Annotated in this window: 50 protein-coding genes and 1 tRNA gene (2 of these 51 only partly in view); 15 read left to right on the top strand and 36 right to left on the bottom strand. The window is 57.7% G+C overall.

Going from position 1 to position 57671, the window contains the following annotated elements:
• The 3 genes in view from fusA to rpsL are tightly spaced (at most 36 nt apart) and all read right to left on the bottom strand, a layout consistent with a single transcriptional unit that may run on beyond the window.
• Positions 1-1585, bottom strand: partial view of an elongation factor G gene (gene fusA / locus PFY00_RS00340; protein ID WP_271430528.1) — the 5' portion only. 533 nt of this gene lie to the left of the window's left edge; the window shows 1585 of its 2118 coding nt (coding positions 1-1585); the start codon lies at positions 1583-1585; its stop codon lies off the left edge, out of view.
• A gap of 36 nt (positions 1586-1621) precedes the next feature.
• The gene (gene rpsG / locus PFY00_RS00345) at positions 1622-2092 is read right to left on the bottom strand and encodes a 30S ribosomal protein S7 (RefSeq protein WP_271430529.1); all 471 of its coding nucleotides are present in this window, start codon (positions 2090-2092) and stop codon (positions 1622-1624) included.
• Between the two features lie 12 nt (positions 2093-2104).
• Entirely contained in the window at positions 2105-2476 is a 372-nt protein-coding gene (gene rpsL / locus PFY00_RS00350) for a 30S ribosomal protein S12 (RefSeq protein WP_005862801.1), read from the bottom strand.
• A gap of 280 nt (positions 2477-2756) precedes the next feature.
• Between rpsL and PFY00_RS00355 the strand changes: the two genes are divergently transcribed.
• Positions 2757-3644 carry a putative rhamnosyl transferase gene (locus PFY00_RS00355; RefSeq protein ID WP_333908181.1) on the top strand — a complete coding sequence of 296 codons (888 nt, stop codon included), beginning with the start codon at positions 2757-2759 and terminating at the stop codon, positions 3642-3644.
• Here the strand turns inward: PFY00_RS00355 and PFY00_RS00360 are convergent.
• The 8 genes from PFY00_RS00360 to rplK form a co-directional block, all read right to left on the bottom strand.
• Positions 3622-4506, bottom strand: a complete 885-nt coding sequence (locus PFY00_RS00360; RefSeq protein ID WP_271430530.1) for a DMT family transporter — start codon at positions 4504-4506, stop codon at positions 3622-3624. The genes PFY00_RS00355 and PFY00_RS00360 overlap by 23 nt on opposite strands.
• Before the next feature lie 178 nt (positions 4507-4684).
• A complete protein-coding gene (rpoC, locus tag PFY00_RS00365) occupies positions 4685-8935 on the bottom strand; it encodes a DNA-directed RNA polymerase subunit beta' (RefSeq protein ID WP_271430531.1) in 4251 nt (1416 codons plus the stop codon).
• A 92-nt stretch (positions 8936-9027) separates the two neighbouring features.
• Positions 9028-13164: a DNA-directed RNA polymerase subunit beta gene (gene rpoB, locus PFY00_RS00370; RefSeq protein WP_271430532.1), complete on the bottom strand. Its 4137-nt coding sequence runs from the start codon at positions 13162-13164 to the stop codon at positions 9028-9030.
• Between the two features lie 559 nt (positions 13165-13723).
• Positions 13724-14107 (bottom strand): 50S ribosomal protein L7/L12, encoded by a 384-nt coding sequence (gene rplL / locus PFY00_RS00375; protein WP_271430533.1) that lies wholly within the window; start codon positions 14105-14107, stop codon positions 13724-13726.
• A 73-nt stretch (positions 14108-14180) separates the two neighbouring features.
• A complete protein-coding gene (rplJ, locus tag PFY00_RS00380) occupies positions 14181-14693 on the bottom strand; it encodes a 50S ribosomal protein L10 (protein ID WP_271430534.1) in 513 nt (170 codons plus the stop codon).
• A 386-nt stretch (positions 14694-15079) separates the two neighbouring features.
• Positions 15080-16156: a serine hydrolase domain-containing protein gene (locus PFY00_RS00385; protein ID WP_271430535.1), complete on the bottom strand. Its 1077-nt coding sequence runs from the start codon at positions 16154-16156 to the stop codon at positions 15080-15082.
• Between the two features lie 175 nt (positions 16157-16331).
• Complete coding sequence (rplA, locus tag PFY00_RS00390) at positions 16332-17030, bottom strand: 50S ribosomal protein L1 (protein ID WP_271430536.1); 699 nt, start codon at positions 17028-17030, stop codon at positions 16332-16334.
• A 1-nt stretch (position 17031) separates the two neighbouring features.
• The gene (rplK, locus tag PFY00_RS00395) at positions 17032-17481 is read right to left on the bottom strand and encodes a 50S ribosomal protein L11 (protein WP_271430537.1); all 450 of its coding nucleotides are present in this window, start codon (positions 17479-17481) and stop codon (positions 17032-17034) included.
• A 222-nt stretch (positions 17482-17703) separates the two neighbouring features.
• On the opposite strand from rplK, the gene PFY00_RS00400 reads away from it, so the two are divergent.
• Positions 17704-18339, top strand: a complete 636-nt coding sequence (locus PFY00_RS00400; protein ID WP_271430538.1) for an MSMEG_1061 family FMN-dependent PPOX-type flavoprotein — start codon at positions 17704-17706, stop codon at positions 18337-18339.
• A gap of 12 nt (positions 18340-18351) precedes the next feature.
• On the opposite strand, the gene nusG is transcribed toward PFY00_RS00400, so the two are convergent.
• Positions 18352-18885: a transcription termination/antitermination protein NusG gene (nusG, locus tag PFY00_RS00405; protein WP_271430539.1), complete on the bottom strand. Its 534-nt coding sequence runs from the start codon at positions 18883-18885 to the stop codon at positions 18352-18354.
• Between the two features lie 180 nt (positions 18886-19065).
• Positions 19066-19263, bottom strand: a complete 198-nt coding sequence (gene secE, locus PFY00_RS00410; RefSeq protein WP_271430540.1) for a preprotein translocase subunit SecE — start codon at positions 19261-19263, stop codon at positions 19066-19068.
• A gap of 548 nt (positions 19264-19811) precedes the next feature.
• On the opposite strand from secE, the gene PFY00_RS00415 reads away from it, so the two are divergent.
• Positions 19812-20033 (top strand): hypothetical protein, encoded by a 222-nt coding sequence (locus PFY00_RS00415; protein WP_271430541.1) that lies wholly within the window; start codon positions 19812-19814, stop codon positions 20031-20033.
• A gap of 45 nt (positions 20034-20078) precedes the next feature.
• Positions 20079-20300: a hypothetical protein gene (locus tag PFY00_RS00420; protein ID WP_271430542.1), complete on the top strand. Its 222-nt coding sequence runs from the start codon at positions 20079-20081 to the stop codon at positions 20298-20300.
• Positions 20301-20418: 118 nt separating this feature from the next.
• Here the strand turns inward: PFY00_RS00420 and PFY00_RS00425 are convergent.
• From PFY00_RS00425 to PFY00_RS00450, 6 genes are all read right to left on the bottom strand, one after another.
• A tRNA-Trp gene (locus PFY00_RS00425) sits at positions 20419-20494 on the bottom strand.
• A gap of 88 nt (positions 20495-20582) precedes the next feature.
• Complete coding sequence (locus PFY00_RS00430; protein WP_271430543.1) at positions 20583-21821, bottom strand: CoA transferase; 1239 nt, start codon at positions 21819-21821, stop codon at positions 20583-20585.
• On the bottom strand, positions 21818-22660 hold the full coding sequence (locus PFY00_RS00435; protein ID WP_271430544.1) for an FAS1-like dehydratase domain-containing protein: 843 nt from the start codon (positions 22658-22660) through the stop codon (positions 21818-21820). The genes PFY00_RS00430 and PFY00_RS00435 overlap by 4 nt, the downstream gene beginning before the upstream one ends.
• A 353-nt stretch (positions 22661-23013) precedes the next feature.
• Positions 23014-24189, bottom strand: coding sequence for an elongation factor Tu (tuf, locus tag PFY00_RS00440; RefSeq protein ID WP_271430527.1), 1176 nt, complete (start codon positions 24187-24189; stop codon positions 23014-23016).
• A 108-nt stretch (positions 24190-24297) separates the two neighbouring features.
• Positions 24298-25272 (bottom strand): glycerophosphodiester phosphodiesterase family protein, encoded by a 975-nt coding sequence (locus PFY00_RS00445; protein WP_271430545.1) that lies wholly within the window; start codon positions 25270-25272, stop codon positions 24298-24300.
• Between the two features lie 6 nt (positions 25273-25278).
• Positions 25279-25881, bottom strand: a complete 603-nt coding sequence (locus PFY00_RS00450) for a hypothetical protein (protein WP_271430546.1) — start codon at positions 25879-25881, stop codon at positions 25279-25281.
• Between the two features lie 125 nt (positions 25882-26006).
• Between PFY00_RS00450 and PFY00_RS00455 the strand changes: the two genes are divergently transcribed.
• On the top strand, positions 26007-27377 hold the full coding sequence (locus PFY00_RS00455; RefSeq protein WP_271430547.1) for a cytochrome P450: 1371 nt from the start codon (positions 26007-26009) through the stop codon (positions 27375-27377).
• A 68-nt stretch (positions 27378-27445) separates the two neighbouring features.
• On the opposite strand, the gene PFY00_RS00460 is transcribed toward PFY00_RS00455, so the two are convergent.
• The 4 genes from PFY00_RS00460 to PFY00_RS00475 all read right to left on the bottom strand — a co-directional run bounded on the left by PFY00_RS00460 (position 27446) and on the right by PFY00_RS00475 (position 29814).
• A complete protein-coding gene (locus PFY00_RS00460; RefSeq protein WP_271430548.1) occupies positions 27446-28021 on the bottom strand; it encodes a cob(I)yrinic acid a,c-diamide adenosyltransferase in 576 nt (191 codons plus the stop codon).
• Between the two features lies 1 nt (position 28022).
• Entirely contained in the window at positions 28023-28226 is a 204-nt protein-coding gene (locus PFY00_RS00465; protein WP_271430549.1) for a twin transmembrane helix small protein, read from the bottom strand.
• Between the two features lie 106 nt (positions 28227-28332).
• Positions 28333-29163 (bottom strand): SDR family NAD(P)-dependent oxidoreductase, encoded by an 831-nt coding sequence (locus tag PFY00_RS00470; RefSeq protein WP_271430550.1) that lies wholly within the window; start codon positions 29161-29163, stop codon positions 28333-28335.
• A 108-nt stretch (positions 29164-29271) separates the two neighbouring features.
• A complete protein-coding gene (locus PFY00_RS00475; RefSeq protein WP_271430551.1) occupies positions 29272-29814 on the bottom strand; it encodes an SH3 domain-containing protein in 543 nt (180 codons plus the stop codon).
• Between the two features lie 160 nt (positions 29815-29974).
• Between PFY00_RS00475 and PFY00_RS00480 the strand changes: the two genes are divergently transcribed.
• A complete protein-coding gene (locus PFY00_RS00480) occupies positions 29975-32398 on the top strand; it encodes a DNA topoisomerase IV subunit A (RefSeq protein ID WP_271430552.1) in 2424 nt (807 codons plus the stop codon).
• Between the two features lie 90 nt (positions 32399-32488).
• Here PFY00_RS00480 and PFY00_RS00485 read toward each other — a convergent pair whose 3' ends face one another.
• The 3 genes from PFY00_RS00485 to PFY00_RS00495 form a co-directional block, all read right to left on the bottom strand.
• Positions 32489-34951 carry a peptidoglycan -binding protein gene (locus PFY00_RS00485; RefSeq protein WP_271430553.1) on the bottom strand — a complete coding sequence of 821 codons (2463 nt, stop codon included), beginning with the start codon at positions 34949-34951 and terminating at the stop codon, positions 32489-32491.
• A gap of 2 nt (positions 34952-34953) precedes the next feature.
• Positions 34954-36138 (bottom strand): biopolymer transporter ExbB, encoded by a 1185-nt coding sequence (locus tag PFY00_RS00490; protein ID WP_271430554.1) that lies wholly within the window; start codon positions 36136-36138, stop codon positions 34954-34956.
• A gap of 66 nt (positions 36139-36204) precedes the next feature.
• Positions 36205-36735: a gamma-glutamylcyclotransferase gene (locus tag PFY00_RS00495; protein WP_271430555.1), complete on the bottom strand. Its 531-nt coding sequence runs from the start codon at positions 36733-36735 to the stop codon at positions 36205-36207.
• Between the two features lie 66 nt (positions 36736-36801).
• Here PFY00_RS00495 and PFY00_RS00500 point away from each other — a divergent pair, with 66 nt between their 5' ends.
• Positions 36802-37773 (top strand): DUF2125 domain-containing protein, encoded by a 972-nt coding sequence (locus PFY00_RS00500; RefSeq protein ID WP_271430556.1) that lies wholly within the window; start codon positions 36802-36804, stop codon positions 37771-37773.
• Positions 37774-37791: 18 nt separating this feature from the next.
• On the opposite strand, the gene PFY00_RS00505 is transcribed toward PFY00_RS00500, so the two are convergent.
• Entirely contained in the window at positions 37792-40743 is a 2952-nt protein-coding gene (locus tag PFY00_RS00505; protein WP_271430557.1) for a DNA/RNA non-specific endonuclease, read from the bottom strand.
• Between the two features lie 162 nt (positions 40744-40905).
• Here PFY00_RS00505 and PFY00_RS00510 point away from each other — a divergent pair, with 162 nt between their 5' ends.
• Positions 40906-42180 carry an acetylornithine deacetylase/succinyl-diaminopimelate desuccinylase family protein gene (locus tag PFY00_RS00510; protein WP_271430558.1) on the top strand — a complete coding sequence of 425 codons (1275 nt, stop codon included), beginning with the start codon at positions 40906-40908 and terminating at the stop codon, positions 42178-42180.
• A gap of 2 nt (positions 42181-42182) precedes the next feature.
• Here the strand turns inward: PFY00_RS00510 and PFY00_RS00515 are convergent, their stop codons facing one another.
• Positions 42183-42662 carry an Lrp/AsnC family transcriptional regulator gene (locus PFY00_RS00515; protein WP_271430559.1) on the bottom strand — a complete coding sequence of 160 codons (480 nt, stop codon included), beginning with the start codon at positions 42660-42662 and terminating at the stop codon, positions 42183-42185.
• 101 nt (positions 42663-42763) lie between these two features.
• On the opposite strand from PFY00_RS00515, the gene PFY00_RS00520 reads away from it, so the two are divergent.
• The gene (locus PFY00_RS00520) at positions 42764-43975 is read left to right on the top strand and encodes a diaminopropionate ammonia-lyase (RefSeq protein ID WP_271430560.1); all 1212 of its coding nucleotides are present in this window, start codon (positions 42764-42766) and stop codon (positions 43973-43975) included.
• On the opposite strand, the gene PFY00_RS00525 is transcribed toward PFY00_RS00520, so the two are convergent.
• Positions 43972-44583, bottom strand: a complete 612-nt coding sequence (locus tag PFY00_RS00525; RefSeq protein WP_333908182.1) for a YqgE/AlgH family protein — start codon at positions 44581-44583, stop codon at positions 43972-43974. The genes PFY00_RS00520 and PFY00_RS00525 overlap by 4 nt on opposite strands.
• Positions 44584-44711: 128 nt before the next feature.
• Here PFY00_RS00525 and PFY00_RS00530 point away from each other — a divergent pair, with 128 nt between their 5' ends.
• The gene (locus PFY00_RS00530) at positions 44712-45506 is read left to right on the top strand and encodes a protein-disulfide reductase DsbD domain-containing protein (protein ID WP_271430562.1); all 795 of its coding nucleotides are present in this window, start codon (positions 44712-44714) and stop codon (positions 45504-45506) included.
• A gap of 5 nt (positions 45507-45511) precedes the next feature.
• Here PFY00_RS00530 and PFY00_RS00535 read toward each other — a convergent pair whose 3' ends face one another.
• The 5 genes from PFY00_RS00535 to PFY00_RS00555 all read right to left on the bottom strand — a co-directional run bounded on the left by PFY00_RS00535 (position 45512) and on the right by PFY00_RS00555 (position 52414).
• A complete protein-coding gene (locus PFY00_RS00535; protein WP_271430563.1) occupies positions 45512-48907 on the bottom strand; it encodes an efflux RND transporter permease subunit in 3396 nt (1131 codons plus the stop codon).
• A gap of 3 nt (positions 48908-48910) precedes the next feature.
• Positions 48911-50368, bottom strand: coding sequence for an efflux RND transporter periplasmic adaptor subunit (locus PFY00_RS00540; protein ID WP_271430564.1), 1458 nt, complete (start codon positions 50366-50368; stop codon positions 48911-48913).
• Positions 50369-50475: 107 nt separating this feature from the next.
• On the bottom strand, positions 50476-51018 hold the full coding sequence (gene moaB / locus PFY00_RS00545; RefSeq protein ID WP_271430565.1) for a molybdenum cofactor biosynthesis protein B: 543 nt from the start codon (positions 51016-51018) through the stop codon (positions 50476-50478).
• Complete coding sequence (locus tag PFY00_RS00550) at positions 51015-51620, bottom strand: metallophosphoesterase family protein (protein ID WP_271430566.1); 606 nt, start codon at positions 51618-51620, stop codon at positions 51015-51017. The genes moaB and PFY00_RS00550 overlap by 4 nt, the downstream gene beginning before the upstream one ends.
• Positions 51617-52414, bottom strand: coding sequence for a uracil-DNA glycosylase (locus PFY00_RS00555; RefSeq protein ID WP_271430567.1), 798 nt, complete (start codon positions 52412-52414; stop codon positions 51617-51619). Before PFY00_RS00555 ends, PFY00_RS00550 begins: the two co-directional genes overlap by 4 nt.
• A gap of 232 nt (positions 52415-52646) precedes the next feature.
• Here PFY00_RS00555 and PFY00_RS00560 point away from each other — a divergent pair, with 232 nt between their 5' ends.
• The 5 genes from PFY00_RS00560 to plsY are packed head-to-tail and all read left to right on the top strand — an operon-like array spanning position 52647 to position 56660.
• The gene (locus PFY00_RS00560) at positions 52647-53597 is read left to right on the top strand and encodes an aspartate carbamoyltransferase catalytic subunit (protein ID WP_271430568.1); all 951 of its coding nucleotides are present in this window, start codon (positions 52647-52649) and stop codon (positions 53595-53597) included.
• A complete protein-coding gene (locus tag PFY00_RS00565) occupies positions 53594-54136 on the top strand; it encodes an aspartate carbamoyltransferase catalytic subunit (protein ID WP_271430569.1) in 543 nt (180 codons plus the stop codon). The genes PFY00_RS00560 and PFY00_RS00565 overlap by 4 nt, the downstream gene beginning before the upstream one ends.
• Positions 54133-54708: an aspartate carbamoyltransferase catalytic subunit gene (locus PFY00_RS00570; RefSeq protein ID WP_271430570.1), complete on the top strand. Its 576-nt coding sequence runs from the start codon at positions 54133-54135 to the stop codon at positions 54706-54708. Before PFY00_RS00565 ends, PFY00_RS00570 begins: the two co-directional genes overlap by 4 nt.
• Positions 54709-54758: 50 nt before the next feature.
• Positions 54759-56042 carry a dihydroorotase gene (gene pyrC, locus PFY00_RS00575; protein ID WP_271430571.1) on the top strand — a complete coding sequence of 428 codons (1284 nt, stop codon included), beginning with the start codon at positions 54759-54761 and terminating at the stop codon, positions 56040-56042.
• A 9-nt stretch (positions 56043-56051) separates the two neighbouring features.
• Positions 56052-56660, top strand: a complete 609-nt coding sequence (gene plsY / locus PFY00_RS00580; protein ID WP_271430572.1) for a glycerol-3-phosphate 1-O-acyltransferase PlsY — start codon at positions 56052-56054, stop codon at positions 56658-56660.
• On the opposite strand, the gene PFY00_RS00585 is transcribed toward plsY, so the two are convergent.
• Positions 56657-57436: an alpha/beta fold hydrolase gene (locus PFY00_RS00585; RefSeq protein ID WP_271430573.1), complete on the bottom strand. Its 780-nt coding sequence runs from the start codon at positions 57434-57436 to the stop codon at positions 56657-56659. The two genes, plsY and PFY00_RS00585, sit on opposite strands and share 4 nt — an antisense overlap.
• A gap of 6 nt (positions 57437-57442) precedes the next feature.
• Positions 57443-57671, bottom strand: the 3' portion of a protein-coding gene (locus PFY00_RS00590; protein WP_271430574.1) for a 2-hydroxychromene-2-carboxylate isomerase. The gene runs 371 nt beyond the window's last position; 229 of the gene's 600 nt are visible here — the last part of the coding sequence; its start codon lies off the right edge, out of view — the gene reads right to left on this strand; the stop codon is at positions 57443-57445.

Below are 57671 nucleotides of genomic sequence, written 5' to 3' on the forward strand. Positions count from 1 at the left end.
GTGTGATGATGAGCTTGACCTCAGCAAACTGACCCGAACCACCCGACTGCTTCTTGTGGGTGTAGGTGTGCTCGACTTCGTGACCGATGGTCTCGCGGTAAGCAACCTGAGGCGCACCAATGTTCGCTTCAACCTTGAATTCACGCTTGAGGCGGTCAACCAGGATGTCCAGGTGAAGTTCGCCCATGCCCTTCATGATCGTCTGACCAGACTCGAGGTCGGTTTCGACGCGGAAGGATGGGTCTTCGGCGGCCAGACGGGCCAGACCCTGAGACATCTTTTCCTGGTCGCCCTTGGTTTTGGGCTCAACAGCAATCTCGATAACCGGATCCGGGAATGTCATGGTTTCCAGAACCACTGGTTCCTTGGCATCACATAGGGTGTCGCCTGTTGTGGTGTCTTTCAGACCGGCCAGCGCGATGATGTCGCCAGCAAACGCTTCTTCGATCTCTTCACGGTTGTTGGAGTGCATCATCATCATACGACCGATGCGCTCTTTCTTACCTTTGGTCGAGTTCAGGATGCTGTCACCCTTGTTCATCGTACCAGAGTAGATGCGTGTGAAGGTCAGAGAGCCAACGAAGGGGTCGTTCATGATTTTGAACGCCAGGCCAGAGAAGGCCATGTCATCGTCAGCGCGACGAGCAATGTTACGCTCTTCCGTTTCATCGCCTGGGGCGAAACCCATGTAGTCGACAACGTCCAGCGGGCTGGGCAGGTAGTCGATCACAGCGTTGAGCAGCGGCTGAACACCTTTGTTCTTGAACGCGGAACCACCAAGAACAGGAACGAACGACATGTTCAGAGTACCCATGCGCAGCAGTTTGCGCAGGGTTGGAACATCGGGCTCGTTGCCTTCGAGGTAGGCTTCCATCGCGTCGTCGTCTTGCTCGACGGCGGCTTCGATCATCTTCTCGCGCCATTCGGCGGCCATGTCCTGCAGGCTTTCGCGGATCGGACCTTTGACCCAGGACGCGCCCAGATCTTCACCCTGCCACAGCCACTCTTCCATGGTCACGAGATCAACCAGGCCTTCCAGTTCGCTTTCCGCGCCGATTGGAACACCAACCGGGATTGCGCGTGCGCCTGTACGATCTTCGATCATCTCAACACAGTTGAAGAAGTCTGCGCCGATCTTGTCCATCTTGTTGACGAACACCATGCGCGGAACCTTGTAGCGGTCCGCCTGACGCCAGACTGTTTCAGTCTGAGGCTCAACACCTGCGTTTGCGTCCAGAACACAAACCGCACCATCGAGAACAGCCAACGAACGCTCAACTTCGATTGTGAAGTCAACGTGTCCGGGGGTGTCGATGATGTTCAGGCGGTGCTTTGGGCTGTCTGCCTGCTGACCGTCTTCGGTGCGTTCCCAGAATGTGGTTGTCGCAGCCGAAGTGATCGTGATGCCACGCTCCTGCTCCTGCTCCATCCAGTCCATGGTGGCCGCACCATCGTGCACCTCACCGATGTTGTGGGACTTGCCGGTGTAAAACAGGATACGCTCCGAGCAGGTGGTCTTACCTGCATCGATGTGCGCCATGATACCGAAGTTGCGGTATAGTTCGAGCGGATATTCGCGAGCCATTTGCTTTGCCTCTCTGCGTCAGACGAAACTGACGGGTTACCAGCGATAGTGGCTGAACGCTTTGTTGGCGTCGGCCATCTTGTGGGTGTCTTCGCGCTTTTTGACAGCGGAACCACGGGACTGAACGGCATCCAGCAATTCGCCGGCGAGACGCTCTTCCATGGTGTTTTCGTTGCGCGAACGCGATGCTGTGATCAGCCAGCGGATCGCCAGCGCCTCACGGCGCTCGGGGCGCACTTCGACGGGAACCTGATACGTGGCACCACCAACGCGGCGTGAGCGAACCTCAACCGACGGTTTGATGTTGTCCAGCGCTTCGTGGAACAGTTCCACGGGCGCGCGCTTTACCTTGGCTTCAACGCGATCCAGCGCGCTGTAGACGATGCGTTCTGCGACCGACTTTTTGCCGTCGATCATCAGGTTGTTCATGAACTTGGTCAGAACCCGATCGCCATATTTGGCGTCGGGCAGGACTTCGCGCTTCTCTGCGGCGTGACGACGAGACATCTGATCTTCCTCTTACTTCGGACGCTTCGCGCCATACTTCGAACGGCGCTGCTTCCGGTCTTTGACGCCCTGTGTATCGAGAACACCACGAAGGATGTGGTAACGAACACCAGGAAGGTCTTTGACACGGCCGCCACGGATCAGGACAACAGAGTGTTCCTGAAGGTTGTGGCTCTCACCGGGGATGTAGCTGATTACCTCGTAACCATTGGTCAGACGGACCTTTGCCACCTTCCGCATAGCCGAGTTCGGCTTCTTGGGGGTGGTGGTGTACACGCGGGTGCAAACACCGCGCTTCTGAGGGCACTGCTCAAGGTGCTGAGACTTCGAGCGCTTGACTTTTGGCTGCCGCGGCTTGCGGATCAGCTGTTGGATCGTGGGCATTCCGGTTTCTTCCCCGTACTTCTCACATATGTGGTGCACGAGGACCCCCCGTGCCTTGGTTTGTCTTAAGCGCCCTGCGCGTCCGCAGGTCGCCGGTTCTTTGCGCGCCGGATAAACGACGCAAAACACCGCTACCGCCACCAAGAATGGGGCGACGCGGTGGGTGTCCAGAGGATCGGAGCGCAGGGCCCGGATCTTGACCGCTTCAGTACTGATAATAGCCCCGGGCACAACGGCACCCCGGGCTGATTAGCGGCGCGTATAGGGGGAGTCGGAAGGCATGTCAACAGCCCTGCCCGCTTGCTCCATCGCGCTGGCAATGCAATGCATGGTGGAAAGCCATGCCACCGAAGGGCAACCCATGCAAGTGATCGGTTTATGTCGTTTTTCTTATCCAGCCGAAGGCGGTTTTCAGGTCGAACACCAAAGCATCGAGGACCGCAGGGCTTATCTATATGATCCGGTCCGTATGGACGAACGATTTGCGACGTTTCAGGCCATTACATTGCCGGCTTTGAAAGCCCAGACAGATCAGGAATTCACCTTCGCCATCCTCATTGACGAGGCGCTGCCCGATCCGTTGGCTGCACGCTTGTTCGACATGATCGCTGACATGCCACAGGCAAAGGTTATCGCCATGCCACCGGGGCCACATCGCAAGACCTGCCAGTCCGTGCTGAATGGATGTCGGAACGATGTGAAAGAGCCCTGCCTTCAGTTCCGTCTGGATGACGACGATGCGGTTGCCGTGGATTTCGTGGAACGGTTGAAACGCGACAGCGAAACCGTGGCTGGGCTTCACGATCAGCATCGCAGCTTTGCGATAGACTATAATCGTGGGTTCATCGTTCAGCCATCATCCCGGGGAATTCAGGCCAAGCCCTGCGTGTTGCCGTTCTACCCAATGGGTTTGGGCATGGCGGTTCGTGGCGGGAACCAGCAAAGCATCATGAACTTTGCCCACGGAAAACTGCCTCAGTTCATGCCAACCGTGACCTTTACCGATACGCCTATGTATTTACGTGGTCACAACGACTTTAACGACTCGCGCCAAAAGGCCCATGTGGCTGCGCAGGAATTGCCGGACGCGGACCCAGAAACGCTCGCTATTCTGAAGGATCGGTTCGCCGTGACTCCGGCCGGGATCAAGGCCGCTTTCGGCGTTTGACCTGTGCCTCGCGCCACAGCGTAAATAGCCCCATCCCGACGATCAGGGTCGCTCCAACCAGCGTCAGAGAACTGGGCCAGTCCCCAAAGACGAACCATCCCAGGATCAGCGCCCAGACCAGCCCTGTGTACCGGAATGGTGCCACAAAACTGACATCGCCAACCCGCATGACCATTACACTGAACGTATAACCTCCGACGATGAACAACGAAGTGGCGGCCAGCAACCACGTTGCTTGCGTATCAACGGCGATCCAGTCCTGACCGACTGACCAAATCGCGGCGAATATGAGCACGCAAACCGATGCCCACGCCGTGACGGTCAGCGACGGAACCTGCGCAGACATGCGCCGCGTGGCGAGATCGCGGACAGTGACGCCCGCGACGGCAATCAACGCGTAAACTGACCACGCATCAAAGCCATCTGTCCCTGGCCGCACGATCAACAGCATTCCGCAAAAGCCAACGGCGATAGCGATCCAACGTCGCCATCCCACGGCCTCTGCGAAAAAGAGCGCGCCGCCCAGCGTGACGGTCAAAGGCAACATTTGCAGCAAGGCCGCAACATTCGCGATCGGCATATGAATGAGCGCCGTTAGGAAAAAGTAGGCAGAGGCAACCTCGGCAGCGCTGCGCAGGACAACCAGCCCCAGATCCTTTCGAGGCAACCGCAATCGCAACTGCCCAATGGAGGCCGCCAGCACGACAATGAATAGTGTCGCGACACTGCCCCGGATCACAAGGATCTGTGACAAAGGCATACCAAGCGCACCGAGCGCTTTGACGGCAGTGTCGCCAAAGGTGAAGCTGGCCATAGAAGCCATCATCAGCATCGCGCCACGTGTGTTGTCCGAGAATTGCATGAGTCGGCTTTAGAGCATGGCAATGGCCCGCGGCAACAAGCGATTTCCATGATCCCGATGTGATCTTTCTGCCCGATCGCACAGCCCAGAGCCTTCGGCGTTGAACATCGGCAATGGCCAACGAAAAACGCCCCGACCTGAGGTCGGGGCGTTTTGAATTTAATCCGGGTCGCGCAGTTTATTCGCGGCTTTCCGGTGTGTCGACGATCAGCGTGTCGAATTCATCGCCACCGACGACGTCCTCGGCGGGCATTTCCGGTGCAGCCAAGGCTGCCGCGGCTTCTGCCTCTTCGCGGCGCGCGTCGATCACGACGTTGTCGCGATCCTGAGCGATCTTGCGAACCTTCTGGGTCGCGCCACCTGTACCGGCTGGGATCAGACGACCCACGATGACGTTTTCCTTCAGGCCGACCAGCTTGTCCTTCTTGCCCTGAACCGATGCTTCGGTCAGCACACGCGTCGTTTCCTGGAACGATGCGGCAGAGATGAACGAACGAGTCTGCAACGACGCCTTGGTGATACCCAACAGGATCGGTTCGCCCTGAGCCGGGCGTCCACCCTTCGAGATCGCCTTTTCGTTGGCAGCATCGAACTCGGCCTTGTCAACATGTTCGCCCTTGAGAAGGGTTGTATCGCCGCTGTCCTGGATTTCCCACTTTTGCAGCATCTGGCGTACGATCACTTCGACATGCTTGTCGTTGATCTTCACGCCCTGCAGTCGGTACACGTCCTGAACTTCGTCGATCATGTAGTTGGCCAGAGCCTCGATCCCCATGATGGCGAGGATGTCATGCGGCGCCGGGTTGCCGTCCATGATGTAGTCACCCTTCTGGACAAAATCGCCTTCCTGAACAGGAATGTGCTTGCCCTTGGGGATCATGTACTCCTTGGTGTCGGCGCCTTCTTCTACAGGCTCAATCGCGATACGGCGCTTGTTCTTGTAGTCTTTGCCAAAGCGAACATAGCCGTCGATTTCCGCGATGATGGCGTTGTCCTTGGGGCGACGAGCCTCAAAGAGTTCGGCCACACGCGGCAGACCACCGGTGATGTCCTTGGTCTTGGCACCCTCACGCGGAATACGCGCAACCACGTCACCAGCCTTAACATCCTGACCGTCTTCACAGGACAGGATGGCATCCACGGACATTGGGTAAGTAATCGGGTTGCCCGCCGCGTTGCGTACAGGCTCGCCGTCCTTGTCCATCAGGATGATTTCAGGCTTGAGCTCATTGCCCTTGGGTGCTGCACGCCAGTCGATCACGATCTTCTGGGTCATGCCTGTCGCGTCATCGGTTTCGTCACGCACGGCAACACCGGCGGTCAGATCGACGTGACGGGCCACACCATCTGCTTCCGCGATGATTGGAAGCGTATAGGGATCCCACTCGAACAGCTTGTCGCCACGGGCGATGGTATCACCGTCCTTGACCCAAAGCTTGGAACCGTAGCCCAGCTTGTGGCTGGCACGTTCACCACCCTGCTCATCCACGATCAGCAGCTTCATGTTACGGCCCATGACAAGCGTGTCACCCGCAGCATTTTCGAGCGTCGATGTGTTTTCGAAGACAATCTTGCCTTCCTGGCTGGCTTCGAGGAACGACTGCTGGCCACCCTGAGCAACGCCACCAATGTGGAACGTCCGCATTGTCAGCTGCGTGCCAGGTTCACCGATCGACTGAGCAGCGATGATGCCGACAGCTTCGCCGGTGTTCACCATGGTGCCGCGCGCGAGGTCACGGCCATAGCACATGGCGCAAACGCCTTCTTCGGCTTCACAGGTCAGTGGCGAACGAATGCGCGCTGTTTGAACGGCCGCTTCGTCGATGTTGTCCGACGTACGTTCGTCAATCAGTTCGCCTTCCTTGACGATGATCTCACCAGTGGCCGGGTTCAGGATGTCTTCGGCTGCGACACGGCCCAGCACACGTTCGGCCAGCGATGCCACCACTTCACCATCGTTGACCGCCGCTTCTGCGGTGATCGCGGTTTCGGTTCCACAATCGTGCATACGGATGATGCAGTCCTGCGCAACGTCAACCAGACGACGGGTCAGGTAACCCGAGTTCGCGGTTTTCAGAGCCGTATCCGAAAGACCCTTACGGGCGCCGTGGGTAGAGTTGAAGTACTCGAGAACGGTCAGGCCTTCTTTAAAGTTCGAGATGATCGGCGTTTCGATGATGTCGCCATTCGGCTTCGCCATCAGACCGCGCATCCCGCCCAGCTGTTTCATCTGAGTAACCGAGCCACGCGCACCGGAGTGTGCCATCATGTAAACCGAGTTTGGTTCGGCTTCTGCGCCGCTTTCTTCGGTTTTGGCAGCCGAGATGGTGCCCATCATGGCGTCGGTGACCTTGTCGTTACACTTTGACCAGGCATCCACAACTTTATTGTACTTTTCGCCCTGAGTGATCAGGCCGTCCATGTACTGCTGTTCAAAGTCTTTTACCTGCTCACGTGTTTCATCAACGATGCCCCACTTGTTGTCAGGAATGACCATGTCGTCCTTGCCGAACGAGATGCCGGCGCGGAACGCTTCTTTGAAGCCCATGGACATGATCTGGTCACAGAAGATGACCGACTCTTTCTGACCACAGTAGCGGTAGACGGTGTCGATGACTTTCTGAACGTCCTTCTTACGCAGGAGCGTGTTGACCAGATCGAAGGGTGCCTTGGCGTTCAGCGGCAGCAGAGACCCAAGCCGTACACGGCCAGGTGTCGTCTCGTAACGCTTCACGACCTCGTTGCCTTCGCCATCGATCTGCGGAACGCGACACTGGACCTTGGCGTGCAGATGCACTTCGCCAGCGTTGAGGGCGTGTTCAACCTCTTCGACCGACCCAAAGACAAGGCCTTCACCCTTCATGCCTTCACGCATGATGGTGGTATAGTAGAGGCCAAGGATCATATCCTGCGATGGAACGATGATCGGCGCGCCGTTGGCGGGCGACAGAACGTTGTTCGTGGACATCATCAGAACACGTGCTTCCAACTGGGCCTCAAGGCTCAGAGGAACGTGTACCGCCATTTGGTCGCCGTCGAAGTCAGCGTTAAAGGCCGAACAGACCAGCGGGTGAAGCTGGATGGCTTTGCCTTCAATCAGCGTGGGTTCGAAGGCCTGAATGCCCAGACGGTGCAGCGTTGGCGCGCGGTTCAGCAGGACCGGGTGCTCGCGGATAACCTCGTCCAGAATATCCCAAACCTCGGGACGTTCTTTTTCGACCAGCTTCTTGGCTTGCTTCACGGTGCTGGACAGGCCCTTGGCCTCCAACCGCGAGTAGATGAACGGCTTGAACAGTTCGAGCGCCATCTTCTTGGGCAGGCCACACTGGTGCAGCTTGAGTTCAGGGCCAGTCACGATGACCGAACGACCCGAGAAGTCGACGCGCTTACCCAAAAGGTTCTGACGGAAGCGACCCTGCTTGCCCTTCAGCATGTCAGACAGCGACTTCAGCGGACGCTTGTTCGCGCCGGTGATCACACGGCCACGGCGACCGTTGTCAAACAGTGCATCAACGGCTTCCTGCAGCATCCGCTTTTCGTTGCGGACGATAATGTCAGGCGCGCGCAGCTCGATTAGGCGCTTGAGACGGTTGTTCCGGTTGATAACGCGGCGGTACAGATCGTTCAGATCCGAGGTCGCGAAACGGCCGCCATCCAGTGGAACCAGCGGACGCAGTTCTGGTGGAATGACCGGCACAACAGTCAGGATCATCCACTCAGGGCGGTTGCCGGACTCCAAGAAGCTTTCAACCACCTTGAGGCGCTTGATGATCTTCTTGGGCTTCAATTCGCCGGTGGCTTCCTTAAGATCCGCGCGCAGGTTTTCTGCCTCGGATTCCAGATCGATCGCTGCGAGCATTTCACGGATCGCTTCGGCGCCGATATTGGCGGTGAAGGCGTCCATGCCGTATGCGTCCTGCGCGTCGAGGAATTCCTCTTCGCTCAGCATCTGGCCATAGGTCAGATCGGTCAGGCCCGGTTCGATAACCACGTAGTTTTCGAAATACAGAACGCGTTCCAAATCGCGCAATGTCATGTCCAGCATCAGACCGATGCGCGATGGCAGCGACTTGAGGAACCAGATGTGCGCGCAGGGTGCGGCCAGCTCGATGTGGCCCATGCGCTCGCGGCGGACCTTTTGCAGCGTGACTTCCACACCACATTTTTCGCAGACAACGCCGCGGTACTTCATGCGCTTGTATTTGCCACACAGGCATTCGTAGTCCTTGATCGGGCCAAAGATACGCGCGCAGAACAGACCGTCACGCTCAGGCTTGAACGTCCGGTAGTTGATGGTTTCTGGCTTTTTGATCTCACCGAACGACCACGACAGGATACGCTCTGGCGAGGCGAGGCTCACCTTGATCTCGTCAAAGACCTTCGGCGGCGTCAGCGGGTTGAACGGGTTGTTTGTCAGTTCCTGGTTCATCTTGTGTCCTCAAAGGTTAGAGGGTGCGGGGGAGAATACGGCCGAGTTCTGCGGACAACGTCTTGGACATTGTCCGCGTCTTCTTGAGGCGCTTATTCTTCCTCCTCCGCATCCAGGAGTTCCATGTTCAGGCCCAGGCCGCGGACCTCTTTGACGAGTACGTTGAACGATTCCGGCACGCCGGCTTCGAAGTTGTCCTCGCCCTTGACGATCGATTCATAGACCTTGGTCCGGCCTGCCACATCGTCCGACTTCACCGTCAGCATTTCCTGCAGGGTGTAGGCGGCGCCATAAGCTTCCAGAGCCCAGACTTCCATCTCACCGAAACGCTGACCACCGAACTGCGCCTTACCACCCAGCGGCTGCTGCGTAACAAGCGAGTAAGGCCCGGTCGAACGGGCGTGGATCTTGTCGTCCACAAGGTGGTGCAGCTTCAGCAGGTATTTAACGCCCACTGTGACCTTCCGGGCGAACTGTTCACCGGTACGGCCATCAAACAGGACAGACTGACCCGATGTATCGAACCCGGCACGCACCAGCGCGTCGTTCACGTCTGCTTCCTTGGCGCCGTCAAAGACCGGCGTCGCAATCGGAACACCGTGGGTCACGTTGCCCGCCGCTTCGATCACCTGGCCTTCGTCCATGTCTTTGATGCCTTCTTCGTAGACATCTTCGCCATAGGCGATGCGCAGCGCTTCACGAACAGGAGTCAGATCACCGGAGCGGCGATAGTCCTGAAGTGCCTCGTCAATCTGCACACCCATGCCGCGTGCGGCCCAACCCATGTGGGTTTCGAGGATCTGACCAACGTTCATACGCGAAGGCACGCCCAGTGGGTTCAGACAGAAGTCGACCGGGGTACCATCCTCGAGGAACGGCATGTCCTCCATCGGGACAACCTTGGAGATAACACCCTTGTTGCCGTGACGGCCGGCCATCTTGTCGCCGGGCTGCAGCTTGCGCTTCACAGCCACGAAAACCTTGACCATCTTCATCACACCCGGAGGCAGATCGTCACCGCGCCGTACTTTTTCGACCTTGTCTTCGAAACGGGCGTCAAGCGCACGCTTCTGAGCTTCGTACTGGTCGTGCAGGGCTTCAACGATCTTGGCGTCGTCTTCGTCTTCCAGCGCAAGCTGCCACCACTGACCGCGTGTCAGGCTGTCCAGCAGGTCTTGCGTGATTTCAGAGTTCGACTTGACGCCTTTGGGGCCTTTGACAGCCACTTTGCCAAGAACCATGGACTGAAGACGCGCATAGATGTTGCGGTCGAGAATCGCCAGTTCGTCATCGCGGTCACGCGCGAGCTGTTCGATCTCTTCACGCTCGATCTGCAGGGCGCGTTCGTCTTTTTCAACGCCGTGGCGGTTGAAAACGCGCACTTCTACGACGGTACCGTAGTCACCCGGCTTCACACGCAGCGATGTATCGCGCACGTCCGACGCCTTTTCACCAAAGATGGCACGCAGAAGCTTTTCTTCCGGCGTCATCGGGCTTTCGCCTTTTGGTGTGATCTTGCCCACGAGAATATCGCCCGGCTCCACATCGGCACCGATGTAAACGATGCCCGCTTCGTCGAGGTTGCGCAGTGCTTCCTCACCGACGTTTGGAATGTCGCGGGTGATCTCTTCTGGCCCAAGCTTGGTGTCACGGGCAGCGACTTCGAATTCCTCGATGTGGATCGACGTAAACACGTCATCACGCGCGATGCGCTCAGAGATCAGGATCGAGTCTTCGTAGTTGTAGCCGTTCCACGGCATGAACGCGACGATCACGTTCTTGCCCAGCGCCAGTTCGCCCAGATCCGTCGACGGACCATCCGCGATGACTTCGCCCTTCTTGACCCGGTCACCCACCTTCACCAGAGGGTTCTGGTTGATACAGGTGTTCTGGTTCGAACGCTGGAATTTGCGCATGCGGTAGATATCAACGCCCGCATCGCCCAGTTCCAGATCTTCGGTGGCCCGGATCACGATACGCTGCGCATCGACCTGGTCGATAATACCAGCACGCTTGGCCATGACGGCCGCGCCTGAGTCGCGTGCAACGATTTCCTCGATGCCGGTGCCGACCAGCGGCGCTTCGGAGCGCAGCGTTGGAACCGCCTGACGTTGCATGTTCGAGCCCATCAGAGCGCGGTTGGCGTCGTCATTTTCGAGGAACGGGATCAGCGAGGCCGCAACGGATACGAGCTGCTTTGGCGAGACGTCGATCAGGTCAACGGACTCCGATGGCGCCAGCGTGTATTCGCCCGCCTGACGGGTGTTCACGAATTCATTGGTGAACTTGCCGTTTTCATCGATAGACGCGTTTGCCTGCGCCACGGTGTGACGCTGTTCTTCGGTCGCGGACATGTAGCTGACATCGTCAGATACAACACCGTTCTCGACCCGGCGGTATGGCGTTTCGATAAAGCCATATTTGTTCACGCGGGCAAAGGTGGCCAGCGAGTTGATCAGGCCGATGTTCGGGCCTTCCGGCGTTTCAATCGGACACATACGGCCGTAGTGCGTGGCATGAACGTCGCGCACCTCAAAGCCTGCACGTTCGCGTGTCAGACCACCTGGCCCAAGCGCCGAGAGACGACGCTTGTGCGTCACTTCGGAGAGCGGGTTGGTTTGGTCCATGAACTGCGACAGCTGCGAAGAGCCGAAGAATTCACGCACAGCAGCCGCAGCTGGCTTGGCGTTAATCAGATCCTGCGGCATCACAGTGTCGATTTCGACAGAGGACATACGCTCTTTGATCGCGCGCTCCATACGGAGAAGGCCAACGCGGTACTGGTTTTCCATCAGTTCGCCAACGGAACGGACACGGCGGTTGCCGAGGTGGTCGATGTCGTCGATGTCACCCTTGCCGTCACGCAGCTCTACCAGTGCCTTAATGCACTTAACGATGTCTTCCCGGTCCAGCGTACGCTGAACGTCACCCTTGTCGAGTGCCAGACGCATGTTCATCTTCACACGGCCAACAGCCGACAGATCGTAACGCTCTGAATCGAAGAACAGCGTGTCGAACAGGGCCGAAGCCGCTTCGACGGTGGGTGGCTCGCCCGGACGCATGACGCGATAGATGTCCATGAGCGCGGTATCGCGGTTCATGTTCTTGTCCTGCGCCATGGTGTTGCGCATGTACGGGCCGACTGTGACGTTGTCGATGTCCAGCACCGGAATCTCGGTGATGCCCGCGTCGATCAGCTCTTTCAGAGTGCCGCCTGTGACTTCGCCATCCTTGTCGACTGTCCATGTGAGTTCATCACCGGCCTCGACGTAGATCGCGCCGGTTTCTTCGTTGATGATGTCCTTGGACACAAACTTGCCGACGATCTGCTCGAACGGAAGCAGCAGTTCAGTAACCTTGCCTTCGTCAATCAGCTTCTTGACTGCGCGCGGAGTAACCTTCTTGCCAGCTTCGGCGATCACTTCGCCGGTGCCCGCGTCAACCAGATCATAGGCCGGGCGTGTGCCACGCACGCGCTCAGGGAAGAACTTGGTTGCCCAACCCTCACCCTTACGGTTCGTGTAGGTCACGGTGTCGTAGTAAGCATCCATGATGCTTTCCTGATCCAGACCCAGCGCATAGAGCAGTGTTGTTACAGGCAGCTTGCGGCGACGGTCGATCCGGGCAAAGACGATATCCTTTGCGTCGAATTCAAAGTCGAGCCACGAACCGCGGTACGGGATAATCCGGCATGCAAAAAGCAGCTTGCCCGAAGAGTGGGTTTTGCCTTTGTCATGGTCAAAGAACACGCCCGGAGAACGGTGCATCTGGGAAACGATGACCCGCTCGGTGCCGTTGACGATGAATGTGCCGTTCGGCGTCATCAGGGGCATGTCGCCCATGAAAACGTCCTGTTCCTTGATGTCCTTAACGGACTTCGCGCCGGTGTCCTCGTCGATATCGAAAACGATCAAACGCAGTGTGACCTTCAGCGGTGCGCTGTAGGTCATGTCACGCTGCATACATTCTTCGACATCGTACTTCGGCTTTTCCAGATCGTAGCCGACGAATTCCAGAACCGCTGTCTCATTGAAGTCCTTGATCGGGAAGACCGACTGGAACACACCTTTGATCCCCTCGCCGTCAAGCGGCTGAGGTTGATCACCGGATTTGAGGAACAGCTCGTAGCTGGATTTCTGAACCTCGATGAGGTTCGGCATTTCAAGAACTTCGCGGATTTTGCCGTAGTAGCGACGAAGACGTTTTTGTCCGAGGAAGCTTTGCGCCATGAGGGGAGCACCCTTTCGATTTTCTCTGCCCGAACCCACCAGCTGCCGGGGCACAGCGGGGATTCACGTCAGTGACGGCTTGAGACAAATCCATTCTCGGGTCGCGTCCCACCGCGTCCCTCTCGATTTTGCCTAACCTGCCTTGGAAAGCCTCTCTCGCAGAGGGGCTTACCAAGACACGAATGCGGCTTTGCCATCATTTCGTCTGTATAGATGATGAGGTGTTCTTCTAATTTGCTTTGGTTTGGGCCCACCTCTCTGCTCAAAACGCGAAAACAGCGGCTTCGAATCGCTCGAACCCGCAGGAAACTTCCAAATATTGCGTGAACAGCCCGAGCGCAAGACCCCCCGTAGGAGTTTTGCGTTTCTCAAACCAACCGCCTGAGCATGCCAAAAACTGTTCGGATGGTCAAGTTGACCCGGGTCAGGATCCTTAACCTAAGGAAAATCCACTGCGATGGCGACCGCCGTAATCGATTTGACGGCGCAGGTATTCCGGCCCAAACGAAAACAGGCGCCCCATGTGGGACGCCTGCCGTAATCCGTCGAAAGACGAGAATTACTTGAGCTCGATTTCCGCGCCTGCTTCTTCGAGCTTTTTCTTGATCTCTTCGGCTTCGGCTTTGTCGACGCCTTCTTTGACAGCTTTGCCGCCAGCTTCGACCAGTTCCTTGGCTTCTTTCAGACCCAGGCCCGTGATGCCACGGACTTCTTTGATCACGTTGATCTTCTTGTCGCCAGCGGACTTCAGGATCACGTCGAATTCGGTCTGCTCTTCACCGCCTGCGGCGCCACCGGCGTCGCCTGCAGGACCAGCCATCATCACAGCGCCACCAGCGGCGGGCTCGATGCCGTATTCGTCCTTGAGGATTGTTTTCAGTTCTTGTGCTTCCAGCAGCGTCAGACCGACGATTTGCTCAGCAAGTGCTTTCAGATCAGCCATTTTAGACTCTTTCCGTTATATAGATGTGTTCCAACGTTCGGGCGATTACCCTACGCAGATCTCATGGTGCGCTTTACGCCGCTTTTTCCTCGATCGTAGAGAGGATGGAAGCGATGTTCGAAGCAGGTGCGCCAATTGCGCCAGCGATGTTCGAAGCAGGTGCGCCGATGCAGCCAACGATGGAAGCAATAAGCTCCTCGCGGGAAGGCATCTTGGACACGGCTTCAACGCCAGCACGGTCAAGAGCCGTTCCGCCCATGTTACCACCAAGGATTTCGAACTTTTTGTTCTCCTTGGCGTAATCCTCGACCACCTTGGCAGCTGCCACGGGATCTTCGGAATAGGTCAGAACGGTCATACCCTCGAGCAGACCCTCAATGCTTTCGCACTGGGAATCCTTGAGGGCAATTTTGGCGAGCCTGTTCTTGGCGACGCGTACGGACGCTTCGGCAGCGCGTGCGCGCCCCCGCAGGTCCTGCATCTCAGCGACCGTGAGGCCTTCGTAGCGGGATACCACCACAACGCCAGAGCTTTCAAAGATCTGGCCGAGTTCCTCGACCACTTTCTCTTTCTGGGCTCTATCCACAGTTTCACTCCAGTTATTGGAGGGCGGACCCTCCGGCTCAGTTCGGCAGGGGATACCTGCCACAAAGTCCGAAGAAGGGTCGACGCATCCTGTGGGCCGGTCATGAACCGGTCCTAGGTAAGATGTCTCTTCCCGTCTCAGGCAGGACTTATGCACTCGGATGAGGGCACCCACCGTCTCGGACGAAATATGCCGCGGCTGCGAATCACGCAGTCACGACACCGGCACCGCATACAGGGTTCGCAGGGATGTGCCAAGTGTGGAGTGTATCAGACAGTTCGGGCTGACGCGCAGCTGCTGGGTCATTGAAGATCGGTTGTGAGCCCAAAGTGTCGGATGCCGCTGTATGAACCGATGTCTGCTTTTGCCATAGCAGAGCTTCACGGTCACTGCTGACGGTATCTGACGACTTCTGGGATTGCGAAATCCAGCAGAACGCGAACGGTTGTCTGCCACGCATTCGGGTCGTTGTAGTTCCCTGCAAAGGTCGCGACAACAAATTCTGCATTCGGCTGCACAGTGAGCCGCTGACCTCCGTTGCCCACCGCAATCAGGATAGGATCACCACCAGGGCCTTTGGTCAGATACCACAGAAACCCGTAGCCAAACCCTTCCTGGATGGTTGCCGCCGGGCGAAATGACGATTCCAGCCAGGACGGAGGAACAATTTCCTGACCATTGTAGGAGCCGTTTTGTGCAATCATCACACCGATCTTTGCGAGATCACGCGTTGTCAATCTCAATCCAGATGCTGCGGAAGGGACATCATCGGCGCCTCGCACCCACTCGTGGATCTCAATTCCGAGGGGATCAAAAAGGCGAGTTTCAGCAAACGCGTCAATCTCTTGCCCAGTGCCATTGGCAATCAACTTCGCGATCAATGCGACAGCTCCGCCGTTGTAAGTCCATGTCGTTCCCGGTTCGGTCACCATCGGACGGCTCAAAACAAAGCGATAACGGTCTTCGGAAAGCTCCATGGCGATTTCGCTGTTGCGGGGGTCGGTGTAGGGCAGGCTTTCATCCCACTCCGTGCCCATCTGCATGGTGAGCGCATCTTCCACTGTAATTTCTTCTCGTCTCGTTCCGTCGCGCAAATCTGCGTACTCAGGGAACAGATCCAGCAATGGAGTGTCGAGCGGTGGCACTGCACCCTCCGACAAGGCGATGCCGTAGAGCAGACCGACGACTGACTTCGTCACTGAGCGTAGATCATGCAGTGTATTTGGGCCATGGTCGATTGATCCAATCGGTGTTCCCCATCGCTCATCTTCGCCTCGGAAGTAGGCTTCGGCAATCCTTTCGCCATCCAACATAACGACGGTGCTATGAAGACCCACAATCTCATTTGCTTCCACCGCAGCGCCAAGTCGCTCTTCCATGCTTTGAGCCCAACCAACATCGGGGAAAAGGCTTAACACCAGTGCAAGAGCAGCAGAGGCCAGAGGTCTTTGGTTATGCGCCATGGTGTCGCCTCTTCGGTTTTACGATTTCGGAAGTCTAGCCCACCAGTTTCCTGCGGAAAAGCAGTCTTTGGCTTTGGGAAGTCGTGCGGCAGCTTTGTCCGCATACCGGCCATATACACAAATGCGAAAGGGCGAGCCTTTGGCCCGCCCTTTGAATCAGCTATGTCCGGTACGATCAGTTGCCGGTTGCGTTGGCAACATCCAGTGTCACGCCTGGGCCCATTGTCGAGCTGAGCGAGATCTTCTTCATGTATGTGCCCTTTGCGCCTGCAGGCTTGGCTGCGGAAACCGCAGCAACAAAGGCGCGAACGTTTTCGACAAGCTGTGCTTCGTCGAACGAGGCTTTGCCGACACCCGCGTGCACAACACCGCCCTTTTCAGCGCGGAACTGGACCTGACCGCCCTTGGCGTCTTTGACAGCCTGAGCAACGTCCATTGTCACCGTGCCAACCTTGGGGTTCGGCATCAGGTTACGTGGGCCCAGCACTTTACCAAGACGACCAACGATTGGCATCATGTCCGGTGTCGCAATGCAGCGATCGAATTCGATGGTGCCACCCTGAACGATTTCCATCAGGTCTTCTGCGCCAACGATGTCTGCACCGGCTTCCTTGGCTTCGTCAGCCTTTGGACCGCGGGCAAATACTGCGACGCGCATGGTTTTACCGGTGCCGTTTGGCAGGCCGATGACACCACGAACCATCTGGTCTGCGTGACGAGTGTCAACGCCGAGGTTCATCGCGATTTCGACAGTTTCATCGAACTTGGTTTTGGCGTTTGCCTTGACCAGGGACACGGCCTCTTCGACGGTGACTTCTTCCTTGCCAGCCATCGCTTCGCGGGCAGCGCGGGTGCGTTTTCCGAGTTTTGCCATCTTACTTTACCTCGATGCCCATGGATTTCGCCGAACCAACGATGATCTTCATGGCCTGATCGACGTCATTCGCCGACAGGTCTTTCATCTTGGCTTCTGCAATTTCGCGAACCTGCTTGACGGTTACGGATGCAACGGTCTCTCGGCCTGGGTTCTCGGCGCCGCGTGGGCGGTTACGCTTGCCAACCGGCTTCAGACCAGCAGCCTTCTTGAGGTAGTAAGACGCAGGCGGCGTCTTGATATCCATCGCGAAGGATTTGTCCTGGTAGTAGGTGATCACGGTTGGGCACGGCGCACCAGGCTCCATGTCCTGCGTCTTGGCGTTGAACGCCTTGCAGAATTCCATGATGTTGATACCGCGCTGACCCAGCGCCGGGCCTACGGGCGGCGAGGGGTTGGCTTTACCTGCAGGGATCTGCAGCTTCATCGTGCCGGCAAGCTTCTTGGCCATCGGCTATCTCCTTTACAACACCCTCGCGCACGCGTGGCTCGGGCAGGTTATGTTGCGTGGTCCGGTCCGGATATCGCGATACCCTCGCCTCCCACGTTTGTCGGCCATCTGGCGACAAGCCCGCGCAATACGCCGAAGCGCTCAATCTTGCAAGAGATTCTTCAGCACCCTTTGCGTCAGAAGGATTTCCAACGAATAATGACCCAAAGAGGAGCCGAACAGATGTCTTACGTGCCAAATGACATTGTAACTTCGATCGACGAAGTCCGAGACGTACTGCCGGGCATTCAAGCACCACAAACGGCCAAGGTCATCGATCACGTGGATGCGCTGATTGAGGCATGGATCGCGCGCTCACCCTATATGGTGATGTCGACTGTGGATTCATCGGGCCGCTTGGACACCTCACCCAAAGGCGACCCGGCAGGATTTGTCAAAGTGCTGGACCAACACACACTGGTGATCCCGGACAGACCCGGAAACCACCGCTTTGACAGCTTTCAGAACATCCTGGAAACCGGCCGCGTTGGGCTGATGTTTCTGGTCCCGAACCGCACCGAAGTCGTTCGCGTCACCGGGCGGGCTGTCCTGACGCGGGACATGAAACTACGAGAGATGATGGCCATCAAATCCCGGGTGCCGGATTTCGCGATTGTCGTGAGTGTCGAAGAGGCCTGCTATCACTGTGGCAAGGCCGCCATTCGGTCAGGCCTCTGGGCTCCGGATCGGGCAGCACCAACAGACGGTCTGCCGACCTATGCACAGGCTCTGGAGGCTCATGCCAACCTGGGAATACCGATTGAGGATATTCAAGAGCGGTTGACCCATAACGATGCCAACCGCCTTTATGATGAGTGAGCCCGTTCGGGATCAGCCTTCTTTGGTTACCTGAGTGAACTCAAGTTCAACCGGCGTTTCACGACCAAAGATCGACACAGAAACACGCAAACGCTGATTTTCGTCGTCCACGCCTTCGACCATGCCGTCGAAGCCTTCGAATGGGCCGTCGTTGACTTTGACCTTTTCGCCCACGTCGAAACGAATTTCGAGACGAGGTGCTTCTTCGCCTTCCTGAACGCGTCCGAGGATTGCTTCGACCTCTGCATCGCGCATCGGCATCGGACGACCCTGCGGGCCCAGGAACCCTGTGACGCGGTTGATCGAGTTCACAAGGTGATAGCCCTGATCGGACATTTCCATGTGCACCAGAACATAACCGGGCATGAAGCGCCGTTCCGTCGTGACCTTCTTGCCGCGACGCACCTCGATCACCTCTTCGGTGGGAACCAGAACTTCGTCGATCTGATCCTCAAGGCCCTGCTCTTCGACAGACTGCCGGATCTGTTCTGCGATCTTCTTCTCGAAGTTCGACAGCACGCTCACCGAATACCACCGCTTTGCCATTTGGCCTGACCCCTGTCTTCTCTCCGGCTGTCGCCGGGTCCGCCCATCCCCGTGCCCAATGCCTCGGGGAAACAAAAAAGCGGCGTGCAACTCGAATCATTGCACGCCCCTACGAATATGCCGTTTGACTAACCGCGCACGGGCGCGAATTCAAGGCCCGGTTGGAAAACCGTCGGCGCTTCAGCCAAAGATCGAAAGAACGCCCTGCAGTCCAGAGCGGATCAGAACATCCACCAGCGCAAAGAAAACCGCAGTCAAGGCTGCCATGATAAAGACCATGACGGTTGTCAGCATCACCTCGCGGCGGGTTGGCCAAACAACCTTGGACACCTCTGAGCGAACTTGCTGAATAAATTGAAGCGGATTTGTGCGGGCCATGCCTGTGTGTTCCGTCCTTTGCGTGTTGACGCTGCACTTACGCGCACGCGCGCGCAATTACAAGAGATACAGGAACACGCACCTCAAAGGCATGATACGCCGCCGCAACAGGTCTGACAGCAGAATCGCCTTGGCTTTCCGCGGGCTGTTTACCCGAAAACTGCGGTTCAAACTCTGATTGAAACCCTGATCGGTCCGTTCAATCGCCGCTCAAAAATATGTCACTCAAAAAATTTGCTGATCTTAACCGGCTTTGCATCCGGTTTGCTCACAGGCTTTGGCGCGGACCGGATGTGCCCGACTACTCCGATTGGCCAAGATTTGTTGGGTCGCACTTTTAATGTGCAAATTTGCACAGGCTCCGTGTCCCCCCTGCTCACAATCAAGAGCACGAGTTCGCGAGCAATTTGCGAACACTTCGTGATTTTTCAATTCGGTCAGCGATGCCTAGTTCGATTGGTGTCGGACACGGCGCCGACGCAAACACGAAACGCCAGATCGCAAAAACGCACAGTCTGGCACGAACACACACATGAAGGAGACTTAAAATGAAACGCACTATCGCAACTGCCCTCGTCGCTGTCGCCGCTCTGACTGGCGCTGCAAACGCAATGACTTCGGACGCCCGTCTGGCACAGATCCAGGCCTACGCACCAAACGCGGACGTTCAGAGCCTGACCAACGCGGAAATCGGAACGCTGCTGTCCGTCATCCACTCCGGCGACACCGAAAGCGAAAAGCGCGGCTTCGTGCAGGCATTCGTCAACTAATTCCAACCACCACTCACAAATTCCCAAATTCACAGGAGACTTAAAATGAAACGCACTATCGCAACTGCCCTCGTCGCTGTCGCCGCTCTGACTGGCGCTGCCAACGCAATGACTTCAGACGCCCGTCTGGCACAGATCCAGGCCTACGCACCGAACGCGGACGTTCAGAGCCTGACCAACGCGGAAATCGGAACGCTGCTGTCCGTCATTCACTCCGGCGACTCCGAAAGCGAAAAGCGCGGCTTCGTGCAGGCATTCGTCAACTAATGTCGCCCGCCAACCACCGGACGCCTTTTCTCCCATAGGCGTCCGGCAAATAAAAAGGGGCTGCGGAAAATCCGCGGCCCTTTTTGACGGATCATCCGTCAAAACGTTTTTCGGGAAATGGCAGGGGCAGCAGGGTTCGAACCCGCGACCTACGGTTTTGGAGACCGTCGCTCTACCAGCTGAGCTATACCCCTAAAGTCCGAGCCGTGGGGTACGCCATGCCAAGACCGAAATCAAGGCCCGTTCTGCGCCTTTGTTTCACGAAATTCAAAGCAAGCCTGCTCAGGCCGCGTTCAGATCCGCTTGGGTCACCGCCTGCGCGACGATTCCCTTGTCGAATAGCCTGGCCACTTCGCGATCATCACAGCCTGCAACTTCGGTCAGCACTTCTTCGGTGTGCGCCCCCAGGATCGGCGCGGCCACCGGCTTTTCCCTGGAATGGCTGCCAAAATTGAAAACGGATCCGGCAACCGGATATTGACCGATCCCAGGCTGGTTCATCATTTCAAACATTGGGTTGTCCGGCCCCAAATCTGCGTCTTCCGACAAGGCTTCGGGTAGCGTTCTGAAAGGTGCCCAAGTCAGCCCCTTTTCGTCGAAAAGGGCGGCGATAACGGGCTTGGGTCGCGCGGCGAACCAAGGCGCCAGAATGGCTGTTATTTCGTGCCGCAGCCGCCAACGTGTGCCTTCGTCCCGCAAGCTACATCCATGCTCAGCCTCCAGCGTCTGCATCTGGGTGTCTGTTTCGGTTGCTTTGACGATTCCGCCCCACTGGCGTTCAGTCAGGCCAATCACCATGATCCGGGCGCCATCAGCGCAGACAAAATCCTGACCATAGGCACCATACAGTGCATTGCCCGCCTTGGGTCGAGAACGCCCAGACATCTTGGCCTCGGCAAGCATTCCCAGATGTCCAATGGTTGCTGCTGCAGCATCCTTGAGCGAAAATTCGACCTCTTGTCCCTGCCCCGTGCGCAGCCTGTGCCGCTCAGCCGCCAAAAGCGCCGAGACCACCATATTGCCCGCCGCAATATCCCACGCCGGCAGAGCGTGCGCCACCGGGCCACTGCCTTCGGGGCCGGTCATGTGCGGGATCCCGAGCGAAGGGTTGACCGTGTAATCCACCTGCGGCCGCCCCTTTCGATCACCTGTCAATGTCACCATCACCAGATCATCGCGATGCTGCGACAGGGTTTCGTGATCCATCCATCCGCGAACACGCAGGTTCGTGATGAACAGGCCCGCGTCATCTCCCGGTGCGGTGACAATGCGCGTCACCAGTTCACGACCTTCGGGGCTTTTCATGTCCACAGCGATAGACTTTTTGCCTTTGTTCAAGCCATCCCAAAACAGGCTTTGTCCACCCGGTGCCACAGGCCAGCGTTTGGCATCCAAGCCTCCGCCAATCCGATCGAAACGGATCACTTCCGCCCCCATCTGCGCCAGGGTCATTCCCGCCAAAGGCACCGCCACAAAGGCAGACCCCTCGACCACGCGCATGCCGCTCAGAACGCCGGTCATACTGTTTCCTCCCATATGGCGGTGGCTTGCATACCCTGATGGCCATTCTGGCCGGTAAAGAGCGACAGGCCGCATTCTTCTTCGACAGCAACGATATCAACCGGCCCGGTGAAGACAGGATGCACGCCGCGATAGTGGAAATCTGTCGGAACACGGCCGCGATGGGCCACAGCGGCCTGCATCAGCTTGGTCGCTTGCAACGGTCCATGGACAACGAGGTCGGGGTAGTGCTCAACGGATCGCGTGTAATCGAGATCATAGTGAATGCGATGCGCATTGAACGTCAGGGCTGAGTAGCGGAACAGACAGGTCTGCGACGCCTCAAATCCAGACGTCAGAACTGGGTTCGTTGGCAGTGACCGGCTCTTGGGTGGAGAATAGGCATCCGGCATGGGCAGATAGACGATGTCCTGCTGTTCCCGGATCGCCAAGCCGCGATCTCCGGAAATCAGATGCTCAACCGTCACGAACACCATGGTTCCGGCGCCGCCTTCTTTCTGCTGGATGTCCCGGATCATCGATTGGCGTGTCAGTGTCTCGCCAATATGGACCGGACAGTGAAATTGAATCGAGCCGCCAGCCCACATGCGGCGCGCAGATGGCATGGGTGGCAGAAATCCACCGGGCTGAGGATGCCCGTCTTCACCCAACTGTTCCATGCTCGCCATCGGAGGAAAGCCTGCCCAATGCCAAAGTGGAGGCAATGGATCGCCGTGTTCGGGCGCTGGGTCTTCTGCCGATCCCAGAGTTGCATGCATCATCTGCGCCTGACGGCGGTCAAGCCCACCGCACTCTTGGGCGTTGCGCCCTGTCCAAGCGATCAAATTTATCTGATCCATTTTCATGCTCCTCCCGCAGCGTTGCACCTAGAACTGCCGGAGAATCCGAAAAAATCAAATGTTTTTAAATGCTTATGTGAATACAGCGGTATACCGTTTCAGTATGCCGCAGAATGCGATTTCGTTTAGTCATTGAAGTTTTTTGCAGAATCTCATGCTGCGATTGCAACGCTGCGCTGCGGCAGATCCCCAAGAAATTTTGTCGCAGTCCGGCTAGGCGCGCGTTTGATCCGCAGAACCTGAAATCCGAGAGTTATCTTTTGTCCGGTACAGGCGGGCCAAACCAGCCCAACCGGCAACAAAAAAGGGCCGCCCCAATCGGAGCGGCCCAATTCTTTGACGTGCGTATAAATTTACGCGACGATTTTGGCGACGACGCCGGAACCGACGGTGCGGCCACCTTCGCGGATCGCGAAGCGCAGGCCTTCTTCCATCGCGATCGGGGCGATCAGCTCGACGTTGAACTTCAGGTTGTCACCAGGCATCACCATCTCGGTGCCCGAAGGAAGCTCAACCGTGCCGGTCACGTCCGTCGTACGGAAGTAGAACTGTGGACGGTAGTTCGCAAAGAACGGCGTGTGACGGCCGCCTTCTTCCTTGGTCAGGATGTAGACCTCGGCTTCGAACTTCGTGTGCGGGTTCACCGAACCTGGCTTACACAGAACCTGGCCACGCTCAACGCCTTCACGGTCAACACCACGCAGCAGCGCGCCGATGTTGTCGCCCGCTTCACCGCGGTCCAGCAGCTTGCGGAACATTTCAACGCCGGTGCAGGTCGTCTTCGAGGTGTCGCGGATGCCCACGATCTCGATTTCGTCACCCACGTTGATCACGCCACGCTCAACACGGCCGGTCACAACGGTACCACGACCCGAGATCGAGAAAACGTCTTCGATCGGCATCAGGAACGGCTGGTCAATCGCGCGCTCAGGCTGCGGGATGTACTCATCCACGGCCGCCATCAGTTCCTTGATCTTGTTCTCGCCGATGTTCTCGTCACGGCCTTCCATCGCCGCAAGCGCAGAGCCCGCGATGATCGGAATATCGTCGCCCGGGAAATCGTACTCGGACAGAAGTTCACGAACTTCCATCTCAACCAGCTCCAGAAGCTCTTCGTCGTCAACCTGATCAACCTTGTTCAGGAAAACAACCATCGCCGGAATACCAACCTGACGGCCAAGCAGGATGTGCTCACGCGTCTGTGGCATCGGGCCGTCGGCCGCGTTCACAACCAGGATCGCGCCGTCCATCTGCGCAGCACCGGTGATCATGTTCTTCACGTAGTCGGCGTGGCCGGGGCAGTCGACGTGGGCGTAGTGACGCGCGTCCGTCTCGTACTCAACGTGCGCGGTCGAGATCGTGATGCCACGAGCCTTCTCTTCCGGCGCGCCGTCAATCTGATCGTACGCCTGGAAGTCTCCAAAGTACTTCGTGATCGCCGCCGTCAGCGTCGTCTTGCCGTGGTCAACGTGACCAATCGTGCCGATGTTGCAATGCGGTTTACCGCGCTCAAACTTTTCCTTTGCCATCTTGTCAGACGCCTCATCATTTAGGGGCCACACCCGACCCGGGTTTGCATCGCGGGCGATCTAGTCTGGATGGCCCATAAAATCAAGCCCGTTCATCGCCAAGAAGCGCTATCGCGCCATCTTTGGCCCTATGATCTCGATACGATTGGTCCAGATGTAGCCGTCAAAGTGTTCGGGGACCTGATCCAGTGTTTCGATGTCGTCGATTCCGGAAGAGAAGCCGGAACCATCGTAAGGCCCCCACAGGATCACCTCAGTCCCGGCTCGCTTCATCCGATTGGTGAAACGATGCGGCCAGCCCCAAAGCAGCGGCGCGTAATCCAGCGGCACCGCCACCAGACCGTTTCGACACGCCTGTGGCACATAACTTGTCCATCCCAGGGCAAGGTATCGAAACAGGCAGGATTTCAAACCGGAACGATCAAACCCGCGCAGCCCCGAAAGGCCATCGAGCGCCGCGCGCGTCGGCGGACCACCTCCGTAAACGCCATAGACCCTCTCGCGGCGCTGCGGATCCTGCAGGAGCGTCACCAGTTCGACGCCTTCCTTGCGGCGGTTTCCTTTGAAATTGACCAGAAATTGCCCGCCTTCAGACTGTTCGATCGCCTGCTTCAGGCTCGGCATCATCGCAACGCCTTTCCCGCGCAGCGGGAATGTTACACCGTCGGTCGAATAGCCATACCCCAGATCAAGCCCACGGATATCAGAATAGGCCTGTTTGTGGGTCACTCCTGCCCCGTTCGTCTGACAATCCAGCGTCCAGTCATGAAACAGGGCAAAGACGCCGTCAGTCGTCAGATGAACGTCAACCTCGACCACATCGGCCCCGTAAGCGAAGGCCGCATTGATAGAAGGGAGCGTGTTTGCAATGAAGTCATGCTTCAACGGGTGGATCGGGTTCGCGCTGCAGGTCTCCGCATCACGGGTCGTTCCGGCATAGATCTGGTGGACTCCGCGATGCGCAATCAGGCGCGGTTCGCGATCTATTGGGACCGAAACAAACAGCGACGTGTTGCCTAGCCACAGCGCTCCGGTGATCAATACCGCCGCAACACCCAACCTTCGGGCCCAGTGTTTTAGCATGATCCGTTAGCTTGCGCTGTCTTCGGCCGGTTCGATCAGTTCTGCGTCATCAACCTGCTCGGCAACAGCGTCTTCTACGACCTCGGCTGCATCAGCGGCGGCACCGAACCACTGATTTTCCTGCTGCTGTTCACGCAGCCACAATTCCAGTTGTTTGGCGGCATCTTCGGCCAAAATCCGAATTTGATCTTCGCGCGTGTTGGCCAATCGGGATTCAAAGACCTTGATCACGCTGATGACTTCGGTTTCCTCGTTCAGCTTTTCGCCAGTGGCGTCTTCCCAAACGGTCACGCGCATCGCAACGGCGGACTTGCCCGGAACCACGGGGGGCGGCAAGGAATAGGCTTCGACGCTGATCCCGAAGTGGTAAAAAGCAGTTCCCTCAAACCGGCGGAACCGGGCCTCGACCGCTTCATCAACCGCACTGATCCACTCTTCTGGGGTCGCGTCCCGAGACACGAGCAGTTTTTCAAGATTCGGAGCGACAACCTCTGAATGGCCAAGCTTGAAATTGCCCAGAGGGTCCGGCGCCTGTGCCAGCTCTTCGGAATAGTCCGAACAAGCCGTTACCAGCAAAAACGCACCCAAAGCAAAAATCCGGCGGAACATGGCAGTATTCCCTTAATGTTACTTGTTTCAGCCATTACCCCAGCGCGGCCTCGGGCGCAATCAGCGCACATCTTGGACGCAAGCCACATACCGCCTATCTTTGTTGCAAGCCAAAGGAGCTTGCCATGAACGACCAATCCCCGATTGACGAACAGCCCGGTCTACCCGTCAGTGTTCCGCTGGTCACACAGCCTATGGGATTGTGGGGTAGCCTGCAGGCGTCACGGCGCAATGTTCTGTCGATCATTCCGCAGGTCGCCACCCGTCAGCCGATCATCTCAGGCAAAACCGGGAAACGGTGGCACATGGTGATGGATCCCGACGCGATCCGCCGTATGCTTCTGGAAAACTTGGACAATTATCCCAAATCGGTCGTGACCAAGAACCTGCTGCGCCCCGCCATTGGCGAATCCTTGTTCATTGCCGAAGGCGCGCATTGGCGGTGGCAGCGGCGGGCTGCAGCGCCCGTTTTCTCGCATCGAAACGTGATGAACCTTGCCCCGATCATGTCAGCCGCTGCAGAGCGGTCGGTCGAACGGATTGCCGATGCCGGCCCGCGCGCCGTGGACTTTTTGCAAGAGATGGTCAGTGTGACATTTGACGTTATTTCCGACGTGACCTTTTCCGGCGACGAAGGTTTTGAACGCAATTCCGTACATGGCGCAATCGATGCTTATATTGCTGAGGCAGGTAAGATTTCGCTGTTCGACATTCTTGGGTTTCCCGATTGGGTCCCCAGACCGGGCCGGGCGTTTTCTGCGGGCGGCGTCAAGGCAATGAAGCAAATGGCAGACGGCGCAATCGAAGCGCACGCGCAACGCGGACAAGAGGGTGTTCCCGACCTGCTCGACTTGCTGTTGGCCGGGGAAGACCCGGAAACCAAACGCAGCATGAACGTTGCAGAGCTACGGGACAATTTGCTGACTTTCATTGTCGCCGGTCATGAGACGACTGCGCTGACGTTGGCTTGGTCGCTTTACCTTCTGGCCTTTGATCAGGACGTTCAGGATCAGGCGCGCAGCGAAGTTCAGTCCGTTCTGAAGGGCCGGACTGCTACGGGCGAAGACGTTGCAAATCTGCCCTTCATACGCAGCATCATCGACGAAGCACTTCGGCTCTATCCACCAGCCGGAATGGTTTCTCGGACGGCTCAGGCGAAGGACACGCTGTGCGGTCGAGAGATTCGCCCCGGAGACACCGTGATCATCCCCATCTACGCCCTGCACAGGCATCACGATCTTTGGGAAGGCCCCGATGCATTTCGACCGTCTCGCTGGACTGGCTTCAAACCAGACAGATATGCCTATCTGCCGTTTGGGGACGGGCCGCGCATCTGTATCGGTGCCAGTTTTGCGATTCAGGAAGCCGTCATCATACTCGCGACGCTGTTGGCAAACCATCGTTTCAAACCAATCAAAGGCCGCGATCCCGACCCCGTGATGATCCTGACCCTACGTCCGGATGGCGGCGTCTGGCTCGAAACTGAACCGGTTTGATCCTGAGCGCCCAAATGCAAAAAGGCCGGACACCCCAAGGGTCCGGCCCAGCATGATTTGATACTGGATCAAGTCCGATTGGCGCCGGGAACCCAGAGAACGTCTGCCTTGCCTTCGTCATTCGCGATACGCGCGGCCACGAAAAACCAATCAGACAGCCGGTTCAGATATTTCACGGCAGCACCGTTCACCTCTTCGACCGTCGCAAGTTCCACAGTCAAACGCTCGGCGCGGCGCGCAACCGTGCGGCAGTGGTGCAGATGCGCTGACAAAGGCGAGCCACCCGGCAGGATAAAACTGCGCAGCGGTTCCAGTTTTGCATTCATGGCGTCGATCTCAGACTCGAGCCGTGCAACCTGGCTGTCGTGCATCCGTAGCGGTTCCCATTCACGGTCACTGTCTTTGTCCATCTCTGGCAGACATAGGTCCGCGCCAAGATCGAAAAGGTCGTTCTGAATACGCGAAAGAGCATCATCCAGATCGCCGTCAGCTGACAAACGCGCCATACCGACGATCGAATTCAGCTCGTCCGAAGTGCCGTATGCTTCGACGCGGGTGGTGAACTTGGCAACGCGTGCGCCGTTGCCCAGCGCCGTTTCGCCGTGGTCCCCGGTTTTCGTGTAAATCTTGCTGAGAACAACCATTTTACGAACCCCCTCGCAGCCAAACAAAAAGCAGGATCAGCACAACAGCGACGAACTGCGCAATGATGCGCCAACGCATCGCCCTGTTTGCGTATTTGCGATTGAAATCGCCTCCCTTGGCAAAGGAACCTATGCCAAAAAGCAGAACACCCACGACACCAAGCATGACGACGGCAATGACAATGAATAGCGGATCTTGAAGCATGGAACCTCCGTTGCGTTGCCTGACACATAGAGGCGCGCGGCAGAAAAGCGAACCCTAAGAGCCCTGAAAATAGTCGCAGGTGTTAAAGGCGGTCGTATACGGCCCTTTACGCCCGGCGCAGCAGCCAGTCGAGCGCGCGCGTGGACAATAACCTGCGGGCAATGCCCATAAGATACGTCGGCTTCGTAATATAGTAGCGGGCCTTGGGTCGCGGACTTTCCAAAGCGTGGATGACCTTCTTGGTCACAGCCGAGGCTGGCAACTCGAACGGGTCAGGGCCACGGTCTTCATACAGCCTGCCCAGCAAGTTTGCCTCGTATTGGCTTGCTCTGGCCGAAGATTTCCAATCAATCCAGCGCTCAAAGTGCGGGATTGAGTTCTGCCGGATCAGCGATGTCACCGGCCCAGTGTTCAGAGTCACGATATGAATAGGAGTGTCGTGCATTTCGACACGGAGTGTGTCGGTCAACCCTTCCACAGCGAATTTGGACGCATTGTAAGCGCCGCGCCAAGGCAATGTGACCAAGCCCAGAACAGAACTGTGATTGATGATCCGACCGTGGCCTTGAGCCCGCATGATGGGAATGACCCGCCGTGTCAGATCATGCCAGCCAAAGACATTCGCCTCGAAATTTGCCCGCAGCGCGTCGGTTGGCAGATCTTCAACAGCAGCTGGCGTTGCAAAGGCGCCGTTGTTGAACAGCGCATTCAGACGTCCACCAGTCGCGGCCATAACTTCGGCCAATCCCGACTCGATCGTGTCTGGTGACTGGTAGTCGATCAATGGGCTCTCAAACCCCTCGTCTTGCATGCGCGCGCAGTCTTCGGGCTTGCGGCAGGATGCAAAAACGCGCCAGCCGCGGGCCTTTAGTCCACGCACAACATCAAGGCCTATTCCAGAAGAGCACCCTGTCACCAAGATTGTTTTGTCGCTCATGTTTGCTCACTCCCCTGCCTATGATCTGAGATATCCGATTGATCCGAACAGGCAACAAAAAGCCCGCCAAACAGGCGGGCATTTTGCATGAATGAGGGAAATCGCTGATTAATTGCTGGACGCGAGGAAATCGGCGGACATCCAACCGATGTCGCTGCCTTCCAGTGCCCGCAGTTTCACCCAGCCGTCACCGGCGTCCGCAAGGATTTCAACTTCGTCGCCACGCTTGAGCTTGGTTACAACGCCGAAGGTCGTGCTCGGACCTTCCCGCAGATTGACCCGCGAACCCGTTACAGTGCGATAATCCACCGGCTCAACGTCCAACGCCACGGCCACAGGCTCGGGTGCGGCGTCCGTCCGAATGTTCGTGGTGACCAAAGCTGCAACTTTCTGCGGCTCAATTGGCTGAACCGGTGCCGTGTCTGAAATCAGTTCAGGCTGAACCTTTGCCGCAGCGACATCTGTCAGGCTCGCACCTGCGTCAGAACGCGTCACAACGATTTCGTCTTCGGTTGCGTCAGGCAGTGTTGTCTGCTCAACCTTGGCGAGCATTGCCACACTGTGTTCACCCGGCACGAATTCGGAGCCGCCGGACATTTCGTACCAAGCCCATCCCATAAAGCCGAATGTCAGAAGAATGACCCGCGTCATACCATACCCCAGATACCAGTTAAATGCAGCGCACCGCCTACAGCCTTCATAGCGGTATCGTCGTTTTAACCGATTCCCATTCGGCTTCTAAGGGAAAACTCGGGATTTTTTCCCTCAAGCGTGCTTGCCGGTGCGCAAGCGCAACGGTATCACAGCATATATGGATGAAGACGCAATTGACCCCAAGATGAACCCCCGGGACGTGGCCGAACCGCTGCGCCGCGCCATTGGCGAGCGCTATTTGACCTATGCGCTGTCCACAATCATGCACCGCGCGCTGCCCGATGCGCGCGACGGGTTAAAGCCGGTTCATCGCCGGATTCTTTACGCGATGCGCCGGTTGCGCCTGTCACCGACTGGCGGTTTTCTGAAGTCAGCCAAAATCAGTGGCGACACCATGGGCGACTTCCATCCGCATGGGGATGCCGCGATCTATGATGCGATGGCCCGGCTCGCTCAGGACTTCACCATTCGATATCCGCTGGTCGACGGGCAGGGTAACTTTGGCAACATCGACGGGGATAATCCTGCCGCCAGCCGATACACCGAAGCGCGCATGTCCATCATGGCCGAGGCGCTTTTGGATGGGCTCGATGAAAACGCCGTCGATTTTCGCGACAACTACGATGGCCGCTTGCAGGAACCCAGCGTTCTTCCGGCCTCTTACCCGAACCTTCTTGCCAACGGCGCATCCGGTATCGCCGTTGGCATGGCCACCAACATTCCCCCGCACAATATCGGCGAATTGATCGACGCCTGCCTGCATCTGATCAAAGCGCCCGAAGCCCGCGACGATACTCTGTTGCAATATGTGCCGGGCCCTGACTTTCCGACGGGCGGTGTGATCGTCGAGCCGACAGACAATATCGCACAGGCATACCGAACCGGGCGCGGTTCGATCCGGCTGCGCGCCAAATGGGAAGTCGAAGACCTTGGCCGCGGTCAGTGGCAGGCGGTGGTCACCGAGATCCCCTATCAGGTGCAAAAGAGCAAACTGGTCGAACGCATTGCGGAACTTATCCAGACCAAAAAGGTTCCGATTCTCGCGGATGTTCGGGATGAATCCGCTGATGATATCCGCATGATCCTTGAGCCAAAGTCCAAGAACGTGGACCCGGACGTGCTTATGAACATGCTGTTCCGCAACTCTGATCTGGAAGTGCGGTTTTCGCTGAACATGAACGTTCTGATCGATGGCGTCACACCAAAGGTTTGCTCACTCAAAGACGTGCTTCGGGCCTTCCTTGATTTCCGGCGGGATGTGCTGCTGCGCCGGTCACGGCACCGTATGGCCAAGATCGATGATCGCCTCGAAAAGCTCGAAGGTTTTATCATCGCCTTCCTTAATCTGGATCGCGTCATCGACATCATTCGCTATGATGACGACCCACGTGCAGCATTGATGTTCGAAGATTGGTCACGGCCGCATCAGGCCACCATCCAGCGCGCCACGTCCGAGTCGGACTACGTGTCGCCTCTGATTGGTGTCGATATCAAAGCTCTGGAGCTTGCAGAAGACGAAGACGCCCTGGCACGCGGTATTGTCGATGACAGCGACGGGGGCGGTTCAGTGCCGCGCCGTTTTGTCGGGCGCTCAGAAGGACTGTCAGACGTTCAGGCCGAGGCCATCCTGAACATGCGTTTGCGCAGTCTGCGCCGTCTGGAAGAGCTTGAACTGATCTCAGAGCGCGACGCGCTGATGGAAGAGCGCGCTGGTCTGGAAGATTTGCTGGAATCCGGCGATCTGCAGTGGAAACGAATTGCCGATGAATTGCGCGACGTGCGCAAGAAGTTCGGCAAGGACTACGACGGCGGCGCACGCCGAACCGTCTTTGCGGAAGCCGCCGAAGCCGAGGACGTGCCGATCGAGGCTATGATCGAGCGTGAACCAATCACCGTGGTTTGCTCTCAGATGGGCTGGATCCGTGCGATGACCGGCCATATCGACCTCAATCGCGAGCTAAAGTTCAAGGACGGCGACGGCCCACGCTTCATTTTCCACGCCGAAACCACCGATCGCCTTCTGGCCTTCGGAAGCAATGGCCGGTTCTTTACTGTCTCAGCCGCCAATCTGCCCGGCGGACGCGGAATGGGTGAGCCGTTGCGGTTGATTGTCGATTTGCCGAATGAAGCCGAGATCGTTGATCTGTTCATTCACAAACCCGGCCGCAAACTCCTGCTCGCATCGTCCGCAGGGGATGGCTTTGTCGTTGCCGAAGATGATGTGGTCGCACAGACACGCGCTGGTAAACAGGCGCTGAACGTCAAGGAACCGGTGCGCGCCAGTGTTTGCACACCCGTCGAAGGAGACCACGTTGCCGTTGTCGGTGAGAACCGCAAGGTGCTGATCTTCCCACTCGATGAGCTTCCGGAAATGGGCCGTGGCAAGGGTGTTCGATTGCAGAAGTACAAGGATGGCGGGCTTTCGGATGCGCGCACATTTGTGCTTGCCGAAGGCCTGAGCTGGCAGGACCCAGCGGGCCGAACCCGTACAGAGACTGCGCTCGAAGAGTGGACCGCGAAAAGGGCGAGTGCTGGCCGGATGGCACCGCGTGGCTTTCCACGGGACAACCGCTTTACCTGATCTGTACCGGATCGATACCTAACTGAAAATCGCGCCGGATGGGACGGTGGGCGGGGCGCCGTTTGCGCAGCAAACCAGCGCCGGCCTCTGTCAGCGCTCTGTGAACTTCAACTCGATCCGCCGGTTCTGTGCCCGCGCCTCGGCGGTATTGGCCGGGTTAATCGGCTGGTACTGCCCAAACCCGTTTGCAGCCAACCGTTGCGGCGGAATCCCGAGGAAATTCACCATGTAGCGCACGACTGACAGGGACCGCGCCTGACTCAGCTGCCAGTTATCCTCGAAATCGCCACCGGTGCGCACAGGAATGTTGTCGGTATGGCCATCCACCCGGATCACCCAATCAATTTCGGGGGGGATCTCGTCGGCCACGGACCGCAGGGTGCTCGCAATTTTGGAAATCTCGCGTTGCCCTTCGGCGGACAAATCGGCCGAGCCCAGTTCAAACAAGACCTCAGAGGAAAATACGAAGCGGTCGCCGACGATTCTCACACCTTCGGTATTCCCTAAAACTTCACGCATCCGGCCGAAAAATTCGGAGCGGTATTGCTCCAGGTCACGTGCCTTTTCTTCCAGCCTTTTGCGTTCGGCTTCCTCCAGAATGCGGCGTCTGCGCTCTTCCGAGGCCAGCTGCGCCAAGGCCTGGTTCAACTCTGAACCCAAATTCTGCAACTGCACCTGACTTTCTTCATCCCGCGCTTTTGCTTCGCCCAGCAGCGCTTGCAACTCTCCGATCTGCCTGCTCAGAGCCGCGACCTGCTGATTCAGCAGCTCAGCCTGCTTTTCGGCAGCCGTGGCCCGTTCATCGCTCTGCGCCAACTCGGCACGCGCCTGCGCCAGCAGCGTCGCCCGCTCTTCGGCGTCGGTTAGACGTTCCTCAGCACGCGCTTCTGCCTGCTTTTGCGCCGCCAAGGCCGATGCCAGTCGCGCGCGGGTCTCTTCCACAGAGGTTTCCAGATCGTATTGCGCGGCCAAAGCCGCGGCCAAACGTTCTTCGAGCGATCTGGCATCATCGACGCGCTCGGTTGCCCGTGCCTCAGCCTCAGCGAGTTGCTGGCGCAGTTCGGCTATGATCGTATCCCGGCGGCCTTCTCGCTCTGATGCCGCCTCCAGCTGCAACGACAATCGATCGCGTTCGGCCACCAAGGCATCACGCTGCCCTTCGCCTTCTTCGTTTGCGCTTCGGGAGGCAGCCAGATCGGACACCAATGCCTCGTTTCGGGACCGCAGTGCATCCAGTTCTGTTTGCAGTGCTTCGGCCTGCGTGACGCGCGCCAAAGCGGCGGCCAACTGGGCGGACAAATCCGAAATGCGCGATTGCGCCGCATCCGTGCCGCTGCGGGCTTGCGCAAGATCACGGGCGCCCTGATCAAGGGCGGCGGCCTGTTCTTCCAATTTGGCTTCTGCGTCGCGTCTGGCGGTTTGTTCCGCGGCCAGCTCTTCGCGTAGCGCTGACAGCCTGTCGTCTGTTTCGGCCCCAGCAGCCCGCGCATCCGCAAGCGTAGCCTCCAGGCGGGCAATTTGCTGGGCCTGCGTGTCTATCCGGGCCTGAAGGCCACTGGCTTCCTGTTCACCTGCAACCAGCGCCGCAGCCAGACGCGCGTTCAGATCGGCCTCGGCATCACGCGCCGCCGCCAGCAGTGTAAGCGTCTCTTCCGCGCGCGCCCGTTCTTCTTCCAAGGCGAGAGTCATCGCGGTGAGCTCAGCACTGGCCTCTTCCAAACGCTTGCGCAGCGCAGCCGCCGCTTCTGCCTCTACGAGTTTCTGCGCCTCTTCGTCTGAAAGCTCCCGTTGCAGGCCATCCACCTCGGCAGTCAGTGCGCCGATTTTGTCTGTTGCCTCTGCGTTACGGGCCCGCAGATCCGCAATCAACGCTTCCAGTGCTTCGCGCCGCTGGGCGGCCAGCCGGGCAGCTTCTACCTGAGCATCCATTTCTTCGCGGGCGCTGAGCAGGGCAAGGTTCAGCGCATCGCGCTCAGAGATCACCGCGTCACGGGCTGCTTCCAGTTCAGCCTGCGTTGCGGTCAAAGCAGCAATTTCTTCGCGCGCTTCATCCCGCTCGGCAGTAAGGGCGTCACGCGTCGATTCCAATTCGCTGCGTATCGCGGTCAACGCGGCGACATCATCGCGGGCTGCATTGCGTTCCGCCAGCAAACTTGCCACCTGCTCTTCAAACGATGCAATGCGCGTCGAAGCCGCCTCAAGCTCTGCGGCCTGCCGGTCACGGATTCCAGACAGGGTTTCAATGATCCGCGATTGTTCGGACAGTTGATCGTCGCGATTGGCCAGTGTCGATTCCAGCTCACCCAGCTGATTGGTCAGTGCCGTGTTTGCACGTTCCTGCACGCCCAGAGCATCAGCCAAGGCCGCAATTTCGGCGGCCAGTGTATTCAACTCGCTTTCCTGGCCGGAAATCTGTTCCCGCAGGACAAACTGCACCACCATAAAGATCGACAGCACAAAGGTCAGGACCAGCAAGAGCCCGGTCATGGCATCGACGAAACCCGGCCAAATCGACGCTTGGAAACGCGCCCCGGTGCGGCGGGACAGAGCCATGCCTAGCGACCTTGGGCCGCGCGCGCGGCTTTGACGATCTGTTCCAGACTACGCCCGACCGAGGCCAGATCTGTACGCAGCTCTGCCATGCTTTCTTGCCGGCCAGCCGCCAGTTCTTCGAGAATGCGAAGCATCTGAACGTCGATCGAACGCAGACGCATGCGGCTTTCGGCATCGAGACCTTCGGCGCTTTCTTTTTCGCGAATGGCTTCTGCGAGACGTTCTTGTCCATCTGCGATGCGTTGCAGCGCCGAGGCGGAAGGTGAGTTGGCCTCGATACGCTCGGCCAACCGTTCCACACTGTCAGCCAACTGACCAAGACGGCTGTCGACCTCTGACCGGCTTTGTTCGGCGTCGGCAAAGATATACTGCAACCGCTCCATCTGTTCGGCCATACGATCCAGCACGATGCCGGCAGCGCCCAGATCCGGCCCGCTTTCGCCGTCACCATGAGCGAACCCAAGGCGGGTGATGGAGCTTAGCCATTCTTCGAGTTCACGATAGAAGCGGTTCTGGCCGTGGCCAGCAAAGAGCTCAAGCAGGCCTACGATCAGCGAACAGGCCAGCCCCAGAAGGGACGAGGCAAAAGCCACCCCCATTCCACCCAGCTGCGAATCCAGACCGGTCATCAAGCGCCCAAAGACATCTGCGCCGCTTTCGCCTTCGGCAGGGGCCAGACCACGGATGGTATCCACCAACGCAGGCACGGTCGTCGCGAGGCCATAGAAGGTACCAAGAAGACCAAGGAAGATGAGGAGCGAGACGATATAGCGTGTGATCTCGCGGACTTCGTCAATCCGGGTTGCAACGGAATCAAGAATCGACCGGGTGGACGTCGCCGTGATCTGCATCCGTTTGTCCCGACGACGGCGCAGCAGGGCCGCCAGTGGAGCAAGAAGTTGCGGCGGAACGGCACGAACGCCCTGATCACCAGCGCTGGTGAAACGTTCGATCCAACGTACCGAATAGATCAGCTGAGCGACCTGATAAAAGCACGCCAACACACCCACGACAAAAACGAACAGGATAAAGCCGTTTAGGTATGGATTGGACTGGAAGACCGGCAGCACCCGAGGCAGGGCGAGAAATGCACCGCCCAGTGACAACACGAGCACGATAACCATCGCGACGACTTGTCGGACGGGTTGCGAAAAATGCGGCTCAGCCTCGAAGTCGGTCTGGTCCATAGGGCGCCTGACGCGGGTTGTTTTCTTTGGCCGGAGACTAGTGGCTAAGAAAGTCTAAGCCAAGTGTTAAGCGCAAAGAGAGCGAACACGCGCCGCCAGCCAATGCAACTCGGCATCAGGAATGCCCAACTCGTCCAAATGCGCGGCGGTATTGTAGAGGTATTCGGTGTTTGGACCACGTCCGCCAACGGCTCTGGCAATGATTTGTGCCTGCTCTTCGAGTGGCAAGCCACCGCAATACTGCACATGGTCCGGATCAATCACGTATGCGACCGCTTCGATCACGCGCCCGTCCTTCAGCTCCAGCGCTACTGTTTTCTCAAGATACGCTGAGGAGACAAGTTCACGTTCGCGCAAATAATCCAAAACCTGCTGTTCAAAGCCGGGACGGGCACGTAGCGCCAACCCATCGCATACGGCCTGCGTGGCTTCATCCAGCGCCAGAACCAGCCCCGGATCATCCGAGGTGCCGCGATGATGGATGGATCGCATGCAAAAGCTGCGCGAATACCCCGCCAGACGTGCGTGCTGCTGTTCGGCAACATCAAATCCGGGGTTCCACAAAAGCGAGCCATACCCGAATACCCAAAGTGTCATCTGACTGGTCCTTGCTGATCGGCCCCTCTAAAACATGTAGACCGGACAGAGAAAAGAGGCCGCATCGTGAAACGCCTGACATTTGCTATTGTCGCCGCCGCCCTGATCTGGGCCGGTTGGTGGTTCTTTGCGTCTCAACGTCTGACAACCCAAACCGAAAATTGGTTTGAGGACCGGCAAGCCGAAGGATGGCAGGCCCAATATGGCGATCTGACGTTGGGCGGCTTTCCAAATCGTCTGGACATGACCTTTACCGACTTGAACCTCGCCGACCCGGACAGCGGGCTTGCCTGGCAGGCACCGTTTTTTCAGGTCTTCCAGATCGTCTATAACAATGGTCATCAGATTTTCGCATGGCCTGACGCGCAACAGATTTCGACACCGACCGGCCAATACGACATCTCATCCGAGGGGCTTCGCGCCAGTTTGGTGCGCGACGGCGCGTTGATACAGCGCGCTAATCTAGAAGCGCCTGTCCTGAACGTGAAAGGACCATCGCGGACGATTGCATTGGCTGGCCTGACCGCCGGTTTGTCCGAAGTTCCCGAAGCCTCGAACACCTATCGGATTGCGCTGAATGCCAATGCGGTGGCCGGCCCATCATCTGCTTATGTTCCAACACCGGATCAGATTGACGGCCTGAAATTGCAGGCCGAAGTGTCATTCGACAAGGCGCTGGCAACTTCGGCGTTGGAAACAACCCGTCCACAGCCAACCCGGATCGATCTGCGTCTGGCTGAATATTCGATCGAGGGGTTGGAGCTGAAACTGGCGGGGGTTCTCGATATTGACCCGCGCGGCCAAGCGACCGGTGAGTTAACCGTCCGTGCGGTAAACTGGCGTGAGATGCTCGCCCTTGCAGGTCAATCGCAAAGCTTGCCTGAAGGACTGATTTCGACACTCGAACAGGCCTTTGGTTTGCTGTCCCAGTTGGCTGGAAACGGCCGGACGATCGACATCACCGTTCGCTTTGAAAGAGGCCAGATGTCCGTGGGCTTGATCCCACTTGGCCCGGCCCCTTCATTCCGAATTCCCTGAGGGTCTTGTCAGCCTACCTCAAAATCCGATGTCTTCACGACCCAGTACAACCCGCACGGCGCCTGCCATCTCAAAACCGCCACCCGCCGCATCAAACGGCTGAAGCGCTGCAAAATCCAACCCGGTCAATTCTGCAATGACATGAACCGGCACGCGGTGTGTTCGGTAGTCGCCAAAGGCTTCATCAACCGTCGGAATCAGGTTTTTCTGGGTATGCAGATAGGCCACTGACCGTAGCCCCGATGGACCATCGGCAACCGCGACCTTCCAATAATCAGCGGGCACCTGAACCAATCCGCGATAGAGCGGATCATCCGCCCGGAACACAGGCCCGGTAAAGATCGAAAGCCGCGCATCATTGTCTTCGGCCCATTCAAGAAGATAGTCCTCAAGTTCCAGCCAAATCCCTTGATTCAACCTCGCGTGCTGCGGCGCGCAAACGGTGTAGTGATAGGTGTCCGACATGGCAAAGGCTGCTTCAGCCTCGGTGCCCCACATCGGTGCGAGACGGCGCACGAGATGCCCACGATCATAGTCATTGTGCTTGTAGGCCGCATTGTCGACCTGCGCCGTCAGCGGGATACGCGGTTCTGTCCGCCAACTATCCGAACGATCAAGCCGCCTCAAACTGGCGCCATCGGTGTTGCACGCCGTAAGCATGGCCAATTTTCGGGTCTCATGCATAACCACTGAAAAGTGCATGTAGGGCAGATCTGGCCGTCCATCCACTTGCCGCACGTTCGCCAACCCCTGTGGTAACGGCAGCGGTACTCTGCTGGACAGGAAATCAGGATTGTAGCCATCAATGCCATTCCACCGGTTGCTTTCGAAGGCTGGCCCCTGCGCACCCCCTGCTGCGCCACCAGCCAAAACGTCTGTTGCATCCAATGCCGGAATAAACCGTGTTTCACCCGGACGCAGAGGCGCAGGGTCTGGCTGAACTGGCGCTGTGGTGTCCTGCGGGTCCGCTTCCAAAAGGCGCAGGATCTTGGCCGCCTGTGAATCGCCGGCCGCTGCAGCTGCGCGCAATCTGGCAAAAATCTGACTGATGCGAATGCCTCGGTTGGCAATCCAACGTCCTTCGATTGTCGGATGCGGAACAGAGCGGTGATGCAAGGCGACCGGCAGCCATTGGTCATTCAACACAGGCGCGCCAGAACTGCCCGGCTCTGTGTCGGTGCTGTAGTAGATAAAGGCATCTTTCACACCGACAATCGTGCTGTCGCGCAGGGCGATGCTCTTTCGGTCTCCACGTGGGTGTTGGATGATCGAAACAGGCTCGCCCTTGACGGCTTTGCCGCTTTCTTCGATCAGCGCGAACTGGCCATAGTCATCCAATGATGCGCCATGTTCGTTGTCCATCCGGACCGAAACAAAGGTGAAATCCAGCGCGTTGCGATCAGAAGTAAAAAACACGTCATCCGTGATTTGAAAGCTCTGCGTGGGCATGGGTTGGTATTGGTCGTCATCCTGATAGTCGAAAATCGCTTTTGCCCGGCGGGCCGCGTCACGGCTGGGCAGAACATGGTTGTTCGTCAGCATCAGACCCGGAGCGACAAGAAACCCGGATCCGGATCCAACCGGTATTTCACCGCGCATGAACAATTGCACCTTGGCCACCGCCCGCGCCTTGGACGCGCCGCGACTGAGGTAGTTGACGGGGAACAAATTGGATTCGCCCAAAATGCGTTCAAAAGCCCGGCTGTCATCGTCGGGAACCATATGTCGGCGTGCACGGCGGCGGCGTTCCAGATCGGGCTCATGGCGCGCGCTGAGCACTGAAAGATATTCATCAACAAGCCGCACATCGGATTCGGTGAGATGATGCCCGCGGTCCTCGCCAAAACTGTGATCGCCCTGACAGCAGGGGCAATGCGCACCTTGGCCGGGCGTATCCTCGGGCCCAATAATCGCCTCTTCAACGAGGGCATGCATGTCTTGCTCCATCGCTTCCAAGGCAAGATCAAGCGGAGTGACAGGCTCAACGTCTTTTGCGCCTGACAGTTCGAAATCCATCGGCGGCACCACGATGCCGGGGCTGACCCCCTCTGCGCTGTGCATCTGCGCCAGAAACAAATCAGCCACCCGCGCATATCCGGCATTTCGAGGATGTAGCTCATCGTACCACGAATTGATCGAGGTGCCGACCTGTCCCCGGCAATCGACATGGTGCGCGCGTCCGGGAAAACGGGTCGCAATGACATCCAGCCGCTGGTTCAACCGATCGATCAGATGGCCAACGATTTCGCGTTGCAGGTTTTTGGGAATGCCAAGATCGGTCATAGGTTTGCCCAGCCATTTCCCGTCGCTGCGCGGCACAGGCCGGTCATACCCATGGAAGAAGACTTGCAGGCCGGGCGATAGCGACAGCGCGTCGCTGATGATGGCGTCATAGCCTTGTTCGATCCGGCTGAGAGTTTGATCGACAGCACCGGGTTTGATGAGATCGGCCATCTCCATCCCCGGCTGATATACATTCAGCAGCTTGGAAAGGTCGCCCCCACCCAGAACATCGTTGCCTGATGCCGAGAATAGGAAAAACTCTGCGCCTTGGTCGGATATCGCCTGTCGATACTCTGCCCCGGCCCGCATGTTTTCCAGCGTATCACCGGCAGCGCCAAGTGAGAGCACGGCATAAGAATCCATCAGATTGTCGATAACGTCGTCCAACAACCACGGGTATTGAAACCAGCTGTCCCCTTCACTGACCACAACCGGGCCGCTGTACCCGTCGCGTATCTTCCGCCGGAAAACCGCCAGCCGGTAGCTACGCGCCCAGGCATTTGCGAGGTTCATGGCAAACGTCATGCCTTCTTCGGCATCATCCAGTGCCATGCCCTGCAATCTCAGGTCTGGCTGGAACGGCATGGACGGCGCACCGCCGTCAATGATGTGCGCGCCCAGCGCTTCAAGTTTTTCCAGATCGTCTTCGGCAGCCTGCAATTCAGCCAGAAACACCTCGGGTGTCATCGGAATCTCCTCATTGAAAATGTCTTGAGCCAGTCAGAACCGGCGCCCAGAAAAATTGAGCGTGACAACCATAGCACGATTTTCGATTCTCAAAAACATCTGAGCCGGTGGGTTGCACATAGGGCCTTGGCGACTCACAGTGCTGACAGGAGGCCCTGCCACATGACCAGCCGATTGGACCAGAGGATTGAAGATCAGCGCGATGCGTTGGTTGCGTTGACGCAGGACTTGATCCGCATCCCGACGCTAAACCCACCCGGACGGCACTATCGGGACATCTGCGAATACCTCGACACTCGCCTGACAGCGCACGGTTTCGACTGCAAACTGGTTCGGGCTAAAGGGGCACCGGGAGACAGCGACACCTATCCGCGTTGGAATATCGTGGCCCGGCGAGAAGGCCCAAAGCAGGGAGAATGCGTTCACTTCAATTCCCACCATGATGTTGTGGAAGTTGGCAAAGGCTGGACCAAAGATCCATTCGGCGGAACGGTTGAGGAAGACCGCGTGTACGGGCGCGGCGCATGCGACATGAAAGGCGGCCTCGCCGCGTCTATCATCGCTGCCGAAGCCTTTATCCAAGAGCATCCAGACTTTGCCGGCGCCGTTGAAATCAGCGCAACTGCGGATGAAGAATCGGGCGGCTACGGCGGTGTCGCCTATCTGGCCGAACAGGGCTGGTTTGCCCCGAGCCGCGTTCAGCACGTGATTATCCCAGAACCTCTTAACAAGGATCGTATCTGCCTCGGGCATCGTGGCGGCTGGTGGGCCGAGATCGAAACCAAGGGCGAAATTGCCCATGGATCAATGCCGTTTCTAGGCGATTGCGCTGTGCGCCATATGGGCGCGGTGCTTGAGGCTTTCGAAGCGCAGTTGTTCCCTGCGATGCAAGCGCGCCATACAGACATGCCGGTCGTTCCTGATGGTGCACGGCAATCCACGATGAACATCAACTCGATCCACGGGGGGCAACCCGAACAGGCAGATGACTACACCGGATTGCCTGCGCATTGTGTGCCGGACAGCTGCCGGATCGTCATCGACCGGCGGTTCCTGATCGAGGAAACACTGGACGGGGTTCGCGAAGAAGTCATCGCACTTTTGGACGATCTCAAGGCAAGACGCCCGAACTTTGACTACGAGATCCGGGAATTGAACCACGTGGTCCCGTCGATGACTGATCGCGATGCACCGATTGTCACGACGGTCGCACAGGCCATCCGTGACGTTCTTGGGCAAGATCCATCTTATGTGGCTTCTCCTGGCAGTTATGACCAGAAACACATCGACAGGATCGGCACGTTGAAGAACTGCATCGCCTATGGCCCCGGCGTTCTGGAGCTGGCGCACAAACCGGACGAGTGGGTTGGCATTCGCGACATGCTGGATTCGGCCCAGGTGATGGGACGCAGTCTTGAGGCGCTGCTCTTGAAATAGAGTCAGATGTTCAACTGCATCGATACTTTTGTCCGATCCATCGAAACGAAGGTCCGGAACTTTCGAATGTTCTCATTCGGGAAAAACAATCGCTGGGTCAGGCTTTCGTATTCGGACATGTCACCAACGACAACGATCAGCACAAAATCAGCTTCACCGGTTACATAGTAGCATTGTTGGATTTCAGGAGCGTCCTGGAAGCTTCTTTTGATCTTGTCGATTTTGCCCGCCGTCTCAGCCTGTAGTTCAACCTCAACAACAATGGTCAGCGGAAGACCCACAGACTTGGGATTAATCTGAACCGTCTGAGCCGCGATGACCCCATCTTTTTCCATCTTGCGGATTCGTCTTTGAACCGACGCTGTTGACAGGTTGACCTGTTCACCAAGCTTTCGGTGCGGTGTTGCGCAGTCCTGCTGCAACAGCCGAAGAATCGCCAAATCGAACTCATCTAACGTTACAGGTAAATTTCTTTGGTTCATTACTCCAGTCCGCGCAAATTTCTCATTCCAATACAACAATTAGAGCTCCGACTTCATCTGAGCGAGTTAATTTTTCGCAAAACTCAGATGGAGACGATAAGATGTTTGATTGCTTTCAAAATGCTCAGCCTGAACTGCATATTGCACGGCCTGAATTTGGCCCAGCCGTTCGAGATGTTCTTTCCAAAGCTCGATTTGCCCGGGCATCTGCTGAAATCCGAAGCTGGAGCGGCTATCGCCCAACCCCATTGATCGAACTTGCCGGGATCGCAAGCGCACTGAATGTGAGCTCTGTTCATTACAAACACGAAGCGGCCCGATTTGGTCTGGGGAGCTTCAAAGCCCTAGGGGGCGCCTACGCCGTTCTACGCGTCTTGCAGGATCGATTGACTACGCAGTTGGGACACAAGGTGTCTTTCAAAGACATTCACACCGGGAAGTACAGCGATCGCATCTCACTCATGACTGTCGTGTCGGCGACTGATGGAAACCACGGTCGTTCTGTCGCATGGGGAGCACGCCGATTTGGGGCTCAGTGTCGGATCTACATTCACGCAGAGGTCAGCGCATCGCGCGAGGAGGCAATCCGCGCTCTGGGCGCCAAGGTCATCCGGGTCAATGGCGACTACGATGCCGCGGTCGCCCAGTGCCGATGGGAGGCTGAACGATACGGCTGGTTTATCGTATCTGACACGTCTTGGCAGGGCTATTCTGAGATCCCAAAAGACGTGATGGCCGGCTACGGCGTTATGGCGCGGGAAATCACATCCGAGCTGACAGAACCAGCAACGCACGTGTTTTTACAGGGCGGTGTCGGCGGATTGGCTGCTGCGGTCGCTTCGACATTCTACCAGCACTGGGGAAGCACAGCGCCTCTCAACGTGGTAGTCGAGCCAGAATTGGCCTCCTGCCTGATGGCCAGTGCAAAAAACAAATCCCCCACGGCTGTCCGGATACAACGCGAAACGCTTATGGCAGGCCTCTCTTGCGGTGAGCCGTCAGAACTCGCTTGGGACATTCTGGAGCAATCCGTTTCTGCCTATATGACAATTCCAGACGACCTTGTTGCTCCGGCAATCAAGCTTCTTGCGAGTGGGCAAAGCGGCGATACCAGACTGAAGGTCGGAGAAAGCGCCGTTGCCGGATTGATCGGATTGTTTTGCGGCGCTTTAAATCCCAAGCTTCGTGACCGGCTTAAACTCACGCCTGAATCCCGCATCATCATAATCGGTTCAGAAGGCGTCACAGACCCTGAGATGTTCCATAAAATGGTGACTGACGATTTGCCGATGGACGGCGCTGAACCCGCCTAAGCGCGGCCGCCTTCGGACGACAGCACCAATGAGGAAACGCCCAGTGTCTCAAGCGCCGCCTCCCATTTCCGATTGTCGGGCAGACCGAAAATCTGCTCGGCATTCAAATCACAAACCAGCCAGCCATTGGCGGCGATTTCATCTTCCAACTGCCTCGGCCCCCAGCCCGCGTAGCCCAGCATCATGAGCCACTGTGATGGCCCTTCGCCGCGTGCCAACTCTTCCAGAATGTCCAGGGTTCCCGTCATGTGGACGCCGGGCACCACTTCGAGGGCGCCGCCCGTATCGAGATAATCCGAGGAATGGAGGACAAACCCGCGACCCATCTCGACCGGCCCGCCAAAATAGACCACTCGGTTTTCGAGATGTGTACCAGCATCAATATCGAGCTGACCCAGCAGAGATTTCATCGCGACATCGCGATTGGGCTTGTTGATGATCAGGCCCATTGCCCCCTCTTCCGAGTGATCGCACAGAAAAACGACTGAGTGTGCAAAGCGGGGGTCGCCCATTCCTGGCATCGCGATCAGCGTTCGCCCCGTCAAATCGGATATTTCGAAATTCCGGACGCCCGTCATGGAACTTTGAGGGTTTTTTGAACCATACATTAAGCATGGCGACCAGTTTCGCCCGATGCAAGCACGATCAGCAAAAGTGTCAATCCAATGCGCTTTGTACACATTCAATCGCTTCAACGTGACTTTTAATTCATGCGAAAAACGGCCATTTGACAGATATGAAACGGATTCTTGCCCTTTTGGTCCTTCTTGTCTTGCCCGCTGTTTCGGCGGCGCAGTCCTTTGACGACGTCATCGAAGCCGAACTTCGTCCCGGCTGGCGGCTGGCCAACGGCGACCATATGGCTGCGCTGCATCTCAAGCTTGCTCCGGGTTGGAAAACCTATTGGCGCGCTCCGGGTGACGCGGGCATTCCACCCCATTTTGACTGGCGTGGATCACGCGGAATGCGAACGGTTGCGGTCCACTGGCCCACACCGCATGTTTTTTGGCAATCGGGCATGCGCTCTATCGGATACGACACCGAGATCGTACTTCCACTTCAGATCGCTGCGAAGGGCGCCGGACAGGACATCAAGCTGAAAGGCGTAATCGATATCGGCATCTGTAAAGATGTTTGTCTGCCCCATCGTGTGCGCGTTGATGCCATTCTGCCGGCCTCGGCAAAGAAACCGGACGGCAAAATTGCCGCGGCTTTGGCAGATGCTCCTTTGAGCGCCGCAGAAGCAGGTGTGCGCGCGGTCCATTGCCGGATCGAGCCGAACTCAAAGGGCGTGACGCTGCGCACCGAAGTCACGATGCCCCGCGCGAACAAAGCTGAAACTGTGATTGAGGCCGCGGATCCCAAGGTCTGGGTGGCAGAGCCCAAAAGCCATTGGAAACAGGGACGGCTGATTTCTGAAACACAATTGCGCCATGTCGACGGTGGCAGTTTTGCACTGAACCGGTCTGGCCTGCGCATCACGATCCTCAAAGGTCGTTGGGCTGTCGATATTCAGGGCTGCACGGGCTAGCCCGTCTAAGTTGGATTGGCCCTGCGGTGAGCAATTGCCATCGCAACACCCGCTGCGGCATAGGTTGCGACAGAGATCACAGCACTGCCCGCCAAAAACAGTTGCAGTGCTCTTATCATCGGGGCGCCTGCGGGTTGGCCAAACATCCCTGACAGGGCTGGTAGCATTTCGCCCGAATACGCCACCCAACCCATCGTTGCGCCCAGCCATCCAACCATGGCCAGAGCGGCCCCGACCATGGTTGCCCGCAGTTGCATATTCCGGAAACGGAGCGACCTTTTGAACGCGGCCGTGAGTTTTGCGATGTCGTGTTGAACAGCAACCAGAGCCGGAACAACCAGCAGCACCAGCAACATCCCAAAGGCCAGACCGTATACTAGGGTAATCACTGTCGGTTTCAGAAACTGCGCGTCGGCAGAGCGTTCATAGAGAAGCGGCGCCAGGCCCAGAACCGTGGTGGCGGTTGTCAAAAAAACAGGCCGCAGTCGATCAGCCGCGCCATCAATGATGGATGGGATCAGGCCTCTGTCCTTGGCGTATTGATCGATCTGCGTAACAAGCACGATGGAATCGTTGATGATGATACCCGTCATCCCCAGCAGGCCAACAACGGTGAACATGCTGAGCGGAACATCCCAATAGGCATGGCCATAGATCGTTCCGACGAGTCCGAACGGGATGATTGCCATTACAACAACAGGTCTTGTCCAACTCGCGAACACCCATGCCAACACAAGGTAAATTCCCAAGAGTACGAGGATCAGGCCCGTCTGGGCATCGGCAAGAAAGCTGTCTTCCTGCTCGCTCAAGCCGGACAGTCTGTATTCGACCTGACGGTTCGAAGCGATGCCGGGCAGGATTTCCTGCTCGAGGGCCTGCATGATTTCGGTGGCCCGGGCTGGATCGTCTTCTGAGATGTCGCCGGTAACCGAAATTAGGCGAATGCCGTTTTCGCGTCTGACCGTAGAAAACCCGGTCCGTCGCTCCACGCTGACAATGTCAGCCAGCTGAACATAAGCCCCGGTCGGTGTGCGCATTCGCGTCCGTTCCAGGAAATCAGCCGTCAGCTCGCCGCTGGGCAATTCAACGCGGATGCTGGCACTGCGAGGACCATCCGGGTACGTCGCCGCCTCGATCCCGCCTAGTCGGTTCCGCAGCACGCGGCCCAATCCGTCGATATCAAAGCCCAACGCCTGTCCCTGTGCTGTCAATTCAAGGATCAGCTCTTCCTTGTCGTAAGAAAGATTATCCTCAACCGCGGACACCTCGGGGAATTGCAGCAGCGCCGTTTGCAGATCCGTTGATGCGCCTTTGAGTGTTTCAGCCGTCGCGCCATAGAATTGAACATCCAGCGCATCGCCCCCAGGGCCGGATCGCCAGCCCCTGAAACTAATGGTTTCGACCAATGGATGACGCTGCACCTTGTCCTGAAGTTCCCCGACAAACGCAAAGCTGGAATAGGGGCGCAGGTCGGCTTCGATCAACTCGATGCTGATACCACCCAATTGGTCAGCGTCCTTGGTGTCTGTTCCTGCCAAACCCCGCCCGGCATTGCCCCCAATTTCAGAGATCACATAGTCGAGCGGATTGAGGCCATGGCGTTCTTCGTATTCCTTGCCCAGCGCCTCAGCGCTTTGCTGCAGGAGTTTCATCTGCGCAAGCGTGTCTTCGCGTGTCGCGCCAGGTGCCATTGCAAAGTTGCCGGTGACCGAAGACCGTTCAGGCGCGTTGAAGAAACGCCACTGCACGTCGCCTCGGATGAACACAGCCGCCTGAGATGCCAGTGCAACAACAGCCAGCGCTAGCACGACATACCGGCCGGCAATGACACCTGCCATCAAAGGCCTGAACAGGTTTTCCCGAACGTAGACAAACCCGCGGTTCACAATCCGCGAAGGCAGATCATACCAATGTTCCTTGGCTGACGCCTTCAACGCATGAGCCATATGGTTTGGCAAAATCAAAAAGCATTCGACCAGAGAGGCCAGCAGCACGACGATCACGGTAAACGGGATGTCCCGGATCAGATCACCAAACCGCCCGCCAATCGCCACAAGCCCAAAGAAGGCGATAACAGTGGTCAAGGTGGCCGAGAAAACCGGCAGGGCCATGCGCATGGCAGCGCCTTCGCCAGCCGCGTAGGGATCAAGCCCCTTGCGATACAGATGATCGGCGTGTTCTCCGACAACGATCGCATCATCAACCACGATGCCCAGCGTGATAATGAGCGCGAACAGTGAGATCATGTTGATCGTCAGTCCTGCCGCAAACATCAAAGCAATCGCAGCCAGCATGGCCGTCGGAATGCCAGCGGCGACCCAAAACGCCGTTCGGGCATTCAGGAACAGGAACAACAGCGTCACCACGAGGGCGAGACCGGTCAAACCGTTGTCCATCAGAATATTCAAACGGCCAGTGATCGCCTCGGCGCGGGTTCGGATCAGATCAATCGAAACGCCAGATGGCAGCGATGCTGAAAACTCGGCGGCTACATCCTCGACCGTTTCCTGAATGCCGATTGCGTCGCCCCGGTCAGATCGATCAACCCGGATCGAAATCGCCGGATCATCGCCCACAAAATAGCTGCGGTTGCGATCAATGCCTTCGACATAAATCCGCGCGACATCCCCGACCGTCAGTTTGGAACGATCGGCGTTCGAACGCAGCACGATCCCTTCGATATCGTCGGCTCCGCGTTTTTCGACACCGGTCCGCACGCGCGCACCGGACGTGCCAACATCACCAGCGGGGTCAGCGGTGACCTCGGCCTCGATCGCTGCGGCGATTTCAGCCATCGTGACATCAAAGGCGATCAAATTTTGTGACGGCACTTCGATGATCGTTTGTGGCGCTGCTAGCCCACGGATCGTTGTCCGTGTGACACCTTCTGAAAACAGCCGCGTGGTCAGTTCGTCTGCAAACCTGCCCAGCTGATCGACACCGACCGGCCCTGTAATGACAAGATCCGTGACCCGGTCCCGCCAGAAGCCGCGCCGCACCGAAGGCTCTTCGGCGTCTTCCGGCAAGCCTGTGACTGTGTCGACAGCTGTTTGTACATCGGTCGCGGCACGGGCCATATCCCAGTTCGGTTCAAACTCCAGCTCAATGCTGGCCCGGCCTTCTCGGGAACTGGCAAGCGAGGATTCAACGCCTTCAACCCCAAGCAACGCAGGTTCCAGCACCTGAACAATTGCCGCGTCCACATCCTCGGCACCGGCCCCGTCCCACTGAACGGAAACCGTGATTTCATCAATGATGACATCCGGGAAAAACTGCGCGCGCATATTCGGCGCAGCCAAAAGGCCCGCAGCCAGCAGAATGACCAAAAGCAGATTTGCCAATGTCGGATGACGGGCAAAATAACTGAGAATGCCGCCAGCGCCTTTGGAAACCTCGCGCATGGCTTAGCCCCCCATCCGGGATTCGATACGTTCCACCATCTGCGCCGGCACCTTGTCTTGTGCCAGCTGTGACAGAATCCGACTCTTCGCTTCTGCGGGCATTCGGGTGTTCGCTTCGACAAACGCGACCAGCTTGGCACGCCGTTCGTCTGAAAGCTCGAGCATTTCCGGTTGTTCCGGCACGTTGGCCGCATCGCCGCGCAACGGTTTTACCCGGATACCGGCGCCTAGCAGCGGTGTCCGTTCGGCGACAACTTCGCGGCCTTGCAGATCACGCGCACGGATCAGAACATCGTTGCCTTGCCGACGCATTAGCTGAACTTCAGCAACCTGCAGCTTTTCGTCCTCGCCCACGACCAGCACCTCGTTCGCCGCATTGACGGCCGTGGCCGGCAACCGTGCAACAAAACGCAAGGGCGCTTCTTCGATGGTGACGGTCACAAAATCCCCCGGCTTGAACCCACGGGGGGCATCCAGATTGGCAAATAAAAGACGTCCCGTTTGTCCTTCTCCCACTGCCGCGCCTTCGCGGCTCAGGCTGCCTTGCGTGCTGATATTCGTTCCGAAAACATCCAGCGTGACCTGAACCGCAGCGTTGCGCAGGCGGCCTTCTTCATCCAGCAAACGCGCATACTGTTGGGTCGAAACTCGAAAGGCGACCTCGAGGGTATCAGGGTCAACAATCCGGGCCAGTTGTTCATTCCCGGTCACCAGCCGGCCCGCCACAACCGTTACATCCGACAGCGTGCCCGCGAATTCAGCCCGGACTTCTGTTTCATCGAGCCTGCGTTGCGCTTCGTCGCGCGCGATCTCTGCCCGCTTCAAACGAGTTGCGGCCTGATCGATCCGGGCCTCTGCACTGGCCACGGCCTGCCGACGGGTCAGAACAGATTGACGCGCGGATGACAGGGCAAGTTCGGCCGACTCCACCGCTGCCGTTGTTCCGACGTTCCGGGCCAGCAAATCACGCTGACGTTGCAGCGCCTGTTCGCGCAGGGTGACCTGCTCTTGTGCCGCCAGCAACTCATCCTGCGCCAGTACAATCGCCCGGTCCGCCTCGCGTTGTTCGGCCTGCGCGTCCAGCAGATCACTTTGTGCCCGATCCAGCGCTGCCTGCGCATCGGCAGGATCAATACGCGCAAGCAATTGGCCAGCATCGACTTGTCCGCCTTCCACAAAGGCCGGATCGAGATCGATCAAAGCCCCCGAAGCGGCAGCACGCAATTCCAGCGTTCGCTGACTTTGTACTTCGCCAAAAGCGGACATTTGCGGTGTGATGCTTTCGAAAACGACGGGCACAACGTTGACGGCAAAGACACGTTCACGGGCGCGTGGCACCCGGGGTTCCTGCGCCATACGCGTCTCGACCGCCTTAAAGACCATGTCACCCGCATAAACGAGCAAGCCCAAGGTAACGGCCACCAGGAACAGTCCCGACAGGCTTTTGCGTAAGAACCGCATGGTATTTGTCTCCTGAACCGAGAAAACCCCGGCCCCGTTAAATGTAGTCGCATAGCCCGCAATGCCAAGCGCAGCGGCCCCGCACTGACGTTATACGGCTGACCGCGCTATTTCCGTCGCTTGTGCTCGTCCAATCTCGGGAAAATCTCGACAAAGTTACAAGGCCGATGCCGGTAGTCGAGTTGCCAGCGCAAAATTTCGTCCCAAGCATCTTTGCAGGCGCCGGGGCTTCCGGGCAGGGCAAACAGATACGTTCCCCCGGCCACACCGCCCGTTGCGCGGCTTTGGACGGCACTGGTGCCGATCTTTTGAAACGAGACCATGGTAAAAACCGTACCAAATGCTTCTATTTCCTTTTCATAGACGTCGCGATGCGCCTCGACGGTGACATCACGGCCAGTCAGCCCCGTTCCACCAGTCGAAAGCACCACATCAATCGAAGGGTCAGCCACCCAGCTCCGCAGTTGATCTGCGATCAGGTCACGCTCATCGCTAACAATTTCACGCGCCGCCAGAGTATGTCCTGCATCCTCGAGGCGTGCGACCAGCGTGTCGCCTGAACGATCTTCTCCCAATTGCCGAGTGTCCGAAACGGTCAACACAGCGATGCGGACCGGGATGAATTCCTTGGTTTCGTCGATACGGCTCATGACGATGCCTCCAGTTTGAACCAATTGGGATTGGGGCCAAGGTTGACCACTTGGGTCTTGCCGATGGCCCCGCTCTGCCCCCAGCTGTCGTGAATATGCCCGCAAATCGCAAGACTTGGCTGTAGCCGTTCAATCGCGTCGCGGATTGCAGTCGATCCAACCGACACACCGTTTGACGTGACATCTGCAATTCCTTTGGGCGGGGAATGCGTCATCAGGATGTCCACCCGATCGCAGCGGTCCAGTGCCGCCTTTGCCTGTGCTTCATCCAAATCAAAAGACCAGTCGCCAAACGGTGTCTCAGGAATACCGCCACCCAGACCGAAGATTCGCAGACCGTTGATCGTAGCCCCCTGACCATGCAGCACGGTTGTGCCGTCCAAGGCCGATGACTGCAGCTCAGCATCGCTTTCGGCATTGCCGGGAACGACGATCATGGGCGCAGCAATCCCATCCAGCATCGCCATGGCTTCGTTCAAGCCTTGTCGCATGTTGCAAAAATCACCGGCACCCAGAACGAGATCAGCCTCGGCACTGGCAGCCACCAGTTCCGCCGCCCGGCTGCGGGACAAATGCAGGTCTGAAAAGGCGAGGATCTTCAACCCCGGCCCTCCAACCGCGCCTTGAGCGCCAAAAGGTCCGCCCAGGTTTCGCGCTTCGCAGAAGGTGTGCGCAGCAGATAAGCCGGATGTAACATCGGCAAAGCCGGCAATCCGCCTGCCTCGGCTGGTGCCTCGTGCCAGTTCCCGCGCAATCGTGTGATCCCGCGCTTGCCCAGCAATGCCTGCGCCGCATGATTCCCGACAACCAACAAAATCTTGGGTTTGGCCAATGCGATGTGACGATAGACAAAAGGCTGCATCATTGCGATTTCGTCTGGTCGCGGATCACGGTTCTGCGGCGGGCGCCAAGGCAGAACGTTGGTGATGTAGACGTTTTCCTTGCGATCCAGATCAATGGCGCCGAGCATCTTATCCAGCAACTGCCCGGCCCGACCGACAAACGGCTTGCCCGCACGATCTTCGTCTCGTCCGGGCGCTTCGCCAATGATCATGACCGGTGCACCAGCAGTGCCATCGGAAAAAACAAGGTTCCGCGCGCCTTTCTTAAGCTCACAGTGATCATAAGCGCCCAACGCGGCGCGCAATGCATCCAGCGTGTCTGCAGCTGCGGCTGCCTTGGTGGCGATGGCGACGGTATCTGGCTTTTCTTCAACAGGCGGAGGCATGACCTGCGTTTTGGCTGTGGCCGGGACGGCTTCGGCCGCTGCCGTTTTTGCAGCAGTTTCCAAGGCGAAACGATCCACCGGCGTGTCCGAGATCGCCTCGTCCACTCCCAGATCCACCTGCCATTCAAGCAGGGCGCGTGCACTATGCCAATCCAGCTCCGATTCCATGCGGCCACCCTATAGGCTGCGACGACACATTAAAACGCATGCTCTTTGGTCAAAGCGAATTTGAATATCCGAATTGATCGGGCTTTTTCTGCCAAAGCCTTTGCGCCGCGTCTCATCGCCTTTGAAAAGTCAAATTTGACTGCGCAAGAGACTGCTCAGTAGCAGCAGTCCGGGCCTTGCCCCGCACGTCAAGGCTACTTATGAAGACTGCAGCCAATCGCGAGGCCTTTGTATGAGATTTGACCACCGCCATCTTCTGGGCATTGAACCCCTGCGCCCCGATGAGATCACGACAATTCTGGATCTGGCGGATCAATACGTCTCTTTCAATCGTCGCCGGGACAAGCACGCCAAAGCGCTGGCAGGGCTGACCCAGATCAATATGTTTTTCGAAAATTCGACCCGGACACAGGCCAGCTTCGAGCTGGCAGGCAAACGTCTGGGCGCAGATGTCATGAACATGGCAATGCAAGCCAGTTCGATCAAAAAGGGTGAAACCCTGATCGATACGGCGATGACATTGAACGCGATGCACCCGGATCTCTTGGTTGTGCGCCATCCGCATTCCGGCGCGGTGGACCAACTGGCGCAAAAGGTAAACTGCGCCGTGCTAAATGCAGGCGACGGTCGCCACGAACATCCGACACAAGCGTTGCTGGATGCTCTGACCATACGTCGGGCCAAGGGGCGGTTGCATAGGCTCAACATCGCGATATGCGGTGATATTGCGCACAGCCGGGTTGCGCGATCCAACCTGTTGCTTCTGCACAAAATGGAAAACCGTATTCGTCTGGTTGGCCCTTCCACCCTTATGCCCTCTGGCATCGATGCCTTTGGTGTCGAAGTCTACGAAGACATGGCCGAGGGCCTGAAGGATGTGGACGTGGTCATGATGCTGCGCCTTCAGCGGGAACGTATGGACGGCGGTTTCATCCCGTCAGAGCGGGAATATTACCATCGCTACGGGCTCGACGCCGAAAAGCTGAGCCATGCCAAACCTGACGCAATCGTCATGCACCCGGGCCCCATGAACAGAGGGGTCGAAATCGATGGAACGCTTGCGGACGACATCAACCGCAGCGTCATTCAGGATCAGGTTGAAATGGGCGTTGCCGTTCGAATGGCCGTCATGGACCTGCTTGCGCGAAATCTTCGCGCCCGACCCACTGAGGTGATGGCATGACAACGATGAAGATCAACGGATCCGAGACGGGCGTTCTGCGGCTCTTTCATCTCGACCTGCCGCGCGAAGCGATTGACCGGTTTGTAACGCAAGCCGGCACCGGCGAATGGCCGTTGAAATATGGCCTCGGTGCCAAGATCCTGAGGCCATCGTTTGTGGACGTCGTTGATCTGCGCGATCTCGGAGACATGAGCCTGTCCGAGTACATGACCGAAGCCCATGGCGCCGCGGGGGCCGATTTCAAAGGCGCGCGCATGCAGATCGATGCGTTGCGCGGCCACGTCCTGATCCTGCCAAGCCAAACATTCAACAACACCTCGCAAGAACTGAACATCGCGCCACCACTGCGCTGGATCGGAACCTTTTCAGAGACCAAAGCAAAAGGACGCGGTGCCAAAATCCAAAGTGCCGCTGCAAAAGGTCAGACCGGGGGCTCTGCAAGCGCGGGCAGAGGCGCAGGCAGTTCCATGTTTCTGCGGATATTCCTGATTGGCCTCGTTGTGCTGGCCCTTTTGATTGCAGCTCTAATCCTGAGATGAGTTCCCCGGCCTCTGTCATGCAAACCGACTGGGATGGTCTGCTGGATCAGGGTGAGCGGGTTTTGTGGCAAGGGCGGCCCGAAGCGGGCCTGACACTGGCACCGATCCAACCCATGCAGATGATGATGGGTTTGGTATTCGTCGTCTTTTCGCTGTTCTGGATGTCGATGGCTGGGTGGATTGCCTCGGGCATGCCCGGCCCAGTTTCGTTCTTTCCGATGTTCGGCCTGATTTTCCTTGCCATTGGCCTTTATAATGCTGGCGGCTACGCCTTTTGGAAGGCCTATCTGCGCGGTCGCACAGTCTACAGCCTGACCACACAGCGTGCATTTGTAGCGTCTGACATTCCCTTTCTAGGCCGCAGCCTGAAGTCCTATGACATCGAAGCAAACAGCCCCCTCGAATATATTGAGGGCAACCCCGGCTCGGTGTTTTTCGCGAACAAGCGGATCCATACGCAAAATGGGTCTTACAGAAAGCGCGTTGGCTTTGAGCGCATCATGCAGGCACGGGCCGTTTACCGCATGTTGCGCGACATCCAACGGGGCACTATTGCAGAGGACAACGCATGACTATGCGAAATGGCTCCGGGCTTGATAACGTTGTCACAAGGATCTGAAACATGACAAAGACCCTGATCACACGTGCGCAACTGATCGACCCAGAGGCTGGCACCATTCAGGACGGCGCTGTTCTGATGGCAGAGGGTGTCATCCAGACGGTGTTTGAGGATCCCTCGCCCAACGTGCCCGGCGCAGAGATCGTCGATGCAGGCGAAGCCTACCTTGCGCCCGGGATCGTCGATATCGGCGTAAAGGTCGGAGAGCCCGGCGAACGTCACAAGGAAAGCTTCAAGACGGCCGGTCTCGCTGCTGCTTCGGGCGGTGTTACGACGATCGTGACGCGGCCTGACACGACGCCAGCCACAGATACCCCCGAAGCGATGGAATTCATTCGGCGGCGCGCCAATCAGGCAGCGCCGGTCAATGTCTTGCCGATGGCCGCCCTGACCAAAGGCCGCGAAGGGCGCGAAATGACCGAAATCGGTTTTATGCTGGATGCAGGTGCCATCGCCTTTACCGATTGCGACAGCGTGGTGACCGACACCAAGGTTCTGGCCCGCGCCATGGGCTATGCCCGCAGTCTGGGCGCGCTGGTGATGGGACATCCACAGGAGCCGATCCTGTCGAAGGGCGCTTCTGCTACATCGGGAAAATTCGCGACACTGCGCGGTCTTCCTGCGGTATCCGCCATGGCTGAACGTATGGGGCTGGACCGGGACCTTGCCTTGGTCGAAATGACTGGCGCACGCTATCATGCCGACCAGATCACCACTGCACAGGCCGTTGCCGTCTTGGCGCGCGCCAAAGGCGAAGGGCTGGATGTGAGTGCTGGTACCTCCATGCATCATCTGACCCTGAACGAGATGGACGTCGCCGACTACAGGACGTTTTTCAAAGTGAAACCCCCGCTGCGTTCCGAAGAGGACAGACAAGCGGTCGTTGAAGCCGTCAGAAGCGGTGTGATCGATGTGATCGGCAGCTTCCACACGCCACAGGACGAAGAAAGCAAACGCCTGCCATTCGAAGAGGCCGCCTCTGGCGCTGTCGGGCTGGAAACCATGTTGCCAGTCCTGCTGCGCCTCTATCACTCCGGTGAACTGGAGCTGCCCGTATTGTTCAAGGCACTGTCGCTGAATCCGGCCAAACGTCTAGGGCTTGCTTGCGGTCGGATGTCTGCTGGCGCACCGGCTGATCTGGTGCTTTTCGATGCAGACAAGCCATTTGTTCTGGATCGTTTTGCTCTTCAGTCAAAATCCAAGAACACCCCCTTTGACGGTGCCCGCCTGCAAGGTAAGGTTCTTCAAACCTTTGTCGCCGGAAAAGGCGTCCACCCGAGCAGCTAGGCCGCACCCATGCCAGAAATCGTCAATACTCTGCCAATTCTCGCCCTGTGGGGTGTGATTGGATATGTGCTGGGCTCCATCCCCGGCGGAATAGTCATGGCGCGTGTCATGGGGCTGGGTGATCTGCGGCAGATCGGCTCCGGCAATATTGGCGCAACCAATGTTCTGCGCACAGGCAGCAAAACGGCCGCCGCCGCGACCTTGCTGTTTGATGCTGGCAAAGGGATCATTGCTGTCCTGCTGGCCCGCTATGCCGCTGGCGAAGATGCTGCCCAGCTTGCGGGTCTCATGGCCTTTCTGGGCCATTGCTTTCCCATTTGGCTAAAGTTCAAAGGCGGCAAGGGTGTTGCGACATTCCTTGGCGTCTTGCTGGCGCTTTCTTTTTGGGTTGGCGCATTGGTTTGCTTCTCTTGGCTGATCGCGGCCGCCATCCTGCGTATTTCTTCTGCAGGCGCTCTGGCCGCCGCCGCCACGTCGACGGTATGGGCACTAATGCTTGGCCGATCAGATATGGTGGTGCTGACGCTGGTTCTGACCGGTTTGGTGTTTTGGACCCATCGCGCCAATATCGAACGTCTGCGCGCGGGAACCGAACCGAAGATTGGCCAGAAAACCTAGCGTTTCGCGCGGTCTATGTTGGTCCTAATTGCATCAGCCACGTCCTTTGGATGGGTCATGACCAGCATGTGAGCCGCTCCGGACACCACAGTTTCCTCGGCCGTTGTCAGGCGTTCTGTCAGACCTTTGTGGACTTCTGCGATCATCGGAACGGTTTCTGAACCGCGCAACAACGCAACGGGCATCTTCAGAGTTTTCAACCCAGCGCCCTGCAGCAACCCGGCGCTGTCCTGCCAAAGGCTGGGCTCTGTCCCCACCACAAATGGCATGTTGTCGGCCATCGCTTGTTGGGCTTCGGCCGGGAACTGGGCCCACGGCACACCGCCTCCCCAGAGGCGGTTGAAAACACGCGCCGCCTCTAACGCGCCACCTGTTTCGAAAACCGCGAAAAACTCTTCTTCCGCTGCGCGATGTGCGTCCCGTATCGGCCCCGAGGGTGCCGCCGCAAAGAAGACAGGTTCAACCAATGTCAGCGAGGCGACAGCATCCGGCACCTCAAGCGACAGCCGAAGCGCTAGCGTGGCGCCAAAACTGTGCCCGACCAAGTGCATGCCCTCGCGCAGGAAGGGCCTGACTGCTTCTGTGGCCACGTCATGCGGATCTCCATTGGGCCAACCCGGGCTACGACCGTGGCCCGGTAGGTCCGGCGCACAGACGGTTAGCTGGTCAGACAAATGACCTGCTACCGCCTTCCACATGCCGGACCGACCCAGCCCACAATGCAGAAAAAGGGCCGCTTCCGGCCCGTTTCCAAATTCCCGCGAAAACAACTCCATCAAGGGCTACAGCTGGCCAGCCAGATGCAGATCGAGATAGTCCAGCCGATCCTGACCCCAGAACCGCTGGCCGTCGTCAGTGATATAGAATGGAGCACCGAAGACGCCGCGTTCCACGGCCTCTTCAAGATTTGCGGCATAGGTTTCGGCACCGGCCAGCAAGCCGCTGTCCGCCAGAGATGGATCAAAACCTGCATCGCTCAAAGCGCCCTTGATGACAGCATCGTCAGCAATG

The organism is Thalassococcus lentus (assembly GCF_028023555.1).
GTDB classification, from domain to species: domain Bacteria; phylum Pseudomonadota; class Alphaproteobacteria; order Rhodobacterales; family Rhodobacteraceae; genus Thalassococcus_A; species Thalassococcus_A lentus.

Bases quoted from the DNA above. Each gene is read 5' to 3' on its own strand.
- rpsG (WP_271430529.1), bottom strand. From the start codon at position 2,092: ATGTCTCGTCGTCACGCCGCAGAGAAGCGCGAAGTCCTGCCCGACGCC.
- rpsL (WP_005862801.1), bottom strand. From the start codon at position 2,476: ATGCCCACGATCCAACAGCTGATCCGCAAGCCGCGGCAGCCAAAAGTC.
- PFY00_RS00355 (WP_333908181.1), top strand. From the start codon at position 2,757: ATGTCAACAGCCCTGCCCGCTTGCTCCATCGCGCTGGCAATGCAATGC.
- PFY00_RS00360 (WP_271430530.1), bottom strand. From the start codon at position 4,506: ATGCAATTCTCGGACAACACACGTGGCGCGATGCTGATGATGGCTTCT.
- rpoC (WP_271430531.1), bottom strand. From the start codon at position 8,935: ATGAACCAGGAACTGACAAACAACCCGTTCAACCCGCTGACGCCGCCG.
- rpoB (WP_271430532.1), bottom strand. From the start codon at position 13,164: ATGGCGCAAAGCTTCCTCGGACAAAAACGTCTTCGTCGCTACTACGGC.
- rplL (WP_271430533.1), bottom strand. From the start codon at position 14,107: ATGGCTGATCTGAAAGCACTTGCTGAGCAAATCGTCGGTCTGACGCTG.
- PFY00_RS00385 (WP_271430535.1), bottom strand. From the start codon at position 16,156: ATGGCGCATAACCAAAGACCTCTGGCCTCTGCTGCTCTTGCACTGGTG.
- rplA (WP_271430536.1), bottom strand. From the start codon at position 17,030: ATGGCAAAACTCGGAAAACGCACCCGCGCTGCCCGCGAAGCGATGGCT.
- rplK (WP_271430537.1), bottom strand. From the start codon at position 17,481: ATGGCCAAGAAGCTTGCCGGCACGATGAAGCTGCAGATCCCTGCAGGT.
- PFY00_RS00400 (WP_271430538.1), top strand. From the start codon at position 17,704: ATGTCTTACGTGCCAAATGACATTGTAACTTCGATCGACGAAGTCCGA.
- nusG (WP_271430539.1), bottom strand. From the start codon at position 18,885: ATGGCAAAGCGGTGGTATTCGGTGAGCGTGCTGTCGAACTTCGAGAAG.
- secE (WP_271430540.1), bottom strand. From the start codon at position 19,263: ATGGCCCGCACAAATCCGCTTCAATTTATTCAGCAAGTTCGCTCAGAG.
- PFY00_RS00415 (WP_271430541.1), top strand. From the start codon at position 19,812: ATGAAACGCACTATCGCAACTGCCCTCGTCGCTGTCGCCGCTCTGACT.
- PFY00_RS00420 (WP_271430542.1), top strand. From the start codon at position 20,079: ATGAAACGCACTATCGCAACTGCCCTCGTCGCTGTCGCCGCTCTGACT.
- PFY00_RS00430 (WP_271430543.1), bottom strand. From the start codon at position 21,821: ATGACCGGCGTTCTGAGCGGCATGCGCGTGGTCGAGGGGTCTGCCTTT.
- PFY00_RS00435 (WP_271430544.1), bottom strand. From the start codon at position 22,660: ATGGATCAGATAAATTTGATCGCTTGGACAGGGCGCAACGCCCAAGAG.
- tuf (WP_271430527.1), bottom strand. From the start codon at position 24,189: ATGGCAAAGGAAAAGTTTGAGCGCGGTAAACCGCATTGCAACATCGGC.
- PFY00_RS00445 (WP_271430545.1), bottom strand. From the start codon at position 25,272: ATGCTAAAACACTGGGCCCGAAGGTTGGGTGTTGCGGCGGTATTGATC.
- PFY00_RS00450 (WP_271430546.1), bottom strand. From the start codon at position 25,881: ATGTTCCGCCGGATTTTTGCTTTGGGTGCGTTTTTGCTGGTAACGGCT.
- PFY00_RS00455 (WP_271430547.1), top strand. From the start codon at position 26,007: ATGAACGACCAATCCCCGATTGACGAACAGCCCGGTCTACCCGTCAGT.
- PFY00_RS00460 (WP_271430548.1), bottom strand. From the start codon at position 28,021: ATGGTTGTTCTCAGCAAGATTTACACGAAAACCGGGGACCACGGCGAA.
- PFY00_RS00465 (WP_271430549.1), bottom strand. From the start codon at position 28,226: ATGCTTCAAGATCCGCTATTCATTGTCATTGCCGTCGTCATGCTTGGT.
- PFY00_RS00470 (WP_271430550.1), bottom strand. From the start codon at position 29,163: ATGAGCGACAAAACAATCTTGGTGACAGGGTGCTCTTCTGGAATAGGC.
- PFY00_RS00475 (WP_271430551.1), bottom strand. From the start codon at position 29,814: ATGACGCGGGTCATTCTTCTGACATTCGGCTTTATGGGATGGGCTTGG.
- PFY00_RS00480 (WP_271430552.1), top strand. From the start codon at position 29,975: ATGGATGAAGACGCAATTGACCCCAAGATGAACCCCCGGGACGTGGCC.
- PFY00_RS00485 (WP_271430553.1), bottom strand. From the start codon at position 34,951: ATGGCTCTGTCCCGCCGCACCGGGGCGCGTTTCCAAGCGTCGATTTGG.
- PFY00_RS00490 (WP_271430554.1), bottom strand. From the start codon at position 36,138: ATGGACCAGACCGACTTCGAGGCTGAGCCGCATTTTTCGCAACCCGTC.
- PFY00_RS00495 (WP_271430555.1), bottom strand. From the start codon at position 36,735: ATGACACTTTGGGTATTCGGGTATGGCTCGCTTTTGTGGAACCCCGGA.
- PFY00_RS00505 (WP_271430557.1), bottom strand. From the start codon at position 40,743: ATGACACCCGAGGTGTTTCTGGCTGAATTGCAGGCTGCCGAAGACGAT.
- PFY00_RS00510 (WP_271430558.1), top strand. From the start codon at position 40,906: ATGACCAGCCGATTGGACCAGAGGATTGAAGATCAGCGCGATGCGTTG.
- PFY00_RS00515 (WP_271430559.1), bottom strand. From the start codon at position 42,662: ATGAACCAAAGAAATTTACCTGTAACGTTAGATGAGTTCGATTTGGCG.
- PFY00_RS00520 (WP_271430560.1), top strand. From the start codon at position 42,764: ATGTTTGATTGCTTTCAAAATGCTCAGCCTGAACTGCATATTGCACGG.
- PFY00_RS00525 (WP_333908182.1), bottom strand. From the start codon at position 44,583: ATGTATGGTTCAAAAAACCCTCAAAGTTCCATGACGGGCGTCCGGAAT.
- PFY00_RS00530 (WP_271430562.1), top strand. From the start codon at position 44,712: ATGAAACGGATTCTTGCCCTTTTGGTCCTTCTTGTCTTGCCCGCTGTT.
- PFY00_RS00535 (WP_271430563.1), bottom strand. From the start codon at position 48,907: ATGCGCGAGGTTTCCAAAGGCGCTGGCGGCATTCTCAGTTATTTTGCC.
- PFY00_RS00540 (WP_271430564.1), bottom strand. From the start codon at position 50,368: ATGCGGTTCTTACGCAAAAGCCTGTCGGGACTGTTCCTGGTGGCCGTT.
- moaB (WP_271430565.1), bottom strand. From the start codon at position 51,018: ATGAGCCGTATCGACGAAACCAAGGAATTCATCCCGGTCCGCATCGCT.
- PFY00_RS00555 (WP_271430567.1), bottom strand. From the start codon at position 52,414: ATGGAATCGGAGCTGGATTGGCATAGTGCACGCGCCCTGCTTGAATGG.
- PFY00_RS00560 (WP_271430568.1), top strand. From the start codon at position 52,647: ATGAGATTTGACCACCGCCATCTTCTGGGCATTGAACCCCTGCGCCCC.
- PFY00_RS00565 (WP_271430569.1), top strand. From the start codon at position 53,594: ATGACAACGATGAAGATCAACGGATCCGAGACGGGCGTTCTGCGGCTC.
- PFY00_RS00570 (WP_271430570.1), top strand. From the start codon at position 54,133: ATGAGTTCCCCGGCCTCTGTCATGCAAACCGACTGGGATGGTCTGCTG.
- pyrC (WP_271430571.1), top strand. From the start codon at position 54,759: ATGACAAAGACCCTGATCACACGTGCGCAACTGATCGACCCAGAGGCT.
- plsY (WP_271430572.1), top strand. From the start codon at position 56,052: ATGCCAGAAATCGTCAATACTCTGCCAATTCTCGCCCTGTGGGGTGTG.
- PFY00_RS00585 (WP_271430573.1), bottom strand. From the start codon at position 57,436: ATGGAGTTGTTTTCGCGGGAATTTGGAAACGGGCCGGAAGCGGCCCTT.